The organism is Corynebacterium sp. HMSC076C10 (genome assembly GCF_001812455.1).
GTDB lineage: Bacteria > Actinomycetota > Actinomycetes > Mycobacteriales > Mycobacteriaceae > Corynebacterium > Corynebacterium jeikeium_D.
The window spans coordinates 1-46,017 of record NZ_KV809113.1; the positions used below are offsets into that span (position 1 = coordinate 1).

Annotated in this window: 37 protein-coding genes; 21 read left to right on the top strand and 16 right to left on the bottom strand. The window is 57.1% G+C overall.

Annotated elements, in window-relative coordinates; genetic code table 11:
- Nucleotides 1–156: 156 nt before the first annotated feature.
- From HMPREF2857_RS05300 to HMPREF2857_RS05315, 4 genes are all read right to left on the bottom strand, one after another.
- A complete protein-coding gene (locus HMPREF2857_RS05300; RefSeq protein ID WP_070549534.1) occupies nucleotides 157–1,764 on the bottom strand; it encodes an SLC13 family permease in 1,608 nt (535 codons plus the stop codon).
- A 282-nt stretch (nucleotides 1,765–2,046) separates the two neighbouring features.
- The gene (locus HMPREF2857_RS05305) at nucleotides 2,047–2,487 is read right to left on the bottom strand and encodes a hypothetical protein (protein WP_016422649.1); all 441 of its coding nucleotides are present in this window, start codon (nucleotides 2,485–2,487) and stop codon (nucleotides 2,047–2,049) included.
- A gap of 39 nt (nucleotides 2,488–2,526) precedes the next feature.
- Nucleotides 2,527–4,272, bottom strand: a complete 1,746-nt coding sequence (locus HMPREF2857_RS05310) for a DEAD/DEAH box helicase (RefSeq protein ID WP_049193022.1) — start codon at nucleotides 4,270–4,272, stop codon at nucleotides 2,527–2,529.
- Nucleotides 4,269–4,517, bottom strand: a complete 249-nt coding sequence (locus HMPREF2857_RS05315) for a DUF3039 domain-containing protein (RefSeq protein ID WP_005509477.1) — start codon at nucleotides 4,515–4,517, stop codon at nucleotides 4,269–4,271. Before HMPREF2857_RS05315 ends, HMPREF2857_RS05310 begins: the two co-directional genes overlap by 4 nt.
- Nucleotides 4,518–4,691: 174 nt before the next feature.
- Between HMPREF2857_RS05315 and HMPREF2857_RS05320 the strand changes: the two genes are divergently transcribed.
- The 6 genes from HMPREF2857_RS05320 (at nucleotide 4,692) to galE (ending at nucleotide 10,360) form a co-directional block, all read left to right on the top strand.
- On the top strand, nucleotides 4,692–5,231 hold the full coding sequence (locus tag HMPREF2857_RS05320) for a DUF3099 domain-containing protein (RefSeq protein WP_049170917.1): 540 nt from the start codon (nucleotides 4,692–4,694) through the stop codon (nucleotides 5,229–5,231).
- Between the two features lie 38 nt (nucleotides 5,232–5,269).
- Complete coding sequence (locus HMPREF2857_RS05325) at nucleotides 5,270–6,835, top strand: DUF7782 domain-containing protein (protein WP_070643034.1); 1,566 nt, start codon at nucleotides 5,270–5,272, stop codon at nucleotides 6,833–6,835.
- On the top strand, nucleotides 6,836–7,270 hold the full coding sequence (gene dtd / locus HMPREF2857_RS05330) for a D-aminoacyl-tRNA deacylase (protein WP_049170914.1): 435 nt from the start codon (nucleotides 6,836–6,838) through the stop codon (nucleotides 7,268–7,270).
- A 136-nt stretch (nucleotides 7,271–7,406) separates the two neighbouring features.
- Nucleotides 7,407–8,396: a sigma-70 family RNA polymerase sigma factor gene (locus HMPREF2857_RS05335; RefSeq protein ID WP_016422644.1), complete on the top strand. Its 990-nt coding sequence runs from the start codon at nucleotides 7,407–7,409 to the stop codon at nucleotides 8,394–8,396.
- Between the two features lie 303 nt (nucleotides 8,397–8,699).
- The gene (locus tag HMPREF2857_RS05340; protein WP_016422643.1) at nucleotides 8,700–9,380 is read left to right on the top strand and encodes an iron-dependent transcriptional repressor DtxR; all 681 of its coding nucleotides are present in this window, start codon (nucleotides 8,700–8,702) and stop codon (nucleotides 9,378–9,380) included.
- A complete protein-coding gene (galE, locus tag HMPREF2857_RS05345; RefSeq protein WP_069358725.1) occupies nucleotides 9,377–10,360 on the top strand; it encodes a UDP-glucose 4-epimerase GalE in 984 nt (327 codons plus the stop codon). Before HMPREF2857_RS05340 ends, galE begins: the two co-directional genes overlap by 4 nt.
- A 26-nt stretch (nucleotides 10,361–10,386) precedes the next feature.
- Here the strand turns inward: galE and HMPREF2857_RS05350 are convergent, their stop codons facing one another.
- On the bottom strand, nucleotides 10,387–11,496 hold the full coding sequence (locus HMPREF2857_RS05350) for a DUF4192 domain-containing protein (protein ID WP_246819617.1): 1,110 nt from the start codon (nucleotides 11,494–11,496) through the stop codon (nucleotides 10,387–10,389).
- A gap of 229 nt (nucleotides 11,497–11,725) precedes the next feature.
- On the opposite strand from HMPREF2857_RS05350, the gene HMPREF2857_RS05355 reads away from it, so the two are divergent.
- On the top strand, nucleotides 11,726–12,928 hold the full coding sequence (locus HMPREF2857_RS05355) for a PAC2 family protein (RefSeq protein ID WP_070643038.1): 1,203 nt from the start codon (nucleotides 11,726–11,728) through the stop codon (nucleotides 12,926–12,928).
- Between the two features lie 42 nt (nucleotides 12,929–12,970).
- Nucleotides 12,971–15,490 carry a DEAD/DEAH box helicase gene (locus tag HMPREF2857_RS05360; protein ID WP_141752734.1) on the top strand — a complete coding sequence of 840 codons (2,520 nt, stop codon included), beginning with the start codon at nucleotides 12,971–12,973 and terminating at the stop codon, nucleotides 15,488–15,490.
- 77 nt (nucleotides 15,491–15,567) lie between these two features.
- Here the strand turns inward: HMPREF2857_RS05360 and HMPREF2857_RS05365 are convergent, their stop codons facing one another.
- Nucleotides 15,568–16,500, bottom strand: coding sequence for a hydrogen peroxide-inducible genes activator (locus tag HMPREF2857_RS05365; RefSeq protein ID WP_049193018.1), 933 nt, complete (start codon nucleotides 16,498–16,500; stop codon nucleotides 15,568–15,570).
- A 105-nt stretch (nucleotides 16,501–16,605) separates the two neighbouring features.
- Here HMPREF2857_RS05365 and HMPREF2857_RS05370 point away from each other — a divergent pair, with 105 nt between their 5' ends.
- Both HMPREF2857_RS05370 and HMPREF2857_RS05375 read left to right on the top strand, forming a co-directional pair.
- Nucleotides 16,606–17,202: a peroxiredoxin gene (locus HMPREF2857_RS05370; protein ID WP_016422637.1), complete on the top strand. Its 597-nt coding sequence runs from the start codon at nucleotides 16,606–16,608 to the stop codon at nucleotides 17,200–17,202.
- A gap of 5 nt (nucleotides 17,203–17,207) precedes the next feature.
- Entirely contained in the window at nucleotides 17,208–17,732 is a 525-nt protein-coding gene (locus HMPREF2857_RS05375; protein WP_016422636.1) for an alkylhydroperoxidase, AhpD family, read from the top strand.
- A 126-nt stretch (nucleotides 17,733–17,858) separates the two neighbouring features.
- Here HMPREF2857_RS05375 and HMPREF2857_RS05380 read toward each other — a convergent pair whose 3' ends face one another.
- Both HMPREF2857_RS05380 and HMPREF2857_RS05385 read right to left on the bottom strand, forming a co-directional pair.
- Complete coding sequence (locus HMPREF2857_RS05380; RefSeq protein ID WP_070643040.1) at nucleotides 17,859–19,076, bottom strand: ABC transporter permease family protein; 1,218 nt, start codon at nucleotides 19,074–19,076, stop codon at nucleotides 17,859–17,861.
- Nucleotides 19,077–19,218: 142 nt separating this feature from the next.
- Nucleotides 19,219–21,321 (bottom strand): neutral/alkaline non-lysosomal ceramidase N-terminal domain-containing protein, encoded by a 2,103-nt coding sequence (locus HMPREF2857_RS05385; protein WP_070643042.1) that lies wholly within the window; start codon nucleotides 21,319–21,321, stop codon nucleotides 19,219–19,221.
- A gap of 217 nt (nucleotides 21,322–21,538) precedes the next feature.
- Between HMPREF2857_RS05385 and HMPREF2857_RS05390 the strand changes: the two genes are divergently transcribed.
- The 3 genes from HMPREF2857_RS05390 to hrpA all read left to right on the top strand — a co-directional run bounded on the left by HMPREF2857_RS05390 (nucleotide 21,539) and on the right by hrpA (nucleotide 28,149).
- Nucleotides 21,539–23,041: a DUF1846 domain-containing protein gene (locus tag HMPREF2857_RS05390; RefSeq protein ID WP_070643044.1), complete on the top strand. Its 1,503-nt coding sequence runs from the start codon at nucleotides 21,539–21,541 to the stop codon at nucleotides 23,039–23,041.
- A gap of 61 nt (nucleotides 23,042–23,102) precedes the next feature.
- Nucleotides 23,103–24,035, top strand: coding sequence for an oxygen-dependent tRNA uridine(34) hydroxylase TrhO (locus tag HMPREF2857_RS05395; protein WP_016422632.1), 933 nt, complete (start codon nucleotides 23,103–23,105; stop codon nucleotides 24,033–24,035).
- Nucleotides 24,036–24,129: 94 nt separating this feature from the next.
- Entirely contained in the window at nucleotides 24,130–28,149 is a 4,020-nt protein-coding gene (gene hrpA, locus HMPREF2857_RS05400; RefSeq protein WP_083310509.1) for an ATP-dependent RNA helicase HrpA, read from the top strand.
- Here the strand turns inward: hrpA and nrdR are convergent.
- Nucleotides 28,146–28,628, bottom strand: a complete 483-nt coding sequence (nrdR, locus tag HMPREF2857_RS05405) for a transcriptional regulator NrdR (protein WP_070643054.1) — start codon at nucleotides 28,626–28,628, stop codon at nucleotides 28,146–28,148. The genes hrpA and nrdR overlap by 4 nt on opposite strands.
- Before the next feature lie 865 nt (nucleotides 28,629–29,493).
- Here nrdR and lexA point away from each other — a divergent pair.
- From lexA to HMPREF2857_RS05430, 5 genes are all read left to right on the top strand, one after another.
- Complete coding sequence (lexA, locus tag HMPREF2857_RS05410) at nucleotides 29,494–30,195, top strand: transcriptional repressor LexA (RefSeq protein ID WP_016422629.1); 702 nt, start codon at nucleotides 29,494–29,496, stop codon at nucleotides 30,193–30,195.
- A 93-nt stretch (nucleotides 30,196–30,288) separates the two neighbouring features.
- Nucleotides 30,289–31,068: a DeoR/GlpR family DNA-binding transcription regulator gene (locus tag HMPREF2857_RS05415; protein WP_016422628.1), complete on the top strand. Its 780-nt coding sequence runs from the start codon at nucleotides 30,289–30,291 to the stop codon at nucleotides 31,066–31,068.
- Nucleotides 31,065–32,036, top strand: coding sequence for a 1-phosphofructokinase family hexose kinase (locus tag HMPREF2857_RS05420; protein WP_048733303.1), 972 nt, complete (start codon nucleotides 31,065–31,067; stop codon nucleotides 32,034–32,036). The genes HMPREF2857_RS05415 and HMPREF2857_RS05420 overlap by 4 nt, the downstream gene beginning before the upstream one ends.
- A gap of 35 nt (nucleotides 32,037–32,071) precedes the next feature.
- Nucleotides 32,072–34,231, top strand: coding sequence for a PTS fructose transporter subunit IIABC (locus HMPREF2857_RS05425; RefSeq protein ID WP_070643046.1), 2,160 nt, complete (start codon nucleotides 32,072–32,074; stop codon nucleotides 34,229–34,231).
- 140 nt (nucleotides 34,232–34,371) lie between these two features.
- Nucleotides 34,372–34,644, top strand: a complete 273-nt coding sequence (locus HMPREF2857_RS05430) for an HPr family phosphocarrier protein (RefSeq protein WP_016422625.1) — start codon at nucleotides 34,372–34,374, stop codon at nucleotides 34,642–34,644.
- Between the two features lie 93 nt (nucleotides 34,645–34,737).
- Here HMPREF2857_RS05430 and HMPREF2857_RS05435 read toward each other — a convergent pair whose 3' ends face one another.
- Together HMPREF2857_RS05435 and hflX are read right to left on the bottom strand one after the other, a co-directional pair.
- The gene (locus tag HMPREF2857_RS05435) at nucleotides 34,738–36,081 is read right to left on the bottom strand and encodes a uracil-xanthine permease family protein (RefSeq protein ID WP_224784238.1); all 1,344 of its coding nucleotides are present in this window, start codon (nucleotides 36,079–36,081) and stop codon (nucleotides 34,738–34,740) included.
- A 116-nt stretch (nucleotides 36,082–36,197) separates the two neighbouring features.
- On the bottom strand, nucleotides 36,198–37,805 hold the full coding sequence (gene hflX / locus HMPREF2857_RS05440) for a GTPase HflX (RefSeq protein ID WP_070643048.1): 1,608 nt from the start codon (nucleotides 37,803–37,805) through the stop codon (nucleotides 36,198–36,200).
- Nucleotides 37,806–38,027: 222 nt separating this feature from the next.
- Between hflX and HMPREF2857_RS11410 the strand changes: the two genes are divergently transcribed.
- Entirely contained in the window at nucleotides 38,028–38,150 is a 123-nt protein-coding gene (locus tag HMPREF2857_RS11410; protein ID WP_308813173.1) for a hypothetical protein, read from the top strand.
- A 150-nt stretch (nucleotides 38,151–38,300) separates the two neighbouring features.
- Here the strand turns inward: HMPREF2857_RS11410 and feoB are convergent, their stop codons facing one another.
- The gene (feoB, locus tag HMPREF2857_RS05445) at nucleotides 38,301–40,274 is read right to left on the bottom strand and encodes a ferrous iron transport protein B (RefSeq protein ID WP_070643050.1); all 1,974 of its coding nucleotides are present in this window, start codon (nucleotides 40,272–40,274) and stop codon (nucleotides 38,301–38,303) included.
- A 55-nt stretch (nucleotides 40,275–40,329) separates the two neighbouring features.
- Complete coding sequence (locus tag HMPREF2857_RS05450; RefSeq protein WP_016422620.1) at nucleotides 40,330–40,587, bottom strand: FeoA family protein; 258 nt, start codon at nucleotides 40,585–40,587, stop codon at nucleotides 40,330–40,332.
- 280 nt (nucleotides 40,588–40,867) lie between these two features.
- On the opposite strand from HMPREF2857_RS05450, the gene HMPREF2857_RS05455 reads away from it, so the two are divergent.
- Nucleotides 40,868–41,647 (top strand): hypothetical protein, encoded by a 780-nt coding sequence (locus HMPREF2857_RS05455; RefSeq protein ID WP_049189638.1) that lies wholly within the window; start codon nucleotides 40,868–40,870, stop codon nucleotides 41,645–41,647.
- A 60-nt stretch (nucleotides 41,648–41,707) separates the two neighbouring features.
- On the opposite strand, the gene dapF is transcribed toward HMPREF2857_RS05455, so the two are convergent.
- From dapF to HMPREF2857_RS05470, 3 genes are read right to left on the bottom strand one after another with little or no spacing between them, the layout of a single operon-like run.
- Nucleotides 41,708–42,631, bottom strand: a complete 924-nt coding sequence (gene dapF / locus HMPREF2857_RS05460) for a diaminopimelate epimerase (RefSeq protein ID WP_049193014.1) — start codon at nucleotides 42,629–42,631, stop codon at nucleotides 41,708–41,710.
- 31 nt (nucleotides 42,632–42,662) lie between these two features.
- Entirely contained in the window at nucleotides 42,663–43,589 is a 927-nt protein-coding gene (miaA, locus tag HMPREF2857_RS05465; RefSeq protein WP_016422617.1) for a tRNA (adenosine(37)-N6)-dimethylallyltransferase MiaA, read from the bottom strand.
- A gap of 43 nt (nucleotides 43,590–43,632) precedes the next feature.
- On the bottom strand, nucleotides 43,633–44,337 hold the full coding sequence (locus HMPREF2857_RS05470) for a class III extradiol ring-cleavage dioxygenase family protein (RefSeq protein WP_070643051.1): 705 nt from the start codon (nucleotides 44,335–44,337) through the stop codon (nucleotides 43,633–43,635).
- A gap of 161 nt (nucleotides 44,338–44,498) precedes the next feature.
- On the opposite strand from HMPREF2857_RS05470, the gene HMPREF2857_RS05475 reads away from it, so the two are divergent.
- Nucleotides 44,499–45,863, top strand: a complete 1,365-nt coding sequence (locus HMPREF2857_RS05475) for a DUF349 domain-containing protein (RefSeq protein ID WP_070643052.1) — start codon at nucleotides 44,499–44,501, stop codon at nucleotides 45,861–45,863.
- Nucleotides 45,864–46,017 lie beyond the last annotated feature (154 nt).

Sequence of the window (46,017 nt, forward strand, 5' to 3'; positions counted from 1 at the left end):
TGTCATAAACTCACACAGTTTCACATTTGCAGCCAAAAGCCCCGAACCACCAAAGTGGAACGGGGCGAACGGGCATCTAAGCAACGCTAGGCGGAGAAGCCCGGTGGCGGTTCAGCGCACTGCCCCACCATCCACTACGGGCTACTACCTACCCAGCTAGTACACGACGCCGAATACCCACTGCAGCAGCGTCAGCGATGCCACAGAAATCACGATCAGTGCGACGACGTTCAGCCAGACACCGGCCTTGACCATGTTGTCCATGCTGACGTAGCCGGAGCCGTAGGCGATGGCGTTCGGCGGTGTTGCAACCGGCATCATGAATGCCGAAGTAGCTGCCAGTGCAACTGGAACTGCGAAGATCATCTGGTCGTGGCCCAGACCGATTGCCATCGCACCAACCAGCGGCAGGAAGGTCGCGGCCGTCGCGGTGTTAGAGGTAAACTCGGTCAGGAACAGCACAACGGCGCCGACGACAACCACGAGTGCAGCCACTGGCATCCAGCCGAGAGTAGACAGCTGCTCGCCAATCCAGTCCGACAGCCCAGAGGCACCGAACTGTGAGGACAGCGCCAGGCCACCACCGAACAGCAGCAGCACACCCCACGGCAGCTCCAACGCATTTTCCCAGCGCATGAGCTTCACGCCATTAGGGCCACCCGGAATAAGGAACAACGCAATACCCACGGTCATTGCGATAACCGCATCGGCAATCTTGGTGTCGGGCAGCAGCACCGGAACAAAGACCCACGCCAGTGCCGCCGCGATAAACACCAGGAGCACTCGGCGCTCTCCAGTCGACATACGGCCAAGGCGCTTCAACTCGTCACGCATGAGTTCGCGCCCACCTGGAATATGCGTAATCTCCGGCTTAAACAGAACATTTGTCAGCAAAAACCATGCACAGAGCATGAGCACAACCGCCACCGGGACACCCAGCAGCATCCACTGGCCGAACCCAATGTTGACACCCTGCTCCGCCATGTAGGCCGCCAGCATCGCGTTCGGCGGAGTACCAATAATCGTGCCCAGCGAGCCAATCGATGCCGCGTAAGCGATACCCAGCATCAGCGCGATACCGAAGTTTGACTTTGGCATCGGGTCATAGCTTGACGACGACTCCTCGGCCTCCTCCAGCGCATCCCCACCGGGGGTTTCAGCGACGGATTCACTCGCAGAGCCCGTATCCTCTGCAGGAACCTTTTCATCGTGCAGCATTCGGACAATGAGGCTCAGGACGGACACACCGATTGGCAGCATCATCACGGCCGTGGCCGTGTTGGAGACCCACATCGACAGGAAGCCAGTAGCCACCATGAAGCCGAGAATCAGCATTTTTGGTGACGACCCCATGAGCACCAGAACCCACAATGCGACGCGCTTGTGGAGGTTCCAACGCTGCATCGCCAGCGCCAACAGGAAGCCGCCCATAAAGAGGAAGATGGTCGGGTCTGTGTACTTGCCCGAGAAATCCTTAATCTCCGCGAGGTTGAGAATCGGGAATAGAGCCAGCGGCAGCAGAGCCGTAACGGCAATCGGGATAGCCTCGGACATCCACCACACGGCCATAAGCACTGCTACACCTGCGGTTGCACGCAGGTTGTGATCGAGCTCAGCCGGCATAAAGAAGTACACGAGCAGGGCCAAGATGATACCGAGTCCTAGACCGGTGCGCTTACGGAAAAGCTCCCGGCTGAGGTATCCACGGTCTTGTTGGCCAGGTGACAGTTCCGGGGAGTTGTCGCGCGTAGATGTCGCTGCCACGATTCACGCTCCTATTTAATAATCAGCAGACATCCTGTATTGCACGCATGTTCAAACGTTTACCGCATGTAGGGGATGCCAAATGTGGGTACTTTCTGACACCAATATCATTACCAACACTCGGCCAAATATGAGATTTCACTAAGAAACCCCCGGCCGAAACTGCAGGCAGTTGGGCTTCGGGGGTGGATTACGGGGTTAGCTCATTTCCTGATTGCGTATCTGGCGTTGACCGAAAACTCCGGGCACAAAGTAAGACCGCCATTGATGTCGCTTCCGAACTCACTCCGATTGCTTCTTTGGCTGATCAGTACCCATCTGCTTAGAGATGCACTCGGCATACTCTCCAGAGGTGCGCTCGAACTTCTCGCACTTCGACATCGCATCTGATGTCGACGAATACAGCATCAGCGACACCACGGCGGCCGCAATACCCGTCACAATGCCGACCACGCCCAATCCGAACGAACCGCTGATGACCGCGTCTCCCCCAGCTGCCTGCACGCGCTTCTTCGCACTCATTGCCTTCGCCATCGCGATGATGCCTAGAACAATGCCAAAGACACCGAGGATGCCACCAACAATCATCCAGGACATCAAGAGTCCGCCGACGCCAAAGATCAGCGCCAGCACGCCAATAGTCCGACCGTCATTGCCTGGTACAGCCGACAAACCACCGCCGGTCAATTCCGACGGCCTCGACTTATCACTGCTTGCCGACATTCTTCTCTCCACCATAGATTGCTCAGTTCGTTTGAAACCCTACCAATTACGCAGGTAGCTAATGCGATCACGCAACTGTTCCTCCGTACACAGCGCAGTCGGCGGGCCACCACAGGCGCGCCGAACCTCGTTATGCACTTGACCATGTGGCTTACCGGTTCGCGCCGCTGTCATCGACACCAGCGTATTGAGCTCCTTCCGCAACTTCGGCAACACCTCACTAGCCACCTTCTGCGGCCTTGGGTACGCCGATCCTTCAATGCGGTGCACCGCGCCCCCTTCGCCTCCGCTTGACGACGATTCCCTCGCCTCCTCGCGGGCTTCCTTCTCTCGGGCACTGGCGGCTTTAAGCTGTTCATCCTGCCGCTGACGCAGCAAGAGTCGCATCTGATCGGCGTCGAGAAGCCCTGGCAAACCCAGATAATCGGCCTCTTCGGCGGAACCGGCAACGGTTGCGGTGCCGTAGGAGGAGCCGTCGTAGATGAGGTAGTCAAGTTCAGCATCCGCGCCAATGGATTCGTAGGCCGGCAGCAATTCGTCGGGCTCATCCTTGCGGCGATTGGCCTCAGCGACCAAGTCATCCTCCCAGCCTTCCGAAGGCCGATCCGGCTTGCCGAGCACGTGGTTGCGCTGCACCTCCATCTGCGAGGCCAAGTCGAGCAGCACCGGAATCGACGGCAAGAAGACCGAAGCGGTCTCCCCCGGCATGCGGCTTCGCACGAATCGTCCGATAGCCTGCGCGAAGAATAGTGGAGTCGAGGAACTGGTCGCGTACACGCCGACCGCCAGCCTCGGCACGTCCACGCCTTCGGAGACCATGCGCACGGCCACCATCCACTCATCGGTGGACTCGGAGAAAGTCTTGATTCGTTCCGACGAGCCCGGTTCATCCGAGAGCACTAACGCCACCGGCGTAGAGGCAATCTGCTCGAGAATGCGTTTGTACGCACGGGCAGTTGCCGCGTCGGAGGCGATAACCAGGCCACCCGCGTCCGGGATATGCTGCCTCATCTGCGAGAGCCGGGTGTGCGCTGCCCGCAGCACAGATGGCATCCACTCGCCCTTTGGGTCAAGCGCGGTGCGCCAAGCACGCGTGGTCTCCTCTGGGCTCATCACGGTGCCCAGTCGCGCAGCGAACTCATCACCCGCGCTATCACGCCAGCGAGCTTCACCGGAATAAGCCAAAAAGACCACTGGGCGCACGACGCCGTCGGCAAGCGCATTGGAATAGCCGTACGTGTAATCGGCGACGGAACGCGAGTAACCATCGCCGTCCGGCGAGTAGCGAACAAACGGAATCGCCGCGTCATCGGAGCGGAACGGCGTACCAGTTAGGCACAGGCGGCGTTCGACATCGCCGTAAGCTTCGGAAATACCGTCGCCCCAGCTCTTGGCATCGCCGCCGTGGTGCACCTCGTCCAGAATCACCAATGTCGGCCGAGCGGTGGCTACGGCATGGTGCTTAAACGGGTGCACTGCGACTTGGGCGTAGGTCACAACAATTCCCTGGTAGGAGGGGTTTACCACACCCTTGGCGTTGGTGAATTTGGGATCCAACGCAATCCCCGAACGAGCAGCGGAGGCAGCCCACTGCACCTTCAGGTGTTCAGTGGGAACTACGACGATGATGCGCTCGACGATTCGGCGCGACAGCAACTCACTGGCGATACGTAGGGCGAAGGTCGTCTTACCTGCGCCCGGTGTCGCCACTGCAAGGAAGTCCTTGGGGCTAGTCGCCAGGTATTTGTCGAGGGCCTCCTGCTGCCATTTACGAAGCCCGCTCACTTGCGACGCAGGGACTTGTAAATCCGCTCGCAGTCAGGGCATACCGGTGAACCCGGCTTCGCCGACTTCTTCACTGGGAAGGTTTCACCGCACAGAGCAACGACGTAGGAGCCGTTGACCGCGGAGTTCACGATCTGGTCCTTCTTGACGTAATGGAAGAACTTCGGAGTGTCGTCCCTCGTCGACTCATCGACGCGGGTATCGGTGCGTTCAATCGTCTTTGTCGTCTTCAATGGAGTGCTCACAGATTCCAATTGTGCCCCATCGGTCAAATTATGCCTAGCGACCCAGGTGCTGGCCGCTGCAGACTGCTGCCTTCCACAGCCATCCGCAACATCGCTGTGACTACGCGAGCATGCGGCTGCAACGGGCATAGCTAGTTGAGACGACCCCACGCCACAGGCGTATGCTAGACAACCATGGCGCGAATCAATGACCGTCGCGACTCCGCGCTGCCGAAACGCGGAAGTTCCCGGCGACGCAAGAAAGACGCGGCGTTGATTACCGACGCCCGCGGCTCTCGGATTCGCAACTATGACCACCGCCGCCACGTCTACGCGGCCCTGCAATGGTCTCGCATTCCGCTGCTGCTTCTTTCCGGCGCTTTTTATCTGTGGTGGGATGTGCCGTGGATCGCAGCGATTCTCATGGTCGTCTCCGTACCCATGCCGTGGATCGCGGTTGTTATCGCCAATGGCGTTGGAGAACCCGCGGACAAGCGTAAGCCGCGCGTCTACAAGCCTGGAGTTGTACGCGAGCAAAACCGCAAATGGGAGGAGCAGCAACGCCAGCGCGCCCTCAAGGAAGCGGAGATGCGCGCGCTCGGTTCTGCCGCCAGTACCGAAGACACCGACGCACCGCCGCAGTCCGGTAACGAGACCATCTCACCCCCCTTCGATGATGCAAATGTCATCGATATGCCGGAAGACGACGATCCGTCGTCAAGCTCCCCTAACTAGCCCCTCCGCCCCGCTTTACGACGAAGGTAGTGCCTACGATGACCTTTTCCCCCTCCACCTTCACCCCACCGACTGATCAGCAGCTTCGTGATTTTGTCGAATGTGCGGAGGAATTTGCCACCGCGCTCAGGCGCCTTGAGTTTTCCAGCGAGTCACTGCGTCGAGTCCTAGGCGCCGAGGGACTGGCCGCGCTGGACCGCGGTGAGCCCGGCGTTGTCGATGTTCTGCTTACCGAAACTGAGGGCGTTTCTGCGGACACTGTGACCGCGTTGCGTCTTCTCATCCTGGGCGACTTCGCCGACGCACAGCAGCTATTTGGGGCTGAGCTGACAGCCAAGTTACTGGGCAGCGGCATACTTGCCGACACCGCCACCAACGCACAGGTGTGTATAGATGTGCGCCCGGTCGAGATTGCGGGAGTCGACCGTATTGTCTTTTCCGACCGCGACGCCTCTATGAGCGATCACGTTCCTGGACCCGATCATGTCTTGGGCGTGGGGCGGGCTTCCCGCTCCCTCCTCGATATTTCGCCGACCTCGGCGGTGGAATCCGTACTCGACCTCGGTGCCGGTTGTGGCGTCCAGAGTCTTGCCCAGCCGGATGCAAAGTCGATTGTCGCGACGGACATTCACCCCCGGGCGCTGTTTTTTGCCCGCGCTACTTTCGCAGCTAATGGCTTCGACCAGGCGCAGGCCCTCGAAGGATCCTGGTTTGAACCGGTTGCAGGACAAAAGTTTGACCGCATTGTGGCGAACCCGCCGTTCGTCGTAGGGCTGCCAAGTGTGGAACATGTTTACCGTGACTCAGGATTGAATCTGGACGGTGCCACCGAGCTTATGATCCGCGGTCTGGCCGACCATCTCACCGACGGCGGCACGGCGCATCTGCTCGGCGCTTGGGCCCATATCGAGGGCGAAAGTTGGCAACAGCGCATCGCCTCTTGGCTCCCTGCTGAAGGCCTCGAAGTGTGGGTAACACAACGAGATGTCGCCACGCCGGCGGAATACATCGGCACCTGGCTTCGAGACGAGTCCATCGACCCCCGCAGCCCAGAAGGCTGCGAGCGCTCCCGTGCCTGGCTGGAGCACTTCCGCAACAGCGGCGTGACAGGCATCGGGTTCGGCTACATCACAGTCCAACGCATTGCCGGCCCGACTTCCGCCGTGTGCGAAGAAATGCCGCAGCCTTTGGCCGCTCCCTTCGCCGCCGAAGCCGAGGAGTATCTCGGCCGCGCCGAATGGCTTCGTACACAAACTGCTGACACCATCCTCGAAGCATCCTTTACTGTGCGCCCCGGCGTTGCCATCGAACGCGTTTCGCTTGCCGACGTCGACAGCGGCCAGGGCTTCACTGAGTTCGATACGCGCATCTCACGCACCGACGGCCCCGCCTGGACACACTCAATCGATGAGTCCGTCGCAACCATTCTGGGTGCACTGCATCCCGAAGCTGCCCTGGGCTCCGTCATCGACATCATGGCAATGTTTGGAGCCTTTGATGAGTCCGAAGTCCCTGCAATCAAGGACGCCCTAGTTCCCATCGTCGTTGACTTGGTTCGCCATGGTCTGATTCTCCCCACCGAGCTCTTGGAGGATAAACAGTAAATGAAAGCCGTTCTCACCCGAGTTAAATCCGCGTCAGTCACTGTCGACGGCTCCGTTGTTGGCCACGTTGACGGAGGCGATACCGGCGCCATTTTGGCGCTCGTAGGTGTTGGCCGCGAGGACACTGCCGATGCTTGGGAAACGATGGCCCGCAAGATCGCGGAGCTGCGCATTCTGGATGGCGAGCTCAGCGCTGTCGACGCTGGCGCCCCGGTGCTCGTTGTTAGCCAATTCACGTTGATGGGGGCGACAAAGAAGGGACGGCGGCCGTCGTGGGTAGACGCGGCTCCGGGCCCAGAGGCCGGACCCGTCATAGAAAAAATTGTCGAGAACTTGCGCAATCGTGGCTTGACGGTCGAAACGGGACAATTTGGAGCGATGATGGAGGTCGCATCCGTCAATGATGGACCCTTTACAGTTCTCGTAGAATGCTAGTCGCGGCAGTTTTTCTTAACATTATATTTGCATGGCAATATTACCCTATTGACATTCATCAACTTTCACGGGAACATTTCCGTAACTCCGTGCGTTGTAGTTATTGAGTCCACTTAAAAATCCAGGAGGCAGATTCATGAAGAGTGCCGATATTCAAAATGACGAACTGGAAGGTCAGCCACGGGACAAGGGGCGCCGCACTGGCAATAACTCCAATCCGTCCGCCGATTTGGTTCGTGTGTATTTGAACGGCATCGGAAAGACTGCTCTTCTCAGCGCTGAAGAAGAGGTGGAACTTTCTAAGCGCATTGAAGCCGGTGTATACGCCGAGCATTTGCTGCAGACCGGCGCGAAAATGACCCGCGCAAAGAAGCGTGATGTCAAGATTTTGGCAAAGGAAGGTAAGGCTGCACGCGCCCACCTACTCGAAGCCAATCTCCGTCTTGTGGTCTCGCTGGCGAAGCGCTACACCAACCGCGGTATGCCTCTGCTGGATCTAATCCAGGAGGGCAACTTGGGCCTCATCCGCGCCATGGAAAAGTTCGACTACACCAAGGGCTTCAAGTTCTCCACTTACGCAACGTGGTGGATTCGCCAAGCTATTACCCGCGGTATGGCTGATCAGTCGCGCACCATTCGCCTCCCTGTTCATTTGGTTGAGCAGGTCAACAAGATTTCTCGTATCAAGCGTGAGCTCTACCAGCAACTCGGCCGTGAGGCTACGAATGAGGAATTGGCAGAGGAATCCGGCATTCCAGAGGCCAAGATCGAGATGCTGCTGCGTCAGTCCCGCGACCCGGTGAGCTTGGACATGCCGGTGGGCACTGATGAGGAAGCTCCTCTGGGAGACTTCATCGAGGACTCAGAGGCAACTGATGCCGAGGAGGCAGTTGTCGCTTCCCTGCGTCACCACGATGTCCGCAAGGTTCTGTCCACTCTCGAGATTCGAGAGCAGGAAGTTATTAAGCTCCGCTACGGTCTCGACGATGGCCTGCCCCGCACGCTGGATCAGATTGGCCGCCACTTTGGCCTGTCTCGCGAGCGCGTCCGCCAGATTGAGCGGGAAGTTATGTCCAAGCTCCGCGAGGGTGACCGTGCTGACAAGCTGCGTGAGTACGCAAACTAACGCCACATGGCGGTGACATCGATAGGGTTCCTAATTTCAGCCCTGAGATAGAGCTGGACTTCAATGCCGACCCCGTGCCGGAGTTTCATCCACACTGGCGGTCGGCGTTTTCGTCTGCACGTCGAACTTTCGACATCGCGTACGCTCCCTTCCGCCTCAGCAGCGCCCACCGAACCAAGCTTTTCGCTGCCTAATCAGCACCAAAGCCACTAGATTTGCGAGCCCTAACATCTTTCTTGCGCAAGTGTGGTTATCCTAATACTTGAGTGAAAACTTTTAAGACTGTGTTATCGGAGGAAAACCGTGAGGGATTTGGTTGACACCACGGAAATGTACTTACGTACGATTTTCGAACTCGAAGAAGAGGGCATCATTCCTTTGCGTGCTCGCATTGCCGAACGCCTTGAGCAGTCGGGGCCGACCGTTAGCCAAACCGTTGCGCGCATGGAGCGCGATGGCCTTCTCGTAGTTGCCCCAGATCGCAGCTTGCAGCTTTCCGACGAGGGCCGCAGGCTGGCCACGGCTGTCATGCGTAAGCACCGCCTAGCTGAGCGCCTACTTACGGATGTCATTGGCCTCGAATGGGACAAGGTTCACGACGAAGCCTGCCGCTGGGAGCACGTAATGAGTGACGAGGTCGAGCGCAAACTTCTCGACGTGCTTGACTCTTACACACGCTCCCCATTCGGCAATCCGATTCCCGGTTTGGGAGACCTCGGTGGGACTCAGTCACCAGAGTCGTTAGAGAACGTTCGCCGACTGTCCGATCTAAACCCCGGCGAGTACACCGTTGAGATCGTCCAGATTAACGAAATCCTGCAGGTCGAGCAGAGCTACATGAAGCGTCTCCACAAGGCTGGAATTATGCCGGGTACTGAGGCACTTGCCGAGGTTGCCGCCGGCCGCGTGACTCTCGCCCGTGGTGATCATTCTCTTGACATTCCGGATACTCTGTCTCACGCAATCATGGTGATTATCAAATGAAACTCCTCGTCACTGGTGGTGCCGGCTACGTCGGTAGCGTGTGCTCGGCAGTATTGATTTCTCTTGGCCACGACGTCACCATTCTGGACAACTTCTCTGTTGGCAACCGTGATGCGGTGCCAGAGGGCGCGACCCTAGTCGAAGGCGATGTGGCGGACAAGGCCTACGAGGTTCTGTCCTCCGACAGCTTCGACGGCGTCGTTCATTTCGCTGCGAAATCGCTTGTTGGCGAGTCTGTCGAAGTTCCTTCCGACTACTGGCACAACAATGTGGGCCAAACCCTGAAGCTACTCGACGCGATGCGTGATACCGGTACGAATAACCTGGTGTTCTCTTCGACAGCTGCAACCTACGGCGAGCCAGAGAAGACACCAATTACCGAAGACATGCCAACCGCGCCGACCAACCCTTACGGTGCCACCAAGCTGGCCATGGACTACGCCATCGCCTCTTACGCCAAGGCATACAACATCGGCGCTACCAGCTTGCGTTATTTCAATGTGGCGGGTGCCTGGGGCGGTTTTGGAGAAAACCGTGAGGTGGAAACTCACCTCATCCCACTGGTACTGCAGGTTGCGCTCGGTCACCGCGACAAGATTATGGTCTTTGGCAATGACTGGCCGACTCCGGACGGCACCGCGGTGCGTGACTACATCCACATCAAAGACCTCGCCGATGCGCATGTCTTGGCACTAGAGTCCAACACGCCGGGAACCCACCGTATCTTTAACCTCGGTTCCGGCGACGGCTTTTCAGTTCGCCAGGTCATTGAAACCTGCCGTAAGGTCACCGGTCACCCGATTCCCGCTGAGGATGCACCGCGTAGAGCCGGTGATCCGGCAACCCTTATTGCCTCTTCTCAGCGTGCCATGGACGAGCTCGGATGGAAGCCCAACCAGACGGAGCTTGAAACCATCGTCGCCGATGCATGGGAGTACACCAAGAACCTCGGCGACCGAGCCCACTCGGCGCACCGCTAGGTACTGCAGTACAGCTTGCAGGGTCGCTAATCAATACGCGGCATTTTCACCTTGTATACCCTGCGCAGTACCTCTTGTGCTGCTCCAAGAATTGTGCCGACGCACCTCGGCACAATTTGATTGGCGACCGCAATTTCCAGCAACTGAGTCAGTGAATGATTCGGTTGCTCCCCCGCTGCCTCATCGAGAGCTGTTTGCGCAAAGTTCTCCAGCCCAGCCGCGAACTTTGCGATGGCAAAACACGCTAAAGCGTTAGCACGCAGGCTGCCGCGGTGGACGATTGCGGCCTCGCGCCAGATTTCTCCCATTGATTGCGCCAACTGCGTAGTAATGAAAATCATGGACATATCGCGCAAGGTGACGTTGGTCAGTGCTGCTGCAATGGCATATCCTGCGTTTTCATCGCGCACCGCCTCATGTGCATCCATCACACCATCGGCCACGTTTTCCACGGCGGTTTTGAGCATGTCGAAGTGCTCAATGAGCGCGGGATTGTCCGAACCAATTTTGAGCTTCCTCGGCTGCTCAACGGCTGTCGCTCGTTCCCGGAGGCGTTCAATCAGAGCCCTGTCTTTACTGTCGTGGAATTGGCCACCTCGAAAATAGCTGCGGTACTCCTCATAGTTTTTGAAAATCTGCTCTCCCTGCCGGGAGATTAGATTTGCATTGTCGGTCATCAGACTGTCACCGACAATGCCGACGATCTCTCCCTGCTCGTCCGTGACAACTTCCCCCGCAGCAATAGTGGCAACGCCCGCCAAACGCACCTCATGCAGGCCGCCTTCTCGCAGCCAGCCTGTAATAGGTGTGGAGTCCTTTTCAATCCCCCAGGATTCGTCGATGATAAACACATCTGCGTGAGTGCATCCTTCATCGAGCAGGAAGTCCGCGGCTGCCCGCACCAAGTCAGGATTGTTCTCAATCGAGGCCACATCCTTAATCAGCATCGGGCCAGCATGCGCTGTCGGATCAAACTCGACCTTGCCATCGATGAGATCTTCGACCTGATGATACAACGCCGCAATCACTACCTGCCCCCGCGGATAGAATCCAACGATTCCCGGCAGGTTCGTCAGAAAAACACTCGGCTCAATTTCAGGCTTTTGTCCTGCACCGAAGTTCTGTTTGTTTCCCATTAATTCCTTACCCCTTTTCCCCCATTGGAATAGCTCGACAGCGGACAATCCTCTCGCCATCTGGTGGCTCTCATTGTTATCGAATCCGCAACAGCCTTGCTTGTGCGCGACCGGAAAAATCGGCCCATCTGTGGACTACTTTCTACTTGTGGATAACTGGAATAGTTTCTGCGGTATCGTGGTTGTTTACTTCAAATGACGAAAAATGTGATGCAGGAGGTAGTCGTACGTGAGTGATCCGACCGACAAGCCTCAGGGCAATATGTACGAGGTAGTTTTTCCGGTTCCTGACGTAACGGGAAGCGAGGGCCATCTGACCCTGGTCATTGCACTTAGCGGTTATGCGGATGCCGGTAATGCCGTCTCGGAATCAGCTAGTTTCCTCTTGGATGCTCTCGAGCACCGTCCATTGGTGAACTTTTCTATCGACGAGCTGATTGATTATCGTTCTCGCCGTCCCTCTGTGACGATGAACCACGACCAGATTGTGGATGTATCCGATTTGAACCTGTCACTCAATGTGGTTCGCGACAACGTCGGTAAGCCGTTCTTGCTGCTTTCTGGCCCTGAGCCAGACATGCGGTGGGAGGCTTTCTCGACTGCCGTGGCAGATTTGGCGGAGCGCTACGATGTCGGTCGGACTGTGTCGCTGTACTCGGCTCCGATGACGGTTCCGCACACCCGACCACTGGGCATCATCGCCCATGGCACAGATAAGCAGAAACTCGGTGATATGCATACCTGGGGAAACCGCGTCACAGTTCCGGGTGCTGCGAGCCTGAACATTGAGTACGAGCTCGCAAGCCGCGGTTGTGATGCCTTTGGTTTCACCGCACAGGTGCCACACTATGTCGCGGCCTCTGAGTATCCGCTGGCGTCACTGCGGCTGTTGCAGGAGGTAGCAAAACTAGCCAAGCTCGAGCTCCCGCTTGAGGCGTTGGAGAAGGAATCCGCGCGGGTGGCGGAGCTGCTCAATACGCAGACGAATGATTCCGGCGAGGTCTCTCAGCTGGTCAATCTTCTCGAGGAACAGTACGACCAGGAAGTTCAACGTCGTCAAGAGCTGGAGACTTCTCCCCTGCTTGGACCTAACGGCGAGATGCCTTCCGCCGACGAGATTGGCGCTGAGTTCGAAAAGTTCCTCGCTTCTCAACCGCTGCGCCCAGTAGAGGATTCTTCCTCGCTTGACGACGAGGCGGAGACCCCGGCCAACTCGGATTCCTCGGCAACTACATCAGAGGACACTGACGCATACTCGGAAGAACCCGAGTCGGCCTCGGCGGATGATAGGTCTGCGGAGTTTTCTGCAGACGGCACTGCCGAACAGCCTGAGTCAGAACAGCCTCGGGAAGAGCAGGCGGAAAGCGAAGAATCCGGTGAACCGGAACAACCTCGCCGTCGGCGCGGCTGGAAGCCCTGGTTCCGCTTCTAATCCGGGGTTACCGCTAGGGTGGGAAGCGTGTCACTATCTGAAATGCTTCCCGACCTAGCTGAGGTTCCAGAGTCCCTTTTCGACGATGCGATTATGGACTCGTTCATTGCCTGGACCAGGGATCAGGGCATCACGCTCTACCCGGCCCAGGAGGAGGCCGCTATTGGTCTCGCTGGTGGCGACCACGTCATCCTTGCCACTCCGACAGGGTCGGGCAAGTCCATGGTGGCTATTGCTGCCCACTTCTGCGCCCTCGCTCGTGGCCAGCGCAGCTTTTACACAGCGCCTATTAAGGCCTTGGTCAGCGAGAAGTTCTTTGCCCTCTGCGAGGTCTTTGGCGCTGAGAACGTCGGTATGATGACCGGCGATGCCACCGTCAACGGTGGTGCACCCATCATCTGCGCAACTGCGGAAATTGTCGCCTATATCGCCCTGCGCGACGGGGCCGACGCCGATATTGACCAGGTGGTAATGGATGAATTCCACTTCTATGCGGATCCCGATCGCGGGTGGGCATGGCAAGTGCCCTTGCTCGAGCTTTCCCGTTGCCAATTCCTGTTGATGTCCGCCACTCTCGGCGATACTCAAAAGTTTGAGACGGATTTGAAGGAACGCACGGGACTCGACGTCAACCTCGTTACAGGTACGACGCGCCCGGTACCGCTGGATTTCCACTATGTCTACACACCAGTTCATGACACGCTGGCGGAGTTGCTGGAATCCGGCAAAGCCCCAATCTACATCGTCTTTTTCTCCCAGCGCCAAGCAGCTGAACAGGCTCAGGCACTGACCGGTCTGAAGCTGCTGACGAAGGAGGAGAAGGAGCGGATTCGCGAAGAGATTGGCGATTTCCGGTTTACCACGGCCTTTGGTCGAGTTCTTTCCAAGTTGGTGCGCCAGGGCATTGGCGTCCACCATGCGGGAATGCTGCCGAAGTACCGTCGTTTGGTTGAGCGTCTCTCTCAGACTGGTCTGCTGAAGGTCATCTGTGGCACGGATACCCTCGGCGTCGGCATTAACGTGCCTATTCGCACGGTGCTGATTACCGGTTTGGCCAAGTTCGATGGCCGTCGTAGCCGTATTCTCAAGTCACGCGAGTTCCACCAGATCGCTGGACGCGCCGGCCGTGCTGGCTACGACACCGAGGGCACCGTAGTTGTCGAAGCACCTGAACACGAAATCGAAAACGCCAAGCTGCGGCGCCGTGCCGGCCAGGATGAGGCCAAACTGAAGAAGTTGCGGCTGAAGTCCGTTCCCAAGGGCGAAGTGACATGGTCGGAGAAGACCTTCGACAAAATCGTTTCTCAGCCACCGGAGCCGCTGACCAGCCGCTTTGCAGTTACCAACGGTATGTTGCTCAACGTCATTGCACGTGGTGGCGATACCTACGAACACATGCGTCATCTGCTGCGCACCAATCACGACACCCGCCACCAGCAAAATGAGGCTATTCTGACCGCAATTGAGCTCTACCGCGGTTTGGTCAACGCGGGAATCGTCGTCATGCATGGCGAGGGCGATGACTGCCGCCCCGAGCTGACAATGGAGCTGCAGCGTGACTTCGCGCTCAATCAGCCGCTGTCGCCTTTCGCCATCGCCGCGCTCGAACTGTTGGATAAGGACAGCCCGAACTACGCACTCGATGTCATCAGTGTGTTTGAGTCAATTCTGGAAGACCCTCGCCCACTGCTCATCGCGCAGCAGAAAAAGGCACGCGGTGAAGAAATCGCCGCGCTCAAGGCCGAGGGTGTTGATTACACCGAACGTATGAACATCGTCGAAGACATCACATGGCCGATGCCGCTTGCCGACGAGCTGGAGGGCGCATTCGACACCTATGCTCAAGGTCACCCGTGGGTGCGTGAGTTTTCGCTGTCGCCCAAGTCTGTGGTGCGCGAGATGGTGGAAAAGGCCATGACTTTCTCGGACGTGGTATCTGAGTATGGAATTGCCCGCTCTGAAGGTATTTTCCTGCGCTACCTCACCGATGCCTGGCGCACTTTGCGACACACTCTCCCTCCGGAAGCCGCTAACGAGGAACTCCGGGACATTGTGGAATGGCTCGGCGAGCTCGTTGTGCAGGTGGATAACTCCCTGGTGGATGAATGGGCGCAGATGGCCGATCCGGACAAGCCATTGGACGAGGAAACTCTCAAGGAAGCGGCTTTTGGCACCGACGAGTCGCGGCCCCTTACAGGCAACGAACGTGCATTTACCCGTATGGTGCGCAATCTCATGTTTCGCCACGTGCAGCTCTTTGCCTTTGAAAAGGAGGAGGAGCTGGCCGACCTGGACAACTACCTCGACGATGCGCCAGATTGGCCTGCCGCGATGGATGACTACTTCGATGAATACGATGACCTAGGGATCGATGCAAAGGCTCGCGGCGGCGATATGATTTCGATTGACCGCAAGGCTGGTGAGGGCCTATGGCATGTGATCCAGATACTCGATGACCCTGAGGGCGACCACGGCTGGCGCTTTGAAGCGGGCGTTGACTTGGCTGCATCTGATGAATACGGCGAGGTCAGGTTGGCATCGCTGCGAATTATTCAGGGATAAACGCGAAAAACCGGGCTGGAACTACCAGCCCGGTTTTGCTTATTTCATACGCTACTGCGGCATGCGCCAAGAGGGCTTTAGGCAACAGCGTCTATGTAGGCCTGCCGTACCAGTTCAGCAATTCGATTGAACTCGCCGCCGCGTACCGATGATGCGCGGTGAACCAGCCCAATGGTGCGTCCCGGCCGTGCCGGACCTTCGAATCGCGCAACAGCCAGGCCGGGACGGTCGGCCTCAATCTTGACAGCCGATTCCGGTACAAGCGACTGCCCCAACCCACCGGCAACACACTGCACGACGGTCGATAGAGAAGCCGCCCGTGTTTCCAAGCTGGAGGTCTCGCCGTGAACAGCATCGACCTTGCGACAGATATCCAACACTTGGTCGCGCAGGCAATGACCGTCGTCAAGCAGAAGCAAGTCCAAGTCTCTGATTGCCTCAAGCTTTACCTCTTCCTTACCTGCCAGCGGATGATCCTCTGGCACGACGATGTAGAACTCTTCGTCGTAGAGGTAGATCTCTTCAAAGGAAGGCACATCGGACGGCAGTGCCATGATGGCTGCATCAATGGTGCCGGAGCGAAGTGATTCGATGAGGCGCTCGGTCGGCTCTTCGACGATCCTAGGCTTTAGATCTGGCAGCTCGTCACGAACCAACTGGAGGAAGTTGGGCAGCACGTATGGAGCAACCGTAGGGATAACACCAATGGATAGTGGTCCGGACAAATCATCTGTACGGCCAGAGGCGCGAGCAACGATCTCGTCAACAATTTCAGATGCTTGGCGGGCATATGGAATCAGACCGCGACCGAGTGGCGTCACCAGCACTCGGCGAGTCGAACGCTCTACAAGCTGCACCCCCAGTCCCTGCTCAAGGGTGGAAAGCGCTTGTGACAGGCTGGGCTGTGAAATGCCGAGGCGGGCAGCGGCTTGACCGAAGTGACCGGTATCGGCAATCGCGACAAAGGCACGTAACTGAGGCAAAGTGGGCCGATAATCTCTATTACGCATACCTATAAGCCTACACGAGCTTATTAACTTTTTCCTCTTGACGGTTCGGGAATCCATAGGCATAATGGTGTGTGACCCCAAAAGGAATACATTCAGGAGGATTCCATGGCAATTTTGACTGTTGGCGACAAGTTCCCCGAGTTTTCTCTGACCGCTCTGAAGGGCGGCAACCTGCGTGATGCAAACGCTTCTTCTCCGGATGACTACTTCGAGCAGGTAACCAATGAGTCCTACGAGGGTAAGTGGAAGGTCGTCTTCTTCTACCCGAAGGACTTCACCTTTGTCTGCCCGACTGAGATTGCTGCATTCGGCAAGCTGAATGAGGAATTCGAGGACCGTGACACCGTTATTCTCGGTGGCTCTGGCGACAATGAGTTCTCCCACTTCAACTGGCGTGCAACCCACGAGGAACTGCTGGACATCCCGTTCCCGATGTTCTCCGACATCCGCCATGACCTGATGCGTGCACTCGGTGTCGAGAACGCTGACGGTGTTGCAGACCGCGCAACCTTCATCATTGACCCGGACGGCATCATTCAGTTCGTCTCCGTTACCCCGGACGCTGTCGGTCGTAACGTTGACGAGGTTCTGCGTGTTCTCGACGCTCTTCAGTCTGAAGAGGTCTGCGCATGTAACTGGCAGAAGAATGACCCGACCAAGAACATCGACAAGATGGACGTTCTGAAGCAGGAGCTGAAGTAACTCATATGAGCATCGATAACCTTCGTTCCGGTCTACCGGAGTACGCCAAGGACATGAAGCTGAACCTTGGCACTCTCACCCGTTCTACGGAACTCTCCGAGCAGCAGCTGTGGGGTACCCTGCTTGCATCCGCTGCTGCCACCCGCAACGAGACCGTTTTCTCCGAGATCGCCGAGGAAGCCAAGGAGCACCTGTCTGACGAGGCTTTCGAGTCTGCACTTGGTGCGGCCACCGTTATGGGCATGAACAACGTTGCTTACCGCACTCGCCACATGCTCGGTGATGACTACGCACAGGTCAAGTTCGGCCTGCGCATGAACATCATCTCCAATCCGGGTGTCGAGAAGGAAGACTTCGAGCTGTGGTCTCTGGCAGTTTCTGCCATCAACGGCTGTGAAGCTTGCGTGACTTCTCACGCAAAGGTCGTCCGCGATGCTGGTCTGACCAAGGAGCAGGTCTGGGAAGCTGTGAAGATTGCAGGCACCGTCTCTGGTGTTGCACAGGCTGTCTTCGCCGAGGCTACCCGCTAAATATTCGGAGCATAGGTTCGGCTTTTGATAGCCGAACGCTCCCCCGCAGAATTACCTGCTGACGAAATAGCGCCCGAGGAACCAATTTGTACCGGTTCCTTGGGCGCTTTTCTTGTTCGTTTTTGGCTACTGCTGTGGCGGGTAATAACCCGGATTCTCCTGGGCTTCATTGATAACCCGCCGGCCACCGATGAGCTGACGGTAGATGTGTACTTGCACTAGGAGAGCAAGCGGGACTGTGTACAACATACCGATATAGAAGAGCATTGCACCTGCGGAAGAAACAATCGACGTCAGAATGAATGCAACGAGCATCGTCCAATACTGAGGCTTCACCAAGCGCCATGCGACGACCGGAGCCTCAAGTGCTGTTGCTCGACCATCAAAAACAAGAAGCGGCATAGTCGCTGTGATTGGCATGATGAAGATGGACAGCACAAATACCAACAGGTAGCCGATGGGAATCATCGCAGCTGCAGCTTCACTGCCGTTGGCAGACAGGGATGCTCCAGCGATGAAGAGTGCCATCCCCGGAAGCATGGCGAGCAGCCCCACCAGGAACGTGACAATGTAGGCACCGATAAGAGATCCCCACCGGTTTACACGGAAGAAAGTACCGTAGCTCGGCACTCGCCCGTCGACAGCTTCGAATGCACCGCGCAGCATGAATGCCTGCATCGCGAACATGCCCACCGCAAATAGCAGTGCCATCGCGCCGAGAGTCGCGAACATCGACCCTAAATCCTCAAACGGAACATCGCCTGGATAGTTCGGCTCAAAGTCCGGATCGAAGTCACCAGATGCAAAGAGAATTGCCGCTGCGCCAACAATCAGGGCAACTAGTACGGCGAAGAACGTCAGCATGATGCCAAGCCAGGAAGCAAAATTGCTGTTTAGACTACGAAACGCCGCGGAAAAGGCACGTCCAATGTCGACCTTCGTCGACCCCTGTGCCACAGGCTTCACCGGCGGCTCATCGCCACCTGGCATGTTGACACCTGGAGCAAGCGCGCCGGCTGCAGGATTCCCACCTGCCGGTTGCTGCCAGTAGCTCGAGTCCGCACCATAGGGTTGCCCGGCATAACTATCGCGAGACTCGCCAGTACCGTAAGAAGGAATTTCGCCATAAGCCTGTTCACGGCCGTAAGCCTGATTCCACTCTGGCGAATCCTCTGGTCCACGCGGGCCATGTTGTGCGTCCGAATCGAACCCGTAAGGGTTGTAATCCTGCGAACCATCGTTGGGAAAACCGTGACTCTGGGAGTCATAGTTATTGGACTCATTGTCCCGGCTGCCGTCACCGTAAGGATCGTTGTTGCTATATGGATCGTTTGAGGTACTCATGAAGCAAATTGCTCCTGCCAAATTGACGGATACATACAAATAATGCGCACAACGGACTATACGTGAGACAAGCCCTTGATGAGTTTTTAAAGGCCGAAGTATAAGTCACATTATGCGCATGGACGTATTTAATTGGACGTTCTTACACGAGCTCCACCGCGGCGACTCCCTCGAATTCGTTCAGTGAATCACCGACACCCAACGCGCTACCACGCACGATGATGTCATACTTGCCCGGCGCGACTCCTGCGGTCTCCCAAGTGACCTTGGCGGTGGTATAAATACCGTCCTTGGCAAACTCAATGACAGTTGCTTGGTCCCAGTCGTCGGAAACAATCTCGCCGCGGTCATTCTTGATAAGTAGGTAGCCGTCTTCCAGTCGCAAGTCGTTATTCGGATTTGCCGCGACGAATTGGGCAACGGCCTTCTGCCCTACCGTGATGCTTGCAGTCGATTCGAGCACGTCACCAAAATTCTTGCCCATTGGTGCGGAATCGATAATCTTTCCTCCTGCTGGCGACGGCGGGATGATGCCAGTGAGATCACCTGCAGCACCACCCGGGTCGACAGCCATGCCGTCGGCAAGCGCGTGGGCGAGATCGTGATAGATGGAGATCATCGCACTGAGCGTGTACTTGCCGAAAGCCGTCGCGCCGCCCTCGTAGTCCTGCTGATCGTATTCCTCTGGGGTAACGACGTAGTGTCCATAGCTGTTGGTGTAGCCCTGGCAGATGACAGTGTCGATTGGAACGCCGAGGACTTCGGCGACGTGCTGACGCATGCGGTAACCCGACATCGTGGTGGGTTCAAGGCCGTTGGTGATCAAGGTGAAGCCACCGATGCGGGTGATGGAGAACATATGGGTCTGCTGGAGAAGACCATCGATGTAGCCCACTGGCAGCAGGCACTCTTTCTCACCCTGAATCTCCCCGATATTCTTCGGGAGTACGACGTTATTGAGCTGACGTACCCACGGTGTGCCTCCACGCTGACCCTCGTTGAAACCTAGGGCCGGTTCGCCGCCGCCGTCCTCCTGGCTACTGGCTGCGAAGGCCGCACCGAGGATTGCAGGTCCAGTGCGGTGTGGCTGGCCATCGGGCGTGAATTGGCCATCGATGTCGACATCGCCGAGGTTGACCCACTTGTGGACGGTGGAGATTCCGCCTCCTGGCAGTGCAATGGTCTGGCCTTGGGTAGCGTCAATCTGACGCTGCCCGAGAATGCGGGCGGACTCTGCTTCGTCTCCGTTGCCGGGACCCGAATTTGGCACGAGCCCCATGTTCGGGCTGATGTCACCCGGGCACGACATGGTAAATGCGGCGACAAAGGGGGCATCGGCCGGCTCACGGTGGGTAACCCCGCGGTCGACCTCGACCTTCCATGCTGCGTAGCCCTTGTTGTCGCCGTCGATGATGGTGTGCTCGGGGCCGAAGGTGGTCGGATGAATTCCATACCAGTTAATGAAGCCGACTTCGCGACCACCACGACTCACGTGCAGTGTATGGCTTTCCGGGTTGACTCCGTCGGGGAAAAGACGCTGTTCTTCCTCGGGGTTACGCCTGAATGCCTCCAGGGAGCGGTTAACACCCGCATCCTGGGCAATCCCCTTGGTCAGGTGGATAGTCGACGGCTGGTAATCAGCGTGTGCACGTTCAATAGCCTTGACCACACCGACGACTACAGCTTCGAAAGTGACGGGACGGAATCCGAGAGTAGTCAGGTCGACCATAAGATGGCCCGATGTACCACCCGGCGCGACATGCGTATGAGATGCGCAGATAAGCACGTTGCCCTCGTGGTAGAGGTCTCCGAAGAGAGCTCGCAGTCGCCGCAGAACTTCCATCTGGATGGACTGGAACATGAGCCCCATATCTGCGGTGACGTGGACGACACGGTTGTCGTTGTCATCACCGAAGATGAATGCACGCGCCATCTGGCGAAGACGCAGACCCGAGGTGGTCTGGTCCATGACCGCATACCCGTTCATGCCAGCGCCGAGTGGCTCGCCTGTCATGTCAGCCATTCCTCGACCGACATTCAAATTGGTGGTCGAATTCCCCGCGGCGGCAGAAGCCCCGTTTGCAGGAGCGGCGTTTGCCTTTGATGCACCATTTACGGCAGGCATCATACTCGCAGCTGACACGGCAGTTGCTCCGACGAGGAAGCCTCGCCTGCCCACTTGGTACGGGGCGCGTGCGGTTGGTTCTGCCGAATTCGACGATGATGCCATCTGGGGATCGAGCATGTCACATCCTCTTCATATTTCTTTTTGAATATCAATACATGGGAGATTAATCAGACAATCCCCTACGCGTGGCCTAATAAGCCAAAGTTCCCAAAATTCCCCCCCGCGACAGCAGTAACCGATACAACATTCGCAAGGCAGTATCACTACCATGGACACAGTAGAATTTCGCAAGCTTTAGCGCGCTCCCCGCAGACACAACTTCAGAAAGGGCACCATGGCTCAGGCTGTCGGTTTTAACCGCGAAAAGTACATCGAAATGCAATCCGCTCATATTAAGAAGCGGCGCGCAGACATCGCAGGTGAAGGCGGCAAGCTCTATCTCGAAATGGGCGGCAAGCTATTTGATGACATGCATGCCTCGCGCGTGCTCCCCGGCTTCACGCCTGACAATAAAATCGCTATGCTCGATCGCCTCAAAGACGATCTGGAAATCATGGTGTGCATCAATGCCAAGGATTTGGAACGCCACAAGGTCCGCGCTGACCTCGACATCACTTACGAAGACGATGTGCTGCGCCTCGTCGATGTCTTTCGTGAACGCGGGTTTCTAGTCGGCAGCGTCGTCGTCACGCAGCTTTCCGACGACAACACCCTGGCAAAGAACTTCATTGAGCGCCTACAGCGACTCGGATTGAGCGTCATCCGCCATCGCAATATCGAGGGCTACCCGACAAACACGGAGAAAATTGTCAGTGAAGCCGGCTTCGGGCTGAATGAATGGGCGCAAACGTCGCGGGACTTGGTCGTTGTTACAGCGCCGGGCCCGGGCTCTGGAAAGCTGGCGACCTGTCTATCGCAGATTTATCACGATCACAAACACGGAATTCGTTCCGGTTACGCAAAGTTTGAGACCTTCCCTATCTGGAACCTGGCACTCGAACACCCGGTAAATCTGGCCTACGAGGCGGCAACGGCTGATCTCGATGACATCAATCTCATCGACCCTTTTCATTTGGCCGCCTATGACACCAAGGTCACCAGCTATAACCGTGATGTCGAGGTCTTCCCACTGCTGCGCACTCTGTTGGAGAAGCTCGCGGGCGAGTCGCCGTACAAGTCACCGACCGACATGGGCGTCAATATGGCCGGTTACTGTATCGACGATGACGAAGTGTGCCGAGAGGCATCCAACCAGGAAATCGTTCGCCGTTACTACAAGGCTCTTGTCGACGAACACAAGAACAGCGCAGACGACGAAGTCTCGCAGCGCATTGCCATGATTATGAGCAAGGCCAACGTGTCGACAGCCGCCCGCCGAGTCGTCGCACCAGCGCTTGAAGTTGAGAAATCTACCGGGGCGCCGGGCAGCGCAATCGAATTGCACGATGGCACAATCATCACGGGCAAGACTTCTGAACTACTCGGATGCTCAGCAGCAATGCTCCTCAACGCTCTCAAGAAGCTCGCCAATATCGACCCGGACTTGCACTTGCTCTCCCCTGCTGCCATTGAGCCAATTCAAACGCTTAAGACGCATCACCTGGGCAGCCGCAACCCCCGCTTGCATACCGACGAGGTTCTTATCGCCCTTTCCGTGTCGGCGGCCACCAGCGACGATGCCCGCGCAGCCCTCGCCGAGCTGAAGAACCTTAGAAACTGCGATGTCCACACCACCACCATTCTGGGCAGCGTGGACGAAACAATTTTCCGCAACCTCGGTGTGCTAGTGACTTCGGAGCCTAAGTACCAGAAAAAGGCTCTCTATCAGAAGCACTAAGCCATATCAGCAGCTCACGCCGAAAATAGGATAACTGAGAGAGCAGACTAGAATAGTCCCCGTGAGCATCAGCAAGATTCTTCTGTACTACCAGTTCGCCCCACTGTCCGATCCGCGTGCCATCATGCTGTGGCAGCGCGATCTTTGCGAGTCGTTAGGGCTCAAGGGCCGCATTCTGGTGTCCGAGCACGGCATCAATGGCACCGTCGGCGGTGATCTCGATGCCTGCAAGAAGTACATCAAGAAAACCAAGCAGTACCCCGCTTTTCACTCCATGCAGTTCAAGTGGAGCGAAGGCGGCGCTGATGACTTTCCAAAACTCTCCGTCAGGGTTCGCGACGAAATCGTCGCTTTCGGTGCTCCGGGTGAGCTGAAAGTCGATGTCGATGGTGTCATTGGCGGCGGCACACATTTGAAGCCGGAAGAGGTCAATAAACTGGTCGAGGAACGCGGCGACGATGTCATCTTCTTCGATGGCCGCAACGCAATGGAAGCCGAGATTGGCAAGTTTAAAAACGCTGTCGTCCCGGACGTAAAGACCACGCACGACTTCATCGACGAACTGGAATCCGGTAAGTACGACTGGATGAAGGACAAGCCGGTTATCTCCTACTGCACCGGCGGCATCCGCTGCGAGATCCTCTCCGCACTTATGAAGAACCGCGGTTTCGAAGAGGTCTACCAAATCGACGGCGGTATTGTGCGCTACGGCGAAAAGTTTGGCAATAAGGGGCTGTGGGAAGGCTCCCTCTATGTCTTCGACAAGCGCATGCATATGGAGTTTGGCGATGGCATCGAAGACGAGGACTACGTACAGCTCGGGCACTGCGTCCACTGCGGCAAGCCCACAAACACCTTCCAGAACTGCATCAACGAAGATACCTGCCGTCGTCAGGTGCTTATTTGCGATGATTGCTGGGAGCACACCGAGACACAGCACTGTGGGCGCGAGGACTGCAAGGAAGTTGCCGAAGAGCTAGCAGCCGCAAAGTAGGACGCTTCCTGCTGCCATCGGACTATCTTGAGCACCTCTTAATCAGCACAGATGTGGGTTGTCTCCCCAGACGCGGCTAATCTAGTAGGCAACCATGAGTACTCCTAGCCGTTCTGATAAACCAGCTCCACGTGCCCAGTCGGGAAACCACCACTCCGGCCACCGCAATTCCGCCAGGCCACAGCGCTCTGGCAAACCTGCTAAGGACACGCGTAAAAAGGAGCTCTACCAGCTCGCTGATCAATTGCCGATTCGGGAGGCTCAGTCCTTCCGACGCCGGCTAAAGCGAGCATCCGCGCCGAAGGCGCTGTCTGCAATCTCTGCAGACCTCGACTTTGCGCTGGAGCGGTTAGAAGATCGTCGTAAAGCGATTCCTCGCATCACCTACCCTGCCCAGTTGCCGGTGTCCGCGCGCCGCGACGACATTGCAGAGGCAATTGAAAACAACCAGGTCGTCATTATTGCTGGTGAGACTGGCTCTGGTAAGACTACGCAGATCCCGAAGATATGCCTCGAACTGGGACGCGGCGTGCGGGGCAAGATTGGTCACACTCAGCCACGTCGTATTGCGGCGCGTTCCGTCGCGGAGCGCATCGCTCATGAGCTGGGCGAAAAGATTGGACAGCACGTCGGCTATGCAGTGCGTTTTGATGATCGCGTGAGCAAGGATACCTGCATCAAACTGATGACCGACGGTATCCTGCTGGCCGAAATTGGCCGCGACCGACTGCTACGCGAGTACGACACCATCATCATCGATGAGGCGCACGAGCGCAGCCTCAACATCGACTTCCTGCTGGGATATTTAAAGCATATTCTGCCGCAGCGTCCAGATCTGAAAATCATTATCACTTCCGCGACGATTGATCCGGAACGGTTCGCTCGTCATTTCGCGCCTGACGACGAGCACCCTGCGCCCATCATCGAGGTGTCGGGGCGTACCTACCCGGTGGAAATCCGCTATCGCCCGCTGGTGCGGACTGTTGTTGCGAAAAATGGGCAAGAAAAGGAAGTCGCCATTGAGCAGATCGATGGTGTTATCGCAGCGTGTGAAGAGCTCATGCGGCTTGGCGACGGCGATATCCTGGTGTTCTTTTCGGGTGAGCGAGAGATCCGAGAAGCCACCGAAGCCATCGAGGGCAAACACTGGAAAGGTGTAGAAGCCGTTCCACTATTCGGTCGGCTATCTAATGCAGAGCAGCATCGGATCTTCACTCCGCATTCCGGGCGTCGCATTGTGCTGGCGACCAACATTGCGGAAACGTCGCTGACGGTCCCTGGTATCGAGTATGTCGTCGATACTGGTACCGCACGCATTTCCCGCTACTCCACCCGCACGAAGGTGCAGCGCCTGCCAGTTGAGGACATCAGCCAGGCATCTGCGAATCAGCGCTCTGGACGCTGTGGCCGTGTAGCTGATGGTGTGGCGATTCGTCTCTACAGCGAAGAGGATTTTCTCTCGCGCCCCGAGTTTACGGATCCGGAGATTCTGCGCACCAATCTCGCTTCGGTTGTACTGCAAATGATCTCACTGCGGCTTGGCGCGATTGAGGACTTCCCCTTTGTCCAGCCACCAGAGCACAAAGCAATCCGCGATGGCATTAACCTGCTCACAGAGCTTCAGGCTATTACCACCACGTCGGGGTCTGATGCCCCCGAGCTGACGGACATCGGCCGACAAATTGCCCGTATCCCAGTTGACCCGCGTCTTGCCCGCATGCTGGTCGAAGGGTACGAGAACACCACTCTTGGGGCGGTAACCGTCATTGTCGCCGCTTTGTCTCTGCAGGATGTTCGCGAACGTCCACTGGAGTTCCAGGCTCAGGCAGATCAGCTACATGCCCGTTTTAAGGACACCACCAGCGACTTCAACTCCCTGCTGAAGCTCTGGGAATACCTGGAGGAAAAGCGCCGTGAGCTTAGCGGTAACCAGTTCCGCAAGATGTGCAAGCGCGAGTACCTCCACTATCTGCGCGTTCGCGAGTGGCAGGATTTGGTGCGTCAGCTCCACCAGGCAACGGCTGAGCTGGGCTGGCATCTTTCCGCCCGCAGCTCAACCAGTGGTGTCGACAATCCCGACGAGGTGGCAAAGTCGCTGTTACCGGGTCTGTTATCGATGATTGGTACGCGCGAGGGCGAGGGCAAGGAATTTACTGGCACCCGCAACACTAAGTTCCTCATTCACCCCTCGTCCGCGTTGGCAAAGAAGCCGCCTCGCTGGGTGATGGCTGCGGAAATCGTCGAGACCTCGCGCACTTTTGCGCGCAACGTCGGCACGATTCAGCCGCAGTGGGTAGAGAAGGTAGCCCCTCATCTGCTCAAGCACCAGTACTCAGAGCCTCACTGGTCGACTAAGCGCGGTGCAGCTATGGCTTACCAGAAGTCGACGCTCTACGGCGTGCCTGTGGTGGTTGATCGCCTGGTGCCTTATCACCGAGTCGATGCCGACGCCGCCCGCTCGATCTTCATTCGCTCTGCGCTTGTCGACGGCGAGTGGAACACACATCACGAGTTCTTCAAGAACAACCAGGCCAAACTTGCCGAAGCCGAGAAGATCGAGGAAAAGCAACGTTCCCGCGGCATTGTCGTGGATGACGACGTGCTCTACGCGTTCTACGACTCCAAGCTGCCCGCCTCTATCACCACGGCCACCAATTTTGACCGCTGGTGGAAGAAAACTAAGCCCAAGCAGCCAGATCTACTGGACTTTGATCCCAATAAGCTGCTCAACCCCGAAGCCGGCGACATCGACGACAACGCCTTCCCCGAAATGTGGCAGCAGGGCTCGGTCGATTTCTCTCTGTCCTATAAATTCGAACCGGGCGCCCCTGATGACGGTGTGACTCTACGTGTCCCCGTGCCTCTTCTTGCAGGTCTGCGTGAAGATGGCTTCGACTGGCAGGTACCAGGTCTTCGCGCTGAGCTCGCGGAAGCCTACATTCGCACTCTGCCGAAGGCACTGCGGAAGTCCGTTGTCCCCGCCCCGGATTTCGCACGCCGCGCGCTGGAGACGATGACTCCGTACTCAGGCCGCTTCGTCGATGTTTTTGCCGATGCTTTACGACGACTCGGAGGCTCGGGCATCAATGGTGCAGACTTTGCCCCTTTGAAACTGCCAGCACACTTGCGCTTTAACTACGCAGTGGTTGACCGCCATGGAAAGATCGTCGATCAGAGCCGGGATCTTGCTGCGCTTCGAGACAAGCATGCCTCGACGGTCTCAACTGCTGTGTCGAAACGTTCGAAGTCTGCAGCACGCGAAGCTGTGAAAAGGTGGACTTCAGAGAACTTGGGCGCCGTCTCAGAAACGGTCAAAAGTACTGTCGACGGTCAGTCCGTCACGATGTATCCGACGCTGGTGACCACCAAGGATGGCGTGGCCATTGAGGTCAAACCAACTAAGGCTCAGGCTGAGGCGACGTTGGCGACCACAAATTTGACAATGCTATTGCGGGATTGCCCAGTAAATAGTGCACAAATGACTAAGGGGCTTCCACTCCAGCAACGTGTTGGCGTGGACGCATGGCCACATGGGGGCGCCGATGGGCTTGTCGAGGACTGCCGTGTCGCAGTGATTCGCGACCGTATGATGGCTGCCGGTGGCCCGGTCCGCGATCCGAAGGAATTCGACAAACTACTCGAACACGTTCGTTCTGGAGTCGCCTCAGAGGTGCGCCAATTGGTCGTCGGCGTTGCCCAGGCAATGCCTCGTTATGTCTCGGTGGTGAATCAGCTAAACAAGTGGGAAGGCGATGCCATTGACGATATGCGTCGCCAGCTGGAGTTCATGTTCCATAAGGGCGCTGTGGCAAGGCACGGTTGGCAGCACCTACGACATTTGCCACGTTATCTCCAAGCGATGGAGATTCGGCTTGAGGAAATGAACCGTGACCCGGACCGTGATGCCGAACGTGAAGATGAGGTGACTGAGGCCCGCGAATACTTGGCGGCAAAGCTTCAGCAGCTGCCTAAGGCACGTTCGAATTCCGCGGAGGTACGGGATATTCAGTGGCTCATTCAAGAGCTGCGCGTCAGCCTTTTCGCACAACGGCTGGGTACCGCCCAGAGCGTATCCCTGACTCGAATAAAGAAACGTGTGGATAAACTGCGTTAGTTCTTCTTAACCTCGTTGCCATTATCCTGCGGTCCTTTCCCCTTGCGCATGCTGGCAATCTCTTGCGCGAAATCGTCCGCGGAGGAAAAGGACTTGTACACCGAAGCGAAGCGGAGATAGCCAACTTCGTCCAGTTCTTTGAGCGGCTCAAGGATGGCAAGGCCGATATCGTTTGAGTCCACCCGGGGCGTACCTTTCTCGCGGAGGCTCTCCTCCACTTTTTGTGCGAGCTTCTTCAGCTGAGACTCTGATACTTCACGCCCCTGGCACGCACGTCGAACACCCTGGATAACCTTTTCGCGGTTGAACTCCTCAGGGATTCCATCCCGTTTAACGACCATCAGCTGCGAGCGTTCAATCGTAGAAAAACGTTTACCGCAATTGAGGCATTCTCTCCGGCGACGAATCCCCATACCGTTATCTATTAACCGTGAGTCCAAGACTCGTGTCTGATCATGATGACAAAACTGGCAATACACAGTCTCCAGTCTACGTCCCACCCCAACGCCGGAAACCGGAATGATTATTGCGCAGAGTAGGAAGCGTACGTAGACGTAAAGGTGCTTTCGACTGCCTCATTTTGCCCTTGTTCAAAGACCATGCTGCCGAAAACTCCGAAGAAAGCACCAAGCCCTAGAGCCCATACTGCCATCAAACGAGTCAGGTTAGTGCCTGCGGATACATCACTACGATTGGACTGCTGCGCCCTGCTAACGGATAGAGACGGACGCCCGTAGTTGACCGAGACATGATTGGGCCGCGACCTGTCCCTTCGCATTCGCGCCGATGACACCCCGTTGCGATTGCGCTGTGCACTACGTGCACGCTGACCGGGCCGAACGATGTGCTGTGTGCAAGACGCACTACGTTCACCCCACACCAACGGGGCTTTCCGTGTCGTCCGAGCAGAGCGCTCAGAAACTTGAGAAAAGTCAATATCAGATGTGCTGCTAACACCTAGTGCGGTTGAAACCGTAGACATCATGTTTTCTCCCTTTCCAACGTTGACTCTCCCACCGTTGCCGGCCTGGAGAGAATAAGAGTTGTACGACCGTTTCCCGACGCTGTGGAGACTATGTCCAAGGGCGGATGCGGAGAATCCGTCTAGACCTTTTCATCAAACGACTGTTCGAGTAACTTGTCATGTTCGATTTATAACACCATGTTCGAATGTTGTCTACTGTTATCCGGATTTATTTTCGATTTTCGACATCGGCACTGCCTCCGAACACGCATAATGGACATCTTTTCCAAAGAATTCAAGGACGCACAGTGTTCGATGCTCGACGATTCGAACAGTTTTGAGTTATGATTCATTCGAAAGAGTTTGAGAAGGGATGTTCCATGGCTCAAAAGAAGAAAGCGAACCCTAAAACACTCACCGATCGGCAGCGTCGGATTCTTGACGTCATTTCGGATGCCGTCGTACTTCGCGGATACCCACCGAGCATTCGAGAAATTGGGGATGCTGTGGGCTTGAATTCCACCTCGTCGGTGGCATACCAACTCAAGGAGTTGGAGAAGAAGGGCTTTCTCCGCCGCGACCCACACAAACCCCGCGCGGTAAACGTAAGGGATTCGAAGTCCTCCGCTGGCACTTTCACTCCGGTAAAGCCTGGGCCAAAGGCTACTGGCACCACCCAAACTCCCGAGATGCCAGAGGACATGCCAGAGCCAATCTTCGTTCCTATCGTTGGACAGATTGCGGCTGGCAACCCTATTTTGGCGGAGCAGCATGTGGAAAGTCACATGGCACTTCCGATGGAGATTACGGGCTCTGGTCAGCTATACCTACTCAAGGTCGTGGGTGATTCCATGGTTGACGCGGGCATTCTCGACGGAGACTGGGTGGTAGTCCGTTCCCAAGACGTGGTCGAACAGGGAGATTTCGTTGCAGCCCTGTTTGAAGATGAAGCAACAGTCAAGGAATGGCACGAAGACGCTGCTGGCAAGTGGCTCATGCCCCATAATCGCGCATTTGACCCACTCCCTGCGGAGCACGCCAAGATCCTCGGCAAGATCGTCAGCGTCCTACGCAGCCTCTAATTTCCCACATTTTCGTTGCCCGAAACAGACATAAACGGGCATACTGGGAACAGATAGTAAAGCTGAAATTTCTTAACAGCTAAGGAGCGGGGAATGTACGCAGAGGAACGCCGCCGGAAGATTGCGTCTTTGACAGCAGTCGAAGGGCGCGTGACGGTCGCTGATCTTGCGGAGGCCTTCGATGTCACAGCAGAGACAATTCGTCGTGATCTAGCTCAGTTGGATGCAGAGGGCGCAGTTCACCGCGTACACGGTGGCGCTGTGGCTACTCGTTCTTTTCAGACTGTTGAGTTTTCAGTTGCCGCTCGAAAGAACGCGCAAAAGGACGCGAAGCTCTCTATTGCCCGCTGTGCTGCGGATTTTCTGCCTGACTCTGGTGGTGGAATTTTTCTCGATGCTGGAACTACCACCGAGGCTCTTGCAGAGCTGATGGTCCACTCCCCTGATAACCGCCGTTGGTCGGTTGTCACAAACTCTCTTCCCAACGCCATCACACTCGCAGGATCGAACCGCATTGAGCTTCAACTCCTTGGCGGCCAAGTTCGCGTCATTACTCAGGCGGTTGCTGGCGATACGGCACTCCGCACTCTCGCGGTTATGCGTGCCGATGTCGCTTTCATTGGTTCTAATGCCTTGACAATTGACCACGGTCTTTCTACTGCTGATCCGCAGGAAGCAGCGGTAAAGCGCGCGATGATCACGAATGCGCGCAAGGTCATCGTTATGGCGGACTCGACGAAACTTGGCCGCGACTTCCTCGTCAGCTTTGCAGCATTGGAAGATATCGACGTCGTGATTACAGATTCCTCTGCCCCGGAACAGTTCGTCAACGATCTCAGGGAGCAAGGTGTCGAGGTCGTGGTTGCTTCATGATCCTGACCTTGACTGTAAATCCGTCAATCGATCGACTTGCTCGACTCGATACGGAGCTCAAGCGAGGTGGCGTGTTCCGCCTACCAATGGCTGAGGACATGGCTGGTGGCAAGGGAATTAATGTGTCCAAGGCGTTGCACTACGCCGGAGAAAAGACGCTCGCGCTCTACCCGGCATCGGACTCCGGAAAATTCACGCGCCTGTTGGAAGTCTCTGGCATACCCCATGAAGCCATCAACACGACTAACGAAGCCCGCGTTAATCTCACACTCGCAGAGCCAGATGGGACGACCACCAAGCTCAATTCCCCTGGCATGACATTGACGAAAGCACACCGTAGGCGTGTCCTGGAGAAGCTTATCCACCATGCTAAACACGCCACGTGGGTAGTTTTCGCAGGTTCATTGCCCCCTGGTGTCCCCAGGGATTTTTACGTTCAATGCACCGAGGCGGTGTATTCGGTCAACCCGAATATTCGTGTTGCTATGGATACGAGCGACGGCCCACTGACTGAGGTCGTTCGCGCATTTCCAAAGGTGCGACCTTTTCTGATGAAGCCGAACGCCTACGAACTTGGTCAAATCATTGATCAGGACGGCGAAGAACTTGAGGCCGCTGCAGCCGAAGGGAACTATCTTCCCGTAGCGCAGGCTGCTCGTGCGCTGAACGAGCTTGGCGTTTCCGAAGTCCTGGCCACTCTCGGCGAAGCAGGGGCGGTGCTTTCAGTGAAGTCAGGCGGTTGTTTCGCTGCTACCTCCCCCTCGATAGTCGCTCAGTCGACGGTCGGTGCTGGAGACTGTGCTTTGGCCGGCTACGTTATGTCCCGCGAACGCGGTGATAGCTACCAAGATGCACTAACCACCGCCGTAGCTTATGGGGCGGCTGCAACCAGTCTTCCCGGTACGACCATCCCCTATCCAGAACAGGTTCACCCCGAGGCCGGCCGGTTATGGCAGCTCGACGCTTAGCTTTTCGATGCCTAGATAAGGAGCATTAGAAAACCATGTCTTCTTCGGCAGATTTTTCCGCTATTGCATTAGACCTAGCCGATGAGTCGACAGTGTTCCTTGACCTAGATATCGGTCCGCAAAAGGAGAAGATCCTTACCTACCTGATCGCTAAAGCTGTAGAGACCGGCCGCGCCACTGACAGCAACGGCATCGTCGCAGCAGCCCTCGAACGCGAAGAGAAGTCCCCGACAGGTCTGCCGGGCGGGATAGCGATCCCCCACTGCCGCCATGAGGACTGGTCGAAGCCGACCCTGATGTTTGCCCGCTTAACCAGCGTTACGGAATTTACCACACCAGACGGGCCAGCGGACCTGCTCTTTTTCATCGGTGTCCCATCTACTAACAGCGATGTCCACGTCGACATTCTGGCCGCACTCGCAAAGGCACTTCGCGATAAGGGGTTTCGCGCAGCTCTTCGCGGTGCTGAAAGCGATGAAGAGGCCGCCCGAATCATTAGCGAGCACATCACCAAAGCGCCTCGTCGGAAAGCGAAAAAACCTCCGACGAAGACCAATATCGTCGCCATCACAGCCTGCCCCACGGGCATCGCTCACACTTATTTGGCAGCCGAAGCGCTCACGGGCGCGGCTGAGAGCATGGCTGATGTAACGCTAACTGTAGAGACGCAGGGCTCGGCAGGAACCCAGGAAGCCCCCGCAGAGGCAATTGCCCGGGCCGACGTGCTAGTAATCGCAGCCGATATTGGGGTTACGGGGCTTAAGCGCTTCAGCGATAAACCACAGGTCAAAGTGCCAATTCGTAAGGCAGTCAATGAACCTACTGCGGTTATTGAACAAGCGAAGGCAAAAGCAGAACAATCACGGGTTCGCGCCTACGACCGAAAGGCGCCGCAACCTAAGGATGACCACGACAAGGAGGCCGGTCCGCAAACCGGTACTACCGGCGCGGACCCTTCATCTGAGAGGGTACAAGCAACTACGAAGGTGGGGGCACATAAATCATCGTTAGGCGGTGACAAAGCCTTCGGACACTGGGTTCGTGATGCCATTATGACCGGTGTCAGCTATATGGTGCCGTTCGTGGCCGCATCGGGGTTGTTGATTGCGCTGGGATTCCTCGTCGGCGGTCATCAGGTTGGTGTAGTAGCTGACGCCGTGACTAGGGATTTGCGGCTGCCGGAGATTATCGGACTCGATGCCCCGATTGCTGTGCCGACAAAAGATCTCGGCACCGTACTAATTGATCGTAGTGGGCTGTGGCTGTATCTCGGCTCGGCGCTTTTTGCCATTGGCAACCACGGCATGCAGGTCATTGTGGCTGTAATGAGTGCTTATATCGCCTTTGGCATGGCTGGCAGAGCCGGCATTGCACCAGGCTTTATTGGCGGTGCCATCGCGGTCACGGTTGGCGCCGGCTTCCTTGGGGGCCTGGTGACAGGCATCCTGGCGGGACTAGTTGTAGCCCTACTGTTGAGGATGAAAGTCCCGGACTGGCTGCGACCGCTGATGCCGGTTGTCGTGATTCCTATGCTCGGCGCTATGTCCGTTGGGCTCACCATGTACCTGCTGCTCGGGATGCCGCTGGCGTGGCTGATGACGGCTCTGCAGCAGTGGCTGCAATCACTGGATACGACGGCGGCGTTCCTGTTCGGTGGTCTTCTCGGCGCAATGATGTGCGTGGATATGGGCGGAATGATCAACAAGGCTGCTTATCTTTTTGCCGTCGCAAACATCGCCTCAGCAGATCCCGCATCATGGAAGGTCATGGCCGCTGTGATGGCGGCGGGCATGGTACCTCCATTGGCTACATCTCTGGCAGTTGTGCTCCGACCAAAGCTGTTCAGTTCGGCGGAGCGTCAAAACGGCAAAGCGGGCTGGGTGCTCGGTGCGGCCTTCATTTCAGAGGGAGTAATTCCCTTCGCCGCCGCAGATCCGCTACGTGTGATTCCGTCGATTGTGATTGGCGGTGCCGTCACCGGTGGCACCTCAATGGCTTTGGGTGCGGCCACACGTGTTCCGCACGGAGGTATTTTTGTGCTGTTTGCAATCGACAACCCTGTCGCATGGCTTACTGCAATCGTCTTGGGCAGCATAGTGGCAGCAATTCTCGTTGTGGCAGCTAAAAGCCTGTGGCCGCGGCAAGTCAGCACCGATAATCAAAGCCTAGAAGCAGACGTTTCAGCGGAAGCGTAGTTTTTACCGCACCGGCTGGTTCATCCCAACGAGCATTTCTACGATTTTCAGCAAACATTCCCCAACCCATCCGGGCAACCTATTAAGCTCAGAAATGGCATCGAGGAAATCGAGAAGCAGAAAGGCAGGATGCCGCTCGCATGGTTACTCAACATGTCCACGTCGGCTCCAAGGTGGGTATTCATGCCCGCCCTGCAACGGTCATCGCTGAGCGTGCCTCCCGTTTTCAGGAAGAAATTCTGGTCGAGCTCCTTGACTCAGACGAGCCCGACAACGAACCGGCCGATGCTTCATCCTCGTTGATGCTCATGGCACTCGGTGCCGAATTCGGCGATGAAGTCACTGTGACCAGTAGCAACGCGGTTGCGGTAGAGAAAATCGCCGAACTCATCGCCCAAGATCTGAGCGATTAAAAAGCAAAAGAGCTTAACGACGAAACATCGTGGCAACGGTCACGTGGTTCCGTCGTTAAGCATTCGTGCGAGATTCTGCCCTGGACGGGTGGCCTACGAGCGGTTCTCGCCGATGCGGTTGTAGAGCCAATTCAAAATTGGATAGCCGATAATAATGCCGACCGACCCCCAAGCAATGCCCTCCAGCGTCAGCGAACCAATGTCGAGGGTGAGGTTACCGATACCCGCGATCAGCGCGGTGGCGGCAGCGGTGAGATTAACCGGGTTGTTGAAGTCGACCTTTTCGTCCATCCAGATGCGCACACCGAGCAAACCGATCAGGCCGTAGAGCACCATCGTTGCCCCACCGAGCACGCCGGTAGGAATGGTCAAGATGAGTGCGCCGAACTTTGGAATGAAAGCCAGTGCAATGGCGGTGAAAGCTGCCACCCAGTAAGCTGCGGTCGAATAGACACGGGTAGCGGCCATAACACCGATATTTTCAGCGTAGGTAGTGGTACCAGAACCACCAGCTGAACCGGCGATGGTGGTGGCTAGACCGTCTGCAATAAGAGCATCGCCAGCGATGTCATCGAGGTTTCGGCCGGTCATGGCAGCAACAGCCTTGACGTGACCGACATTCTCTGCGATGAGTACTACGATGACGGGCAGACCAATCAGCATCGCATTGAAGTGGAACTCCGGCGCGTGGAATGCGGGCAGACCAATCCAGGCGGCATTGCCGACAGTTTCTGTAGCCTCGGGCGAGAGATTTCCAGTGGCAGCGGCGAAGACCCAGCCGATTAGTACGCCGATAAGGACACCCAGACGGCTGACCATACCGCGGCCAGCGACGGTTGCGAAGACAATGGATGCCATCGTGACAAATGCGACCAACGGCTGAGTGGCGAAGTTCTCCGTGGCGGCAGGCGCCAGGTTAAGTCCGATGAGAGCGACGATGGCACCGGTTACTGCAGGTGGCATCACTGCATCGAGGACACGCTTGCCGGCGAACTTTACAACGCAGCCAACGAGCATGAGCGCGATGCCGGCGCAGAGCACGACACCGAGCTGAACACCAATACCCTGCGCCTGTGTCGCGGTCAGTGGTGCGATGAAGGCAAACGACGAGCCCAGGTAAGAGGGCAAGCGGTTTCGGGTGATTAGCAGGAAGACAATCGTGCCGATACCCGAGAACAGCAGTGTGGTGTTGACTGGAAAGCCGGTCAACAGCGGCACCAGAAGAGTTGCACCGAACATGGCAATGACGTGCTGTGCGCCGATGCCAATCGTGCGAGGCCAATCGAGGCGTTCGTTGGGAGCCACCACGGCTCCCGGTGCAATCTTTCGACCGTCACCGTGAATATCCCAACCGAAAAGACGGCCACGTTCGGCGTTTTCAGCAGGCGGATTTGCGGAGGTTCCCTGTCGGGTCTCCGCGTCAGAAGTTGAATTCATGGTTGTAATGCTAGTGGATGCCCACCGCAGATCACGTCACGGATACCGCCTTAACCCCAGGGCGGCCGGAGTTCTTTGCCGCTCTCCCTATTCCAACTCCGCTCGCCCTATTCCGACTAGGCGTCGTTGCTACTATCCTCATCCGCATCCGCCGTGAAGTCAGCATCTGCTGCAGGTTCGATGCGGTACGCCGACAGTTCATCCGCGAGACTAGTGGGCAATCGCACATCCATCTGGGTGCCTTGCTCTGTCCATGTCTCCGACAGCACGGTCGCATCTTCGTGGAGCATGGAGACAATATTGCCCTTGTCATAGGGGATCAACATGTGAACGTGCGACTCCAGCTCATTGAGTGCAAGCTCGAGTCGGGTCTCCAGTTCACCGATCCCCTCACCCGTTCGCGCAGAGACAAAGACCGCATCATCGAGCTGGTGGCGCAGTTGTGCCAGGGTAATGCCATCGGCCTTGTCCACCTTGTTGACTACCAACAGCTCGGGCGGAATCTCGGCCTTTTCTTCCTCCGCGATTTCGTTGATGACTTTGTTGACAGCCTTAATCTGCTCCAGCGGGAATGGGTCAGAGGAGTCTACGACGTGCATGATGACGTCGGCTTCAAGTACCTCTTCCAAGGTCGAGCGAAAAGCTTCAATGAGCTGCGTCGGCAAGTGGCGAACAAATCCGACCGTATCGGTCATAATCACCGTGCGACCGTCGCGAAGCTTGGTGCGACGAGTCGTCGGGTCCAGCGTGGCAAACAGCGCATCTTCCACCAGCACACCGGCACCTGTCAGTGCGTTGAGCAACGAAGACTTACCCGCGTTGGTGTAGCCGACAATTGCCACGCGCGGCAGGTGTCCAGCCTTACGACGTGCGCGCTTGATCTCACGCGCAGTCTTCATGCCAGCCAATTCCTTGCGAATCCGCGCCATATCTTGGCGTAGCCGCTGACGATCGGTTTCGATCTTAGTTTCACCCGGACCACGCAGACCCACGCCGCCGTTGGAGCCCGCGCGACCACCAGCCTGACGCGATAGGTTGCCGCCCCAGCCGCGCAGACGCGTGTACAGGTACTGCATTTGTGCCAGCGAGACCTGAGCCTTGCCCTCCTTGGACTTCGCGTGCTGAGCAAAGATATCCAGAATCAGCATGGTGCGGTCAATTACCTTGGCATCAAGCCGGTCCTCCAGCGCCACCAATTGGCCGGGAGACAGCTCACCGTCGCAAATAACTGTATCTGCGCCGGTAGAGGCGACAATATCGCGAAGCTCGTTGAGCTTGCCGGATCCCACGTAAGTACCAGGGTCCGGCTTATCGCGACGCTGCAGCACCATCTCTAAAACTTCCGAACCTGCAGTCTCTGCCAGTGCGGCGAGCTCCTCCATCGCCACTTCGGCTTCCTGAAGGGTCCCGGATGTCCAGACACCGAGCAACACAACGCGCTCCAGTCGGAGCTGACGGTACTCGACCATCACCTCTTCGGATTCAGTATGTGCTACTGACCTGGTCAGCCGGCGCAGTGAGGAACGCGCCTCCAAATCCAAATCACCGACGGTAGGTTCCCTTTGCGTGCCGACGTTCGTTGCGAACGCATCCCCGGAGGCACTATCGGCGTTCTCGCCAGCATCATTAGCGTCGATGAAAAAATCGTCCATCTCGTGCGAGGTGCGAGCTTGCTGCGACGTTTCGTCGCTGACCTCATCAAAGTTGTTGGAAAAATTCGTCATACTAGCTGCTATTGTCGCATGACAAGCCAAATTCTCCGCATTGTGCACGGAGAATACCGAGCCGAAGCTCAAGACTTAGGCTGCAGAAGGTGGCCTGCGTGTCAGAACCAGCGCGACCGGACCACTGTTAGAACTACCACCAGTACACGTACCGCTGTCGGACATCCCGCAGTTGGAACAACCTCCGCCTGGGCACATGCCACCGAGGGATTCCCGTCGCAATTGGCCGGTGTGTTCCATGCGGTCAAGGATGAGGTCTACCGTTGCTCGCTGGAGGCCGGTGATTTCGCAGATTTTGCGTCGGGAGCTAATGCCCTGCGCGATTGCATCCTGAACGGCTTCTGAAGGCCGACGAGTAACCGTCGTATTCTTCCTGGCTCTAAAGAGTCCCACGGCGATAGCTCCTTTCCGTATCGCGATTCTTGTTGGATCTGATTTCTAGTTCGCAAGTGTGCCCTAGTAGCTTTGCCGAAGCTACTAGGAATCAACGAGGCTTTACAGGAACAGCTTTAACCCTTGGAAAACAATCACGGCCAGTGCCCATGCAACGACCAGCTGCGCTAGCAAACCGAAGCCCGTCCACTTCAAGCCGATCTCGCGGCGTTGTGCCGCGAGCGTAGCCACGCACGGTGTGTAAGCCAGCAGGAAGATCATGTAGGCCCAGACTGCTGCCAATCCATGTCCATCGGATGCATTGTCAAAGTCACGTCGAATATTCTCCGCGAGCGGGCTGGAGGCCTGTTCGCTCGAATCGGAATCGGTGACGTCCTCCACTGCATAGGTCTGTGCCCAGGTAGAAATGACGGCTTCCTTGGCCACAAAGCCCGTCACCAACGGACCTGTCAGAGACCATGTACCGAAACCTGCCGGGTTAAACACAGGAGCAATAGTTTCGCTGACTGCACCGTATGCGGAGTCCTGCGGTGCCAGGTTTTCATCGGCAAAGGAGTGCCCGGAGACAACCGGGATAGACATCAAAAGCCATACGACGATGACGGTGCTGACGATGATTCCACTAGCGGTCTGCAGGAAGCCCTTCAGACGCATCCACATCACCGATAGTGCCAGCCGTGCGGTCGGTAGCTGGTAGGTTGGCAGGTCAATGACCAGCGGTTCCGACGGCATGGTGCGCCACAGGGTCTTACGCAGTGCAAGGCCGGTCAGAACGATCAGCAGAATCGAGATCACGTACATAGCGAAAACGACTGTGCCCGCGTGTTCCGGGAAGAACACCGCACCCAACATGACATACACGGTTAGGCGCGCCGAGCAGGAGGTAAACGGAACCAGTAATGCCGTCAAAATGCGGTGGCGCGGATTACTCAGCACACGTGTCGCCGAAATCGCTGGCACATTACACCCGAAGCCGACGATGAGCGGAATAAATGCCTTACCCGGAAGACCAATTGCTCGCATGACACGGTCAGCCACCACGGCTGCACGCGCCATATACCCTGAATCCTCGAGTACTGCGAGACACAGGAACATGAGTGCCATCAGCGGAACGAAGGTCAGCACCATGCCGACACCACCGATGATGCCGTTTACAAGCAGTCCGGTGACAATCGGATGGTCCCATCCCACCGCTTCTAATCCACGGGTAACCAAATCTGCGAAATTACCGGTAATAAGGGTTTCCAAACCGTCCTGCAACGGTGCTGCTACCGTCGTCGTGATTTGGAAGACTGCCCACATAACTGCCAGGAACACAATCGGTCCGAGCACCGGGTGAAGAACCACGTTATCAATGCGGTCGGAGAAAGTCTGGCGATCTTCCACCCCGCCCGTAGATGCCGCAACCGCCGCATCAATCGCGGCAAAGCGTGCGTCGTCCAGGCGTTCAATCGATTCACCATCGACCTGGCGAATCGGTGACGACACCGAACTACATCCGTCCAGAGCCGCTGCTACCGCGTCGGCCAACCGCGCCATTCCCGCTTTACGACGGGGATCCAGCGCCACCACCGGCATCCCCATAGCTGACTGCAATGCGTCCGGATTCACATCGATGCCCTTGGCCTTGGCAACATCTAGTTTGGTCAGAGCCAGAACGATGCGCTGGGGCTGTTCCGCCAATTCCGCGGCCATGTAGAGGCCACGGCCCAGTGCCGTGGCGTCGACAACGACAACGACGAGATCCGGGCGTTCTTCTTCCGGTTTCTCGATGAGCATCTCGCGAGTGAGCTCTTCGTCCGGGCTCATGGCATCCAGCGAGTAAGCACCCGGGAAATCGATGACATCGTACTCAGCGGCATCGGTCTTCCACGCGCCGCGGCTGACCTCTACGGTCGTACCAGGCCAATTGCCCATCTGCGCTTTCGCACCAGTCAAACTATTGAACAGTGTTGACTTACCGGAGTTCGGTGCGCCGACCACTGCGACAACAGGTGCACCATCCTTTGCTGGCGCTCCGCCACTGCAAGCATGGCAGCTGGGCGTAGATGCGAATTTTCGCGTTGAGGAATCCATAGGTGTTGTCATTGTTTACTTTCAGAAGGGAGGTGAGAAAAGAGATGTAGGGGACCTAACCCACGACGGACATCTTGTGCAGCGTGCTGGCATCGATGGCGTAGCGCGTTGCGCCAGCATGGACGATTCGCCCACCGCCGCTCGTACTCCGTCCCACAGTGACACTCATTCCAGGGCGAAGCCCCAGTTGCGAAAGCCTGCGGCACAGGCGCTCATCCACATGCGACGCTCCCAGAGTGACGGTTACCCCCACCGGGACGTCGGCAAGCGACTGAATGTCATCCGACTGTTTTCGAGACCGCAATCCGAGCATGAGAAACCTCGCTTATATAGATAAGAATTAAGCTAAGCAAATCGTGTTTACAGAGATGAGCTTACTCTTAGGCATGCCTAAATGGAATAAACCCGGCACACCTAAGGAAAGTTATTTATGCCACACTTAACCTTTACCTATTTAGCGTGGCAGAATTGTTAGTCCCATCCGAATAGTTGCCGCGGCGTGCAGGAATGCTTCTAGGTACCCCAGAGCACAATGTGCTCACGTGCGATTCGTTAGTTCGCAGATGAAGATATGGGAAGTATCATCGAAAAGTATGACTACTGACTTGCGAAGCATTGGCATGGACTACCCCAGCTGGCGAGACGCGATGGAAGCCGCGATCGCTAGTGACAATCTGTCGGTCATCGGCGAGGTCCGCGGTGGCCAGCTGGTCCGTTTCGAAGATTCCTCTGGTGCGCGTCTGCACATCCTGGGTGTTGAACCATTTTCTACCTACGCCGGCTTCGCGGGCAGCCCGACCGTCACTGCCCATGTATCCAGCGTGGACGATGTCTTGGCGCTCGTGGAAATCGTCGAGGATGATCCCTCCTCGGATAACTTTGACAAGGTCATCGAGGTCGCTACCTGCCTGCTGTCACAGGGGCCAATGATTGTTGATGCCGGAACTCAGACTTTTGAGCATGTCGCGCTATCAGCTCTAGCAACTGATTTCACCCTCGACGCATCCATCGAAGAGTACGAGAAGCGCACCGGGGCAACCCCGACAACATTGGACTTCGAAGGTGCTAAGGCAATTGTCGGAGATCAGGTCGGGAAGGCATCGCCTAGCGCAACCGTGAAACTGGCTGGTGTTATCAATAACTCCCGCAAGCATGTCAATGAGCTAACCGGCAAGAAGTTCTGGGTGCTCAACCTTGCTCTGCCGACTCCTATGGACGTACTTGTCCCCGGCGGCGACGAAGCTCCCCAGCCAGGCATGGTCGTTTCCGGTACTTTCTCACTGACCGGTGAGATCATTCCGCCTCAAGGTTGCGGAGGCGGCTGTGGCGATGGCGGCTGTGGTTGTGGCGACGGTGGCTGCGGCGGACACTAGTCCGCTGATTCCCCACCGCTTCCACTACCCCGCTAGTGCTCCTGCAGCAATAGCTACCAGTCACAGGGCTTCCAGCTCAATATCGCCGAGCGTGTGAATCACGCTCGGCCCGGTCAAGGTCGCCGAGAAGTCCCCATCCGCATTGCTGGCCTTGTGGACATCCACAGTCACCACACCGCCGGGCACCTTGACTGTCACAACCCCCTCAGTCCGGCCGGCATCGGCCAGCGCGGCAATAGCTGCCGCAACCGTACCGGTGCCACACGAGCGGGTCTCACCAACTCCACGTTCAATTACTCGCATGGACACCGAATCACAGGCATCCAGCGGGGTGACAATTTCCACATTGAGGCCGTTCGGGAACATGGCTTCGTCGGCACGCACTGGCTTCGCGACACTACCCGCCGCTTCCAATTCCAGCTCCGCCAGAGCGGCGGCATTTAGGCCAGGCATGACGCAGGCCAAATGCGGATTTCCCACGTCGACACCAATCCCGGCGAATTTCTGGGCATTGTTGCCCGAACCAATGAACGCAGTAGCGAGGCCGAGGACTTCCGGCTGGCCCATATCCACCCCAACGACCGCGTGCCTGCGGCTGTGCTCATCAATCGAAACAGCGCGCAGCCCTGCTCGAGTGCCCACCCGCAAAGTTCCGTCGACGACACTGTCCGGGCTGTGAATCGCGGCAATATAGTGTGCAAAGACGCGGACACCATTCCCGCACATCTCGGCAATAGAACCGTCACTATTGCGGTAGTCCATAAACCAATCGTCGGCTTTAACGCCCTCCGGCAATGCCGCCAAAACACCGGCATCGACGAGTTTCCCCGCACGGGCAACCCGCAGGACGCCGTCAGCGCCAAGACCTCGCTGTCGATCGCACACTGCTGCGACCAGTGATTCGGTCAAATCAATCGACACCAAATCATCTGGAAAAATCAAGAAATCGTTTTGCGTACCGTGGCCTTTGGCAAATGAAACCATGCCCTTGATGCTAGCGGGAGGTCCGAATCTCTTACAGACCAAGTGCGGAAAACGCCTGTCCCGGCACGTCACCGGCAGCGTCTAGCCACATGATCCGATGATCACGGTTGAACCAGGAGCGCTGACGTCGCACATACCTGCGCGTACCAGTAATCGTGCGTTCACAAGCCGTATCCAGGTCGTAAACCCCATCGAAGTAGTCCAGCACCTGCGCATAGCCGATCGCGCGACTAGCGGTCACACCTTCGCGCAACCCTTGCGCAATCAAACTCTCAGTTTCTTCCACCAGGCCAGCGGCAAACATGCCCCGCGTACGCTGTTCAATCCGCGGATTTAGCCATTCCGCCTGCGTGCGCAACCCCAATATGCGAGTGTTCCACCGCGGTGGCTTATCAATCGACGGCTTCGACGCTGCAAAAGGTTTGCCCGTGAGCTCGATGACCTCCAGGGCGCGGACGGTGCGCCGCGGGTCATTGGTCTCAATAATTGCCGCCGCATCCGGATCAATCTCTGCCAGCCGATCATGCAACGCCGCCGGACCGATCTCGTCCTGCACTGTCTCCCACTTCGTACGTACTTCAGGGTCCGTAGGTGGGAACTGCCAGTCGTCCACCAACGCCTGCACATACATCATCGACCCGCCGACAAGGATGGGGACTTTCCCCCGCGCGCGAATGGCCTCAACATCCGCGACCGCCTCACGCTGATACGTCGCCACACTCGCCGGCTGCGTCACGTTCAGCACATCGAGTTGGTGGTGCGGAATCCCCCGCCGCTGGTCCACCGACAGCTTCGCTGTTCCGATATCCATTCCTCGATAGAGCTGCATCGAATCAACATTGACGACCTCACCGCCAAGCTGCTCCGCAAGTACCAGCCCCAAATCCGACTTTCCCGACGCCGTCGGCCCTACCACCGCAATCGGCACCGGCAAGCTCTCACTCTCGAAAGCCGTCACTACCCAGTTCACACTCCTGCACAAAAACTAAAAACGCGCGCTCTTACTTCGCAACACACCGCCAGCTGGCCACGTGGTAGCCGATTCCATAAGGCGCCCCGTCATAGTAAGAACGCTTTACGACGGTCAATCCAGACCCCTTCCAGCTTTCAGCAGCTTTACTCAGCTGCTGCCATAACTCGGCTGCGTACGCGCCGGGAGCTGGAAACACAATATTTTCCACGTTAATACTTGAGCAGTCCTGACCAGCAATCAGACTGCACAGCGCATCAACCTCCGCTGCACCTTCAATTACGCCGACCGGGGAATCGTCCGCAAGGCCGAATGCGCCGTCGACAAGCACAAGCAGACGCGTGTGACCGGCAGCGAGTGCCTCAGCGATAGAGTCGAAGCACGTTGCCTGAATGACGCGGCCAGTGGGTCCTTCAGAATTCCGTCGCGCGTAGTCTTCGATAAGCCAGCGTCCCAGCAGCTCAGGTAATTCGGTTCCGCCTGACACCGTGACATCAACCCCATTCGGAGAAAAACTGCCGGGTGCGCTGGTCTGGTGCGGGGACTTCGCCTGCATCCTGCCAGTGATAATAGCGACCGCGCCGGGCTCCCCGGGTTCGTCATCTGTCCACAGCGTCGCGACGGTTTCACGGGCATGACGGCGCAATTCCGTGGCGATAGGTGCAAAACCACCCAGCTCCTCGACGATGAGGAGCGCACGCGGAACGATAACAAGCCGAGGCAAACGCGAATTCACGTCCTCAACGCTACCGTGAGGGGCTAGTCGATGCCTTAATCCGGCGGTGTTACGCGCGCTGTGCCAAAATTTTTGGGATACTCGAGCACATACCGTAAGTGTTTGATGGCAGCCGTGTCGCGCGGCAGTTCTGCATGAAGATTGGAAGAGGTTTACCCACTATGACCGGTACCAGCAATTCCCCTAAGCCAGGTCCACGCCCGGGTCCACGTCCGGGACCTCGACCAGGCTCAATGCCGGCTCATCGTAAGGCCCCTGGAGCTACTCCAGCGCCTGCGGGGTCGGCCGCTGTGGCACATGCCGTCCACAATGATCCAAAGAAGTTTGGCCGCATTGACGAAGACGGCACTGTTTGGCTGGTCACCAGCGCCGGCGAACGCAATATTGGCTCCTGGCAGGCTGGCACCGTAGAAGAGGGTTATGCCCACTACGGCAAGCGCTACGAGGATCTGGCCACCGAGGTCGAGCTACTGGAATCTCGTGTAGTCTCCCACCCGCAGGAGGCAAAGACCATTTCTCACAACGCAGTTGAACTGCGTGAGAGCCTTGCCACCGCCACGGTCCTCGGCGATATCGATGCGCTGGATAAGCGCCTTGCAGAGGTCATTGCCACCTCCCACGTCGCAGAGGAGAAAGTCGCTCACGACAAGGCAGAGCGCCGTAAGAACGCCATCGCACGTAAGGAAGAGCTCGCCGCAGAGGCCGAGGAGCTCGCAGAGAACTCCACCGAGTGGAAGGTCGCCGGCGACCGTATCCGCGAGATTCTCACGGAGTGGAAGCAGATTCGCGGCATCGACCGCAAAACTGATGATCAGCTCTGGCGCCGTTACTCTCGCGCGCGTGATTCTTTCAACCGCCGCCGCGGTGCCCATTTTGCGGAACTGGACCGCAACCGTGCGGCTGCTCGCCGCGTTAAGGAGGACATCATTGAGCGAGCTGAGGCCCTGAAGACCTCCACTGATTGGGGTGGCACCGCTGCTGCCTTCCGTGACCTGATGGCTGAGTGGAAGGCCGCTGGTCGAGCCCCGCGCGAGGTCGATGACAAGCTGTGGGCGCAGTTCAAGGCCGCCCAGGATGAGTTCTTTGGTGCTCGCAACGCGGTCAACGAAGCTCGAGACAAGGAGTTCGAGGAAAACGCTGCGGCCAAGGACGCACTGCTGGCTGAATACGAAGACCGCATTGATCCGTCCAAGGGCCTCGATCACGCTCGCAACGAACTGCGTCAATTGCAAGAGAAATGGGAGGCCATCGGCTTTGTGCCGCGTGGTCGTGTGCGTGAGTATGAAAACCGCATTGGCGCACTGGAAAAGCGCGTCTCCGATGCTGCCGATTCGCAGTGGCGCCGTACCGACCCCGAAGCACAGGCTCGCGTCCAGCAGTTCGCCGACCGCGCAGCGGAGTTTGAGCAGAAGGCCGCCGAACTCGAGGCGAAGGGCAAGACTTCTCAGGCCGCCAAGGCTCGGGAGCAGGCCGAACAGTGGCGACAGTGGGCAGAGCAGGCTGCGGAGACTCTCAAGGAGCTCTAACAGAAGCTAGTTGTGCGTCGGGAAGCAGGTTCTCGCTCTCCGGCTTCCTCAACCGAATCTGGCTCAGCTGGGCGCTGGCAACGCGTCGATGGTTAAAAGAAAAGGGGCTCTCTTCCGGAGTGTGAACTGCTCCCCATTAGTTGGACTGAGAAAT

Excerpts from the sequence above, each read along its gene's own strand:
- hflX (WP_070643048.1), bottom strand. The coding sequence starts at position 37,805 with ATGACGAATTTTTCCAACAACTTTGATGAGGTCAGCGACGAAACGTCG.
- feoB (WP_070643050.1), bottom strand. The coding sequence starts at position 40,274 with ATGGATTCCTCAACGCGAAAATTCGCATCTACGCCCAGCTGCCATGCT.
- HMPREF2857_RS05375 (WP_016422636.1), top strand. The coding sequence starts at position 17,208 with ATGAGCATCGATAACCTTCGTTCCGGTCTACCGGAGTACGCCAAGGAC.
- HMPREF2857_RS05305 (WP_016422649.1), bottom strand. The coding sequence starts at position 2,487 with ATGTCGGCAAGCAGTGATAAGTCGAGGCCGTCGGAATTGACCGGCGGT.
- HMPREF2857_RS05430 (WP_016422625.1), top strand. The coding sequence starts at position 34,372 with ATGGTTACTCAACATGTCCACGTCGGCTCCAAGGTGGGTATTCATGCC.
- lexA (WP_016422629.1), top strand. The coding sequence starts at position 29,494 with ATGGCTCAAAAGAAGAAAGCGAACCCTAAAACACTCACCGATCGGCAG.
- HMPREF2857_RS05425 (WP_070643046.1), top strand. The coding sequence starts at position 32,072 with ATGTCTTCTTCGGCAGATTTTTCCGCTATTGCATTAGACCTAGCCGAT.
- HMPREF2857_RS05365 (WP_049193018.1), bottom strand. The coding sequence starts at position 16,500 with ATGCGTAATAGAGATTATCGGCCCACTTTGCCTCAGTTACGTGCCTTT.
- HMPREF2857_RS05325 (WP_070643034.1), top strand. The coding sequence starts at position 5,270 with ATGACCTTTTCCCCCTCCACCTTCACCCCACCGACTGATCAGCAGCTT.
- HMPREF2857_RS05380 (WP_070643040.1), bottom strand. The coding sequence starts at position 19,076 with ATGAGTACCTCAAACGATCCATATAGCAACAACGATCCTTACGGTGAC.
- HMPREF2857_RS05455 (WP_049189638.1), top strand. The coding sequence starts at position 40,868 with ATGACTACTGACTTGCGAAGCATTGGCATGGACTACCCCAGCTGGCGA.
- HMPREF2857_RS05335 (WP_016422644.1), top strand. The coding sequence starts at position 7,407 with ATGAAGAGTGCCGATATTCAAAATGACGAACTGGAAGGTCAGCCACGG.
- HMPREF2857_RS05360 (WP_141752734.1), top strand. The coding sequence starts at position 12,971 with ATGCTTCCCGACCTAGCTGAGGTTCCAGAGTCCCTTTTCGACGATGCG.
- HMPREF2857_RS05390 (WP_070643044.1), top strand. The coding sequence starts at position 21,539 with ATGGCTCAGGCTGTCGGTTTTAACCGCGAAAAGTACATCGAAATGCAA.
- HMPREF2857_RS05320 (WP_049170917.1), top strand. The coding sequence starts at position 4,692 with ATGGCGCGAATCAATGACCGTCGCGACTCCGCGCTGCCGAAACGCGGA.
- dapF (WP_049193014.1), bottom strand. The coding sequence starts at position 42,631 with ATGGTTTCATTTGCCAAAGGCCACGGTACGCAAAACGATTTCTTGATT.
- dtd (WP_049170914.1), top strand. The coding sequence starts at position 6,836 with ATGAAAGCCGTTCTCACCCGAGTTAAATCCGCGTCAGTCACTGTCGAC.
- HMPREF2857_RS05475 (WP_070643052.1), top strand. The coding sequence starts at position 44,499 with ATGACCGGTACCAGCAATTCCCCTAAGCCAGGTCCACGCCCGGGTCCA.
- HMPREF2857_RS05435 (WP_224784238.1), bottom strand. The coding sequence starts at position 36,081 with ATGAATTCAACTTCTGACGCGGAGACCCGACAGGGAACCTCCGCAAAT.
- hrpA (WP_083310509.1), top strand. The coding sequence starts at position 24,130 with ATGAGTACTCCTAGCCGTTCTGATAAACCAGCTCCACGTGCCCAGTCG.
- HMPREF2857_RS05350 (WP_246819617.1), bottom strand. The coding sequence starts at position 11,496 with ATGGGAAACAAACAGAACTTCGGTGCAGGACAAAAGCCTGAAATTGAG.
- HMPREF2857_RS05415 (WP_016422628.1), top strand. The coding sequence starts at position 30,289 with ATGTACGCAGAGGAACGCCGCCGGAAGATTGCGTCTTTGACAGCAGTC.
- HMPREF2857_RS05370 (WP_016422637.1), top strand. The coding sequence starts at position 16,606 with ATGGCAATTTTGACTGTTGGCGACAAGTTCCCCGAGTTTTCTCTGACC.
- HMPREF2857_RS05450 (WP_016422620.1), bottom strand. The coding sequence starts at position 40,587 with ATGCTCGGATTGCGGTCTCGAAAACAGTCGGATGACATTCAGTCGCTT.
- galE (WP_069358725.1), top strand. The coding sequence starts at position 9,377 with ATGAAACTCCTCGTCACTGGTGGTGCCGGCTACGTCGGTAGCGTGTGC.
- HMPREF2857_RS05420 (WP_048733303.1), top strand. The coding sequence starts at position 31,065 with ATGATCCTGACCTTGACTGTAAATCCGTCAATCGATCGACTTGCTCGA.
- HMPREF2857_RS05385 (WP_070643042.1), bottom strand. The coding sequence starts at position 21,321 with ATGCTCGATCCCCAGATGGCATCATCGTCGAATTCGGCAGAACCAACC.